We start from the raw sequence: 57671 nt of genomic DNA, 5'->3' as shown, positions 1-57671 counted from the left end.
GCAGCATACGCCTAAATCTGTCATCAACGTCGCGGTTTTAGGGGCAGAAAGTACGGGTAAGACGACCTTATGTCGTGATTTGGCCGAGCATTTTGATACTCCTTGGGTGTCAGAATACATGCGCACCTACTTACAGGCAAAGTGGGACGACGAGCAGCTGACTTGTACGTGGGAAGATCTGATCCCTATCGCACAGGGACAGGTTACACTAGAGAATACCTTGGCCAAACAAGTCGCTCAGTCGTCTAATGCCAGTCATTATTTGTTTTGCGATACCAGTTTGTTTGAGCTGATGGTTTATTCTTATTGGTATTATGGCGACTGCCCAACGGATCTTGAGCAAGCAGCGTTGGCGCATCACTATGATTTGATATTATTGACTGAGGTTGATACGCCATGGGTGGCTGATGACCTGCGAGACAGTCCACACCAACGCGATGAGATAAGCGACTATTTCGCCAGTCAATTAAGCAAGCATCAAAAACCATTTCAACGCATTAGTGGCGATAGAAAAGCGCGCGTTCAGCAAGTAGTAGCGCAGCTCGCTAATATAGATAATATATCGCCTGACTAAAGCTAAATAGCTATACCCAAAAAATTATTCATATTTGTGTCTTTAAGACTTTCTTGTCTTTAAAACTTAAGAGATACCCATGCTAAAGAAGTTTGAGCTTTATTTAGAAAAAACCATATTTAATAGCCGCTGGATACTGGCACCTTTTTATCTAGGGTTGGTGTTAGGCATTATTTTATTATTTATTAAGTTTGTCCAAAAGCTATGGCACATGTTCGCTGACATTCTGACGGCCTCTGAAGCCAGTGTGATTGTAGATATATTGGTATTGGTTGATATCTCTCTAGTTGCCAGTTTATTGCTTATCATTATATTCAGTGGCTATGAAATTTTTGTCTCAAAAATCGATACTGGCACTCATGATGATCGTCCTAGCTGGATGGGCAAAGTAGACTTTTCTGGTCTAAAGCTAAAGGTTATCGGAGCAATCGTCGCTATCTCTGCGATTGATCTGCTAAAGTCCTTTATGGATATATCTAGCGGAATGAGTGAACTTGATGCTGACAAACTCATGTGGAAGGTTATTATTCATATGACCTTTGTATTGTCTGGCTTGTTATTCGCTATCATGGATAAAGTGGTTGGCGATACGAAAAAGCATTAAAAACATTAATAATCGAAAAATAATTATCCGAAAATATCAACTTTTACCCTTTCACAGTTATTCCATATTTCCTGCACATCTTCTCTTCATGCCCTCTCTATGATGTCTTTTAAAGCCACAGTCTGCTATCTCGGCAACTGTGGATTAAAGACACTTAGGAGGCGACAACATGCAAAAAACATTATTGACTAAGTTATCCATCATTGTAGGACTTTGTATCGTTTTTTCGATTGGTCTCACTATGATTGGCGATATCATATACGAGAGGCAGTACTACGCAGAGTCAGTGATAAAAGAAATCACCCAGCAGCATGTCAATCCACAAGAAGTCATTAATCCATTTATAGCTATTCCCACGACAGTCACACCGGCATGTCAGTCAAATGCATCTGATACACCAAATATAAAGGGCAAATGCGAACCGTCATACTCGAAGATTGAGACGATTTTTGCCTCTCAGACGCAGGCAGCACAGAACCTAAAAGTAAGTACTGATACTTATAAACGCGGTATCTATAGTGCTACTAGCTATGATGGTCAGCTGACATTCTATCAGAGTTATACGCTTGATGAGACTTTAGCAAATTTAGATCAGATTGGCACTACAATTGACGATGATGCAGATAAGACACAACTAGCCAAAACCATTACCCACTGGAATAAAGCAAAACTTATCATTCCCGTGTCTGACTTACGCGGTGTCGCTACCCTGCCTACTGTCACAATTAATCAAAAAACAATTGCAGCAAACTATCCGCAGATACCAATGATAGAGAACTTAAGCTATGTCGAAGCAGATATTCCTAAAGACGTATTGGAGCAATTAAAAAATCCTACTAGCCAGCAGAATAAAGATAGCTTGGCTACCACAGGCTCAATAAATAAAAATCTAGATAAATCAGAGGTGAGTAGCAAGTTATCTAATCCTAAAGACAATCAAGCGCTCAATATTGTGATCAACTTACCATTAGCTGGCATTAGTAATTTAACGACTGTCCCAACTGGGCAGAACTTTACTTTGTCTATGCACAGTGACTGGCAGACACCAAACTTCATCGGTAAAGCATTACCAAATACTAAGAGCATCACCGCTAAAGGATTTGATGCCAGTTGGCAAAATCAGTATCTAACCGTCGCCAACAATCAATACCTCTCTCAATGTCTCAGCGCACCTAACCAGCAATGTACAATCATAAGTGAATCAACGCTCAATACCGATAGCCAGTCTTACAACCCTGATTCGTTTGAGGCCTCAAGAGGTCTGACGACAGACAGTGCAGTAGTAGCTAGTAGTAATCAAAGTGTTCTGCTAAACAGCTTTGGCGTTAGTTTTGCGAGCCCTAATGATGTCTATCTACAAACTGAAAGAGCCATGAAGTACGCCTTGCTATTAATTTTGGTATCTTTTGGCACTTTCTTTTTATTTGAAGTGCTCAAATCAAGTCGTATCCACCCTATTCAGTATCTGCTCGTCGGCTGCGCACTATTTGTCTTTTATGTCTTATTACTACCACTTGCAGAACAAATCGCATTTTGGCAAGCCTATATGGTAGCGGCCAGTGCTTGTGTTGGGCTTATTGGCTGGTATAGCTATTATGTATTTGGCGGTTTAAAACGGGCAGTAATCTTTACCGCGACACTTGCTGGGCTATATGCTGCGTTTTTCGGTATTTTAAGTACAGAAGATCTCAATCTATTACTGGGTGCGATATTCTGCTTTGTGATACTTGCCTGCGTGATGGTGATGACTCGCAAACTTGACTGGTATAAAGTGACATAAATGATGAGAGCCATGCGCTGTATAAAGCAAGTCAGACAAACTGTCAGTAAATGAGAGGTTTTTATCTGATAATTTGAAAAAAATTGGCTGCCTTAGCTTATTAACTGAGCTAAGGCAGCCAAGTGCTTATATTATTTGACTATATGATTGTTTAAAGCTTTGGCCCAGTTATTACAATTATCCGCGCAGCGTGGGCAACACTGATTGGGGTCAGAGATTTCGTCAACATAACCGCAATACATACAAGCATAATAGATACCTGGCTCTACTTGCTCGACAGGTCGATATTGCTTAGGGAAAAGCGGCATACCGTAGTCTGTCTTTTCAGACGTATGTAATAGGATACTAAAGTTACCATCTGTCTCGAGCAAACCAACACGAACTTGCCCTAAATGCTCAACGCCCTGCTGACGCATTTCAGCAAAAAACTCATCATGTGACATCTCCCCTTTTTTGATTTTATCAAGTACTAGCATGCCATCCTCTACAATATAAAGTGACTTGCCTTCTAACAGGTCTTCAAAAGGCTGAAATTTCATCATTGCCCAAGTACAGAGCCTATAGAGCAAAATGACGGTACCCATGATTAATACTGCTTGAATGATGGGCAGGTCTTCGGTGAACATGGGATCACCTGCAATAGAGCCTAACGATAAAATGATGGTTAACTCAAAAATAGAGAGCTGACGGACACCGCGCTTACCAGTGAATCGCAAAAATGTGATAATCAATACAAACATGACAGTGACACGTATTAAGATTTCAACGGCAAACAACCAAGTTGTGTCATGAATAAAAATACTTGCCCAATCCATACTATCGTTTCCTATTTATTTATCTGATTTATTGTGTTTAATGAATGTTGTTCTAAAGATTCATTTGATGCAAAGCACATCATCCCTATTTTTAGACCTTATCGTCAATACAACTATCGTTATTCTGATTTAAAAGAGACTTTTTGCCATAAGTACGACAAAATATCCTGTCTTGTGAAACGGCTATCGAATAGATTAATCAGTTATAAATCTATTATCTTTGCTAAGAATAAACGTTCGTTATAACAGCGTATCTTAAGACCTAAAACTAAAATCCTATGTTTGCCTGTTTTGTGCCATTTATTCATTGTAGGAATTACTTTTGAAAGCCACGATTTATACTATTATTGCGTTAATCGCCTTTGCTGCAAATTCTCTGTTTTGCCGAATGGCATTGGCGGAAGGCTACATCGATGCTTGGAGCTTTACCATCATCAGGCTAGTTAGTGCGACGGCCTGTCTAGGCATTATCATGGCTATACATGCTCACAGACTGCGACGCCAAACGTCTAATCATGACGAATCTACTGTCCACGCTATATTAAATGACAAAGGCAGTTGGTTAAGTAGTCTCAGCTTGGTGATTTATGCGCTGTGCTTTTCAATTGCGTATGTAGAGCTGGATACTGGCACTGGGGCATTGATTTTGTTTTCAGCGGTTCAGCTGACGATGATTGGCTGGGGTATCTATAAAAAAGAACAGCTCAGCGCGCTACAATGGTTAGCGTTTGTCGTTGCAGTGGCGGGGTTTGTATATCTGATGTTGCCATCCGCTGCCATACCGTCACCATTGGCTGCAGCGTTAATGGCTATGAGCGGCATAGCTTGGGGAGTATATAGTATACGCGGCAAATCATGTGTCTCACCGCTGCGAGCGACAGGGTTTAATTTTGTGCGTAGTTTAGTCGCTGTGCCTATACTACTACTGGTAGGTATGACGTATCTAGATGACTTAGTTTTGAAAAATATCAATTTGGATGGTATTACCATTGAAGGTGTACTACTCGCCTGTGCATCCGGAGCGATCGCCTCAGGGTTGGGCTATAGTATCTGGTATACAGCGATGCCACTATTGAAAAACACACAAGCCGCTATCGTTCAGCTATGTGTACCTGTGATTGCTGCGTTGCTAGGTGTGATATTTTTATCTGAGCAGTTAACTATGCCCTTTATTATCGCAAGTACGGTCATTTTGGGCGCGGTCTTGGTGTTTACCTTAAATAAAAAAGTACCGGTATAAAATAATGCTATTAACAACCTATCATTAGCTAAACTGCTCAGAAAAAGTTCCAGCTTATGATTCTACCAGACAACATAAAACGCCCCGACTCTTATAAATCGGGGCGTTTTATATTCGAGTTATTATTTTAATATTGCTAGTCTACGGTCAACAGTCGTTGAACAATAGCATTTAAGCAACAGTAACTTCTAGACGAGTATCGACATTGCCACGAGTAGCATTAGAATACGGGCACACCTGATGCGTGGCTTCTATCAGCTGCTGCGCCTGCGCTTCATCAATACCTGATACTTCTACAGACAACTCTATCTCTAGGTTGTAGCTACCGTCAGCTTTCATACCGATACCCACTTGCGCAGAAGTTTTTGAAGCGGTAACAGGCAATTTCATGTGCTGTGCTGTCATGCTCAAAGCGCTATCAAAACAAGCCGCGTAACCCATGGCAAAAAGCTGTTCTGGATTCACGCCTTCTTTGTCTTGCTCTTGAAAAGATACCAAGTCAAATCCTAAAGAACCATCGTCTAATCCAGTATGGCCAGAACGTCCACCAGTAGCGGTTGCACGCGTTTTATAAAATATTTTCATGAGTAATTATTCCTTGTTTCATATTATTAGAGGTCGTACTTACGCTGTTGCGATGAGATTATTATAGAATCCTCTGCATTTATACGTTAGAACAAACCTCTATAACTCTTGCCTAATCCTACAAATATTTATACTATCAGGCAACTCTATAAAATAAGCACTCGTGATGAATCAAACGACTATTGACCAACTTTTAGCAGTACTACCTAGAAATAAAACCATCGAGTCCGCTGTTTCAGGCTTGTTCTTTTACTGCGCGGACAAACCAAGCAAAGCCGTAAGCTATATTCAAGAGCCAAGTATTTGTATTGTATTGCAGGGAGAACGCGAGATTTATTTGGGTGCTGACTGTCAAAGGTTTGACAATAGTAACTTGATGTTCTGTCCAGTTAATATACCGCTAAGTATGCATATCAAGCACGCTTCGATAAAGAACCCTGTCATTGTTTTATCAATGAAATTAGATTTAGCCATGATTAGAGATGTGTTAGCGCAGATACCGACCACACAACCAGTAGCAGGCAATCATTTAGGGATAAAGTGGCACCTAGATGACACCATAATGGACGCGTTTGAGCGATTGATACGCTTGCTTGATTATCCAAACGATATTGATTTTCTGTCTTCTCTAATTCAACAAGAAATATACTATCGCCTACTCTTGGCTGAGCAAGGCAACAAACTTAAACAATTGGTCGTTAGCGGTAGCCATACACGCCGCATTGCCCAAGCGACTGACTGGATAAAGGCACATCTAGATGAACCTATCATGGTTGAGAGCTTGGCTAGTAGATGCGGCATGAGTGTCTCTGGGTTTCATCAGCACTTTAAAGAAATAACCCAGCTGAGTCCACTACAGTATCAGAAAAACTTACGTTTAATGGAAGCTAGGCGCTTAATTAAGATGCATGGAGCGCAAATATCACAAATAGCGATGCAAGTAGGCTACGAAAGCCCTAGCCAGTTTAGCCGAGAATATAAGCGGTTTTTTGGTCTGAGCCCGAGTAACGAGTTGTAGTTATAATCTTATTTTTTAATAAAAAAATTTTTTTGCTTAGGCTATTTACTATTATATTTACGAAAGCATTCCTTAAAAAATATCATTTTTAAGTTGAATGATTTATGGAGTATTTTAAATAAATAGAAAAATTGGTTGACGTGACTATATATTCGTATTATAACATATTGTGTATATTTAAAATAATGAATGTATAGGAGCAGCTTTACTCTGCGTACGATCGATGTAAAGCGATCAATAGAAAGCTTAGGGAGGAGATAACATGATTCGTTTAAGCTACACTCTAAAATGCTGGGCACTTGGCATCACGTTTTTTACAGTGTTCTACTTTATGGTAGTCATGAGTGACCCTGGCTTTAGCAAGTACATTTACATGTTGGCTTTTAGCACTTTGCTATTCCCTATTGCTAAGCGTGCCGTCGATGTTATGACCGATTTTTTCGCACCAGATATTGAGCTGTTCAATGGATTGTTACCATCACTTTTAATCAATATTGTGATTTGGATGTTTACTCCATTTATCGTCGCATTAACTGTGATTGCTTATGTACTTTATAGCATGGGTGTACTGACAGAAAAGATTAGCCATTAAGTACCAATCATTAAGTATCAGTTATCAAGTACCATTCATTAGATACCAGTCACTAATTATCAGACATTAAGCCCCAATAGCTCATAGAGAAGGTAGTTTGCAAACTATCTTCTCTAACTATGTATATAGCTACTAAAACGACTAATACATTTAACTTACAACGGCTAGTTGCTGGCTTTTTTGCCAACAAACTGTACTACAGCGCTAAGCCCTTGATGCCGTTTTCCTTCTGATACCATACGCAACTTTTCTACACCAATCACTTCGTTCAGCCCTACAAGCTCATTTTGAAAGTTCTCTAAATCGCCAAAACGTTCCCTTTGACTGGCTGGTGGTCCACCGACTGCCTCTGTTTCAAGCTGTCGTTCTGTATAAGCTTCGACGATAAATACTCCCTCTGGCTTGAGAGCGGTGCCAACTTGTGCATGTACACATTGACGTACCGTTTTAGGAACGTGTGCCCAGATAGAAACTATGGCGTCCCATTTATCCTGACCAAATTTGTAATCTGCTAAATCAGCTACTTGGGTGGTAATAGCTACGCCTCTATCTTTGGCCAACTTGTTCGCTTTGTTTAACCCTACTTCGGACATATCCATCGCAGTCACCTTGAAGCCTTGCTCAGCTAAAAATACTGCATTCCTACCCTCGCCCTCTGCTAGACAAAGTACGTGTCCACCTACAGGTATCTGCTCAAATGTCTCTCTCAAAAAATCATTAGGTTCAGTGCCAAATGCGAACTCTGTACCGCTATAGCGTTCATCCCACATTTTAATTGTCCTTTTATTTGAGATTGATATCTAATTTAGTAGGTAACATATGGCATTTAGAACGCTTAGTTATAGAGCCCGTATCTTAAGATCAATGTGTGCTCTATAACATGACGTACCATACAAAACTAAAATTTAGCCTAACTCACCTTGTCCCACATTTTGCTTAGACGCTTGGGCGATACTGCCATACGAGTTTTCATAGGCTGGGCAAACAGTTGAATACGGTATTCCTCCACCATCCAGCGATACTCACTGATGGCTTCTTTGTCCGCACGTCCTGCTAGCCGTTCCATATGCAAGTCAAGAGCATAAACACCATCGAGGTCGGCGTCGAGATTGTGCTCCAGACGCTCTAGCCGAATCTGTAACGCTTCAAGATAGCGTGGGTACTGTTGCCAATGGCTGTAATCCATCCGATAAACAAAATCAGCCAAATGTAAATCTTCTAACTGATCTTCGATATCATCGATAGACTCACCAAATATTTCACGATCTAGCATCAGCAACCCTTGGCGAATACGTTGCCAACGAGTGTAGACATTCTTAAGCGTTTTGATAACGCTTTGACCAGTTAATAAAAAGTTATTCACTACCACTTCGAGAGTCTGGGCATACTCTTCAGAGGTAAACGGTAGCTCTTCGCTCAATCCGACTGCAATATCATCGGCGCTTTCTGGTAAATTTTCAGCATGATCAAATAAGACGTAGTGCTCTTCGAGAGCCGCGTCTAACGCAGCATCTATAACGATCGTTTTGAGTTTATCCATGTCGCCAAGTGGCGCAAATGCCATTTTAAATATACTGTCGATTTGGCTCGTTAACTGCTTTTTCTTTGCACCAAGTTTTCCTTTGATTAAAGTCAGCACCCCGATGCGATGTGCTTGAAGTGCTGCATTGACATCAGTGTATTGATGAATCGATACAGCTTCTCCCGCTTCATCAGCGACAAGCGCTGCAAACTGTTTCATCACCACACCTGCGCTATGATGATTTTTGCTAAAAGCAAAATGCTCAGGGAACTCAGTATGCACGCCTTGCTGCTCATTTACCGCTTGACTGGTTTCAGATGCATGACGAATCTGTAGAGTTTGCAGGTCACGGCCTTTTTCGATGATACGGTTTTTCTCATCGACCACGCAGATTTGTGGCTGCAAATAGCGATCAATCGTAGATGGATTGAAGTTCTCTGGCGTCACCGACATAATGCCGCGACGATGCAATGCCTGACACAGCTGCTTCAGCAATCCTTGTCCACCCTTTGGCTGCAACTCATCAAACAAACTGTCTGCGGTATTGGGTATCGGTACAATTTGACGACGTATCTCTTTTGGTAGCGACTTGAGCAGCTGCAATACCAATTCATAGCGCCAACCGGGTACGCCCCACAGTAGCTCAATCGCATCGAGCTGCGGTAGTGCGGCAAGTGGCACACGTATGGTCACGCCATCATCATCGCTGGCTGGATCAAAGATATAACGGAGCGGCAGTTTTAAATCACCCAGCTTCCACACTTCTGGGAAATCCCCTGTGGTCGGCGCTTGGCTATTAAGTACATCTTCATCAGTAAAGAATAGATGCTTGGCATCATGTTTCTCCACTTCTGCACGCCAATCCTCAAACGCTTTACGACTGGCAACGTGCTCAGGGATTTTCTTATCATAGAACTGATAGAGCGTCTCTTCATCCACCAACAAATCACGGCGACGCAGCTTGTCTTCGATCCGCTCAACATGAGCAATCTTATCCATGTTATGTTGCAAAAATGGTGCATTGCGACCAAAGTTACCAGTTACCAAGCCATCACGGATAAATATCTCTCGTGATTCAACCAGATTGACTTGCTCATAGTTGGTCAGCTGTTTACTAATAATAATCAGTCCAAACAGACTAATCTGTGCGTAAGCTTTGACGCGTCCTGTTTTCTTGGACCAATGTGGTTCGAAGTAATGATATTTGAGCAAATCACCTGCCGCTGAGATAATCCATTCTGGTTCGATTTTGGCAACAGTACGCATAAAGACTTGTGAAGTCTCCACCATTTCAAACGCCATCACCCAAGGGGGTATCTGTTTAAACACCGTACTGGCTGGGAATATCTTGGCCTTTTGCTGACGCGCAGCCAAATACTCACCGCGGCTTTCAGTCTTATGCGCGATGATAGACAACAATCCTGTTAACAATGCTCTATGCAGATTGGCATATTTAACTGCTTTTAACTCTTCGTCTTCGATCGCAGTCGGATCATTGACAGCCACATTTTTATCAGCAGCTTTTGATTCATTGACATCCGTTAATTTCAGCTCAGTGACCATTTGTACCAATTGACGATGTGTCTGATGCCATTCACGTACACGCGGGAAGCTTAAATAGTTTTTCTTAGCAAACTGCTTACGCTGATTGCCAGACAATTTATTGCCGTCTTCATCTTTTTCAAACAGTGCCTTCCATAGACTCAGATAAAACAGAAAGTCAGAGTCGTCTTGACGGAAAACCGCATGCTTTTGATCCGCTTGCGTGCGTTTATTGGCAGGCCGCTCGCGTGGATCCTGTACAGCGAGCGCGGCCACAACGATCAGCATTTCACGAATACAATCAAAATCAGAACCAGCCACCAGCATACGTGCCAGCCTTGGGTCAATTGGCATACGTGCCATTTTCTGACCAGTTGCTGTCAAACGTAGATGGTCAAGCCCTTTTCTCGCTTTTGGCTTGTTGGCTTTGTCCTGAGCAGCGGTATCTTTCTTGGAAGTAATAGCGCCCAACTCATCTAGCAATTTATGACCATCAGTGACCAATCGGCTATCAGGCGGCTCAATGAACTCAAAGTCATCCACACTACCCAGACGTAGGTTGGCCATTTGCAAGATTACTGACGCTAGATTGGTGCGTAAAATCTCAGGCTCAGTAAATTCAGGGCGACCACTAAAATCTTCTTCACTATAAAGACGAATACAAACACCTGGAGCGACACGGCCACAGCGACCTTTACGCTGATTAGCCGCTGCTTGGGAAATTGCTTCAATCGGTAAACGCTGTACGCGCGAGCGATACGAGTAACGCGAAATCCGCGCGAAACCCAAGTCGATCACATAGCGAATACCCGGCACAGTCAATGCAGTCTCAGCAACGTTGGTCGCGATAACAATACGGCGACCTCGACCCGATGGCTGAAAGATACGCTGCTGCTCTTCGTAAGTCTGCCGTGCAAATAGTGGCAGCACTTCGGTATGGCGCGGGCCATGACGCTCAAGCACCTCTTGCGTTTCACGAATCTCTGCTTCAGTCGCAGCAAATATCAAAATATCAGCTTGATCGGCGTGACCTTTACTCTGCGCATCGCTAAAGCACTCTTCAACAGCAGCAACCACAGCACGCGGTAGGTTCTCCTCAAAATCATCGTAGCTGTCATCTTCTGAGCTGTTTACTGGCTCATCTGTCAAAGGACGATAACGGACTTCTACTGGAAAACTACGCCCTTCTACATTAAAAATAGGTGCAGGAACTTGCCGTTTTAGCTTGCTATCATAACGGCTAAAGTACTCACTAAAGCGCTTGGTATCAAGGGTCGCCGAAGTAATAATAACTTTTAAATCTGGGCGCTTGGGCAGCATCTTTTTGAGATAACCCATAATAAAATCAATGTTTAAACTACGCTCATGCGCCTCATCAATAATAATCGTATCGTACTTACTCAAAAACCGATCATGACCCAACTCAGCGAGCAGAATACCATCCGTCATGAGCTTTACAATAGATTGCGCTGTCCCTTGCTCATTAAAGCGAATCTTAAAACTGACCGTATTACCTAATGGCTCACCCAGCTCTTCTGCGATACGGTTTGCCACACTACGAGCGGCCAATCGTCTTGGCTGTGTATGCCCTATCTGCCCTGTAATACCGCGCCCTGCTAGCATTGCAAGCTTAGGCAACTGCGTCGTTTTACCAGAACCCGTCTCACCAGCAACGATAATAACTTGATTATCGATAATCGCTTGTACTAAGTCTTCTGCGCGTTGGCTAACAGGCAAATCCAGATTTAGTTTGGCAGGTAAATCACTTGGAATACTATCGATACGTGCCTGCACAGCTTCTTGAGAACGCGTTTTTATTTTCTCGTACTGAGCACGTTTCTTGGCGAGTACATCATCTAGATTGTTCTTTTGTTCAGAACCCTGATTAGATTTTTTATTCTTAGACACGGCAGCACGTGCCAGCTCTCGCTCAAGACGGCTTAAGTAATAGCTGTCTTTAGCAAGAACTGATAAATCCGCCAGTGGTACTGCTGGCTTCTTAGTATCTTGAGTTTCATTTACAGTAGATGTATCTGAATTGCTGTTTTTAGGAATATTGGGCTTAGAAGTATTGGGCATATTTGCTTAGGCTATTTATTATGTAGAAGTGGTTAGATTATGGGGCTAATTGGGGTATGATTCAAGTTAGTCGAGTCCTGATTGCTCTTGTATCAATAATGCTGAAACTATCACACATTACAGAACGTATCCGAACTTAAGCTATCCATTAAGTTCATTTAATCAGGCGTGTATTGGGTTACTTTTATAAAATTTAGATAAACCTATTATAGCGCTAATTTCTCTAAATTCTTGATGCTTAGATAGCCGACGTACTCTTTGTCTTCTTTAGCATTCAGCTCATCTGTATCACTAATAGGCTCAATCGAAAGCTGAACATTGGAGATAAGATCGTTTACGTTATATATATCATCTATATCTACTGCAAACTTATCATCAATATGAGAAGCTGCATTAAAAGGTGACGTTTCATCTTTAAAAGTAAACTGCTTATAAAAATCACTTTTTTTTGCTTGTTTGATGGCGTCAGCTTGGTTAGGTGCAACGATGAGTAGCTTATAATGGAATTCTTCAAAACTGTCCTGCTGATAGCCACCTAGATTGATAAAGAATAACCTTAAGTCAGCAGCAGCCTTTACTTGCTCACTTGGTTCAATTAACTTGATGGCATAACTACCCACTTTGGCAATCGCTCGATACGAATCAATATGCCATTTATTTTTTACCTCAGGCCAATGTTCATTGATATCTCCTATCAAGTCACTCACTTGATAGGCTGCGCCAAAAAAAATATCGTGTTGCTCAATCAGACGGCCTTTAGGACGGCCGCCCAATTGAACCATATATAGTGTTAGCATTTTACGTAATCTCTATTAAATAAAAACCCATAGTTAATCTAAAGGTAATGCTGTCATTGCTAGGATAGAACGTTTTTAAGTACTGTCATACTGGAATCACTCTACCCGTCTTCAATGCAAATGCCCAGTCTTCACGTCCGTTTCTTAGAGCCCTATTTGCTGCTGCTTCATGGTCATAAGCAACCTTGACATGTTCAGTTTGCCAATGTTTACCTTGTTGAGTCTCTATACACTTAATAAGAGCATAATTAGCATGAGGCGAATACGTTTGCATCTTATGAGTAATAGGTAAATCATCTTCGTAAGCTGGATAGCCAACGCTACCACTATTCACAATAGTTTGTCCTGACGACAGTACTACTGTTCGCGGGATGTGTGTATGACCACATAAGATAACATCATTATCAATACCATCAAGTAACGCCAATATAGTCGCATCATTACGCACTATTGGTTGACCCGTTTCGATATCCTCTAGTAAATATATCATGTCATCGGTCGGCGAACCGTGGCAGAGGTATACATCCTCACTTACATGAAAATCAAATGGTAAAGACCGCATCCATTCAATCGCTTTTTTAGAGAGATCTTTGATAATAAAACCCATGGTTGGATTATTAGCAATTTCTGCCGTAGTGGCTTCATAAATCTGCCTATCCTGATTGCCTCTAATGGTAATAATATCATCTCGATTTGCCATTAATAGCTCATAGGTAGCATGAGGTGCTATTGGCCCGTATAAAATATCACCAAGATTGACAATCTGATCAACATCTCGATATCTTATATCGGCAAGCACAGCTTCAAGGGCGTAGACATTACTATGAATATCTGAAATCGCAGCGATGGTTGTTATCTGTTTCTTTTCTAAGTTATCCATTTCCTGACTCACTAATTAAAAACTGCTTTACAACGTCAACGGTTGCTAACGGATCTTCTTCATGTGGTACATGACCCAAGTTATCAAATATCTTAAGCTGACTATTACGTATGTCTCTATGAAATAACGCGGCGTTTTCTACAGGAATGAGGTCATCTTTTGCACCCCATAAGATTAAGGTCGGTATATCCAACTGCTTTATTTGCGCTTGATCGTTTTCATCGTCAGTCTCATTTAAGCGACGACTTAATGCTTGCCGGTTGCCTTGGCGCAAGGTCAATTCATAGTATCTGTTAATCAGCTCCTCATCGACTTTGCTGTCATCGGCATACACGCTTAAAACGCTTTTCTCAACAACACTTCTGGGTAGGATGCGATTTAAAATTGGTGACATCGCTGGATATTTAGCAAGTTTAAAACCAATAGGAATATGTTTGGGGGTTGCTGGATAACCAACTGAGTCTACCAATATCAATCGATTGACACGCTCAGGATACAAAGCTGCAGTACGCCACGCTACCTTGCCTCCCAATGAATTACCAGCTAGCGTGACACGGTCCAGCTTCAAATGATTAAGTACTTCAATGACAAACGCCGCATAATTTTCGCTGCTATATTGTGTGCTCTCGTCCACATAAGGACCTGTCAAACCGAACCCTGGTAAATCCATGCTCACGACACAGTATTGATCAGACAGCGCCTTGGTCCAGCCCTCCCATGTATGCAAACTTGCCGATGTACCATGCAATAAAACGATTGTTTCGGGTCGGTTTTTTTCGGCTGCATCGCCACGGTGTGTATGACAATTAGCTGACTGCACTACATGCGCCTGCATACCTTGTATGTCTATAAATTCGCTGTTGGGTAGTTGCCATTGTTTTAACTCAGCGATGGTACGATCAGGTGCCCAATATTTTGCTATAAATGCCATTAACACGGCAATTGCGCCTAGTAATATCAGAACAGTTGCTTTTAATAAGTACTGTGTCATGTGATCAAATCCATTTAATAAGATGACGTTAATAATAAACATTCTATACCGTTATCTCATACGATAAGCCATAAAAAACCCCAACGTTCAATTTGTCTTGAACATTGGGGTTCTTAGCATTTGTACATATGACTGTGTCTACATGAGTTATTTAACTACAGTAAGAAAAAGTATGCCCAACACCCAACGATGATAGTAGAGATAATATTAAGGATGACACCTGTACGTATCATCTCTGTTTGCTTGATCAAACCTGTACCAAACACAATAGCATTCGGCGGCGTAGCAACTGGTAGCATAAAGGCACAAGACGCACCGATACCAATAATAAGTACTAAGACCTCACTCGGTATACCCATATGCTCGGCAATTGCCACAAACACAGGTACTAAGAGCGCTGCTGAAGCCGTATTTGATGCAAACTCTGTCAAGAAAATAATAAAGGCTGAGATTGCAAGCATCACCACCAATAGTGGCGCTGTTTGTAAGCCATTAGCAACCGTCTCGCCTAACACTAATGACGCACCTGATACTTTTAGGATATTTGATAGCGCAATACCGCCACCAAATAACATGAGCACGCCCCAATCCGTGTTGTCTGATACCTGTTTCCAAGAAACTAGACCCAAGCTCACGACCGCCACTGCTGCAAGCAACGCGACAACGGCATCTGTATCTTCGATACCAACTGCAGCCCCAATTTGTTTAGACAACATCCAGCTAGCTGCCGTGACAATGAAAACAGTAATTGTTAATAGGCGGGTTTTGGTCCAAGGAATGATTTCATCTTGCTCTAGCTGCATAGTACGGTTTAGGTTCGGCTTTAGATACAAATACATCGCACCCAACAGTACTGGTAATAGTATCAGCATCATTGGGATACCAAACTTCATCCAATCAACAAATGCGATATCCAATGCTTTTGCAGCAATGGCATTTGGTGGCGAGCCGACAATCGTGCCCAAACCACCCAAACTTGCTGAATAAGCAATACCAAGCAGTACAAACACAAAAGTACCGCGATCTTCTTTACTATCAACTTGCGTTAAAATACCGAGTGCCAATGGGAGCATCATTGCCGTTGTCGCTGTATTCGATATCCACATGGACAAGAATGCCGTCACACCAAATATCAAAAATACTGCTGTACTGAGCTTGCCGCCCGACAACGATAGAATTTTTAGCGCAATCTTTCTATCAAGCTTTTGTACATGTAACGCGGCCGCCAAGGCAAAACCACCAAAGAAGAGATAAATAATGGGACTAGCAAAGCTTTGCAGACCGACTTCAGCATTAAAATCAGGAATGCCAATTAATGTCCCAACCACAACCACCAAGATCGCAGTGATAGTGACGTGTATCGCCTCAGTGAGCCATAGCACGCCGATAAAAAACAGCATTGCTAGCCCTTTGTTAGCACTGACCTCAAATGGCAATACACTATAAATAATAAAACTAATGATTGCCGCAATGGCGACCACGATCAATCCTTTTCCCGTTCCCTTTGGGAATGTATCCGTAAATAAATACTCGTTACCATCATCAGGAATATGGCTATCCAGCTTTTTCTCTGACATAAATTATCCTTATCGCATCCAAAGTGAGTATGAAGTCAAAATTATTGCAACACACACTTATTATAAGACATCATGATATTCATATAGCGAACATTACGCGCGAAAATATCATATCAGAATAACTTATATATGAATACATTTTGATTAATTTTGTTTTTTTAGGATATCTGTTTGATTCGTTAATGATAATCACCTCTCGACTTTGTGAGATTTTTCAATAGTAGCTCTCTCACTACTTTGTTCTCACTGCTTTGAATGGACGCCTTGGTTGATAAAAATTACATAAAGCATTCAAACATTCATCATTTGGGGCTATACAAGTAAAAACCGATACCACATAATTTTAGGGTTAGATAGATAATCATCAATAAAAACAAGAGGAATGACACTATGACAGATGCAAATAAAACCGATGCAACCACAAAAATGGCGCCAAAAGACATCAATCAAGATAGTCTGGCCAAAGAAGATCAACAGCGTACTGACGACTCAGCGCTAGATATGATGCAAGGTATGCATGAGCATGAAGATCATCAAGAAGAAGGCGCAAAATAAAAGATGGCAGAACGGCAGATAAAGCCAGTTATCTAGTATTAACAGCAAAAATAAGAAGCGCTTGTCATGATGATGAGCGCTTTTTTAGTTTTGTTTCTCTCACCTCTGGCAGATGATCTGAGACATAGTTATATATAAATGCTGCTGTTAGAACGATTGCGATGGGTACAAGCAGCGCATCATAGCTAACTTTGGCAAACAAAAAAGCCCCCACTGTACTGCCACCGCAGAAGCAATACCAAATAATGGCTTGAAAGCCCAATGTCGGCTTACTAATGGAGCGACCCGCAAGCCAGTTACCGATTGCTGCACCCATATCGGATGTCAGTCCTGTCAAATGAGTTGTGCGAATAACTGCTCCACTATAAGTGGCTACCATCGCGTTTTGTAATCCGCAGGCCATCGCTGCTGCCAATTGTCCGAGATAGTCATGCTGCTGATATAACCAGTAGGCAGCTATTAGTAATGCTGCTTCAAAATATAGCGCACGCCCGTAACGACGGCCTAGTGTTAAGGATGTCTGCCCAATGACAAAACCACTCAATATCGCTCCTGCCAAAAAAGACAGCAAAAGCGCTCCGATATACAAAATACTGTGGGCGTCTGAATAAGCGATAGCTGCTGCAAACAAGCTGACATTACCGGTGACATGCGAGACTGATAAATTGGCAAATCCCATCAATGCGGTTGTATTCACGCAGCCGGCGCTAAATGCCAATACTGCCCCACCCCACAATATCCACTTTGGTAACTTGGTTATCATATTTGTCACCTAAAGGTCTACTGCCAAAAAGACTCATAGTATAACGAGAAAAGGCAGCCAATTGGCTGCCTTTTCAATTTCAATAGCTGAGTGAATCATTGGTAATGACCATCAACGCAAAAAATACTTAAATGATTATTGCGCTGGCTCATCCAGCATCATCAACTGCTCACTAATAGCGACGGTATTAAAACCTGCATCAACAAACATGATCTCACCCGTGATACCAGATGCCCACGGAGATAATAGGAATAGTGCTGCGTTACCTACTTCCATCTGATTGACATTACGTTGTAGTGGTGCGATTTTTTCGCTGATATCGAGCATTTTGCGGAATGATTTGATGCCACTAGCAGCTAGCGTGCGAATTGGACCTGCTGAGATCGCATTGACACGGATACCTTCGCCGCCCATAGAAGTCGCTAAGTAGCGCACGCTGGCTTCAAGACTGGCTTTTGCCATACCCATGACATTGTAGTTTGGCAATACTGAGATACTGCCTTCATAAGTTAATGTCAGCATAGAACCATGACGCATTGCAAGCAACTCACGAGCTGCTTTTGCCAATGCCACAAAGCTGTAGCTAGAAATATCATGTGCTATGTGGCTGCCTTCACGCGTGGTAGCATTGACAAAGTCACCATCGAGCTGATCCATTGGGGCAAAACCAATGGCGTGTACCACACCATCAATACCATCACCCCAATGCGCGGTTACTTGCTCAAAACAAGCAGCAATCGACTCATCAGAGGCGACATCACACTCTAGCACCAAATCCGCTTCGAACTGTTCGGCAGCCATGTCCACACGCTTTTTGATTTTATCATTCGGATAAGTCAGTATCAGTGAGGCGCCTTCGCGGTGTAGCGCTTCTGCAATAGCCCAAGCGATAGAGAGTTTACTTGCGATGCCAGTTACGACAAATCGTTGTCCTTGCAGTAGCATAAGATTTCCTTTTGAATCAATCGAGATGATTTAGAATAAGAATTTATTTAGAGTAATTAGAAGATTGAGACTACTAAATAGTACAAATGAAAAGATGAGTTATTATACACGAATTAATTTAAGTAAACAGTCGTAAACTGTATTTGGTTCTTGTTATTGGACTGACTAATACAAACAGCTAATAGAATAGAAATACCTAACAACGACTTATTGCTTGAAGTAGTATCGACAATGAGAGTTTTTCGCTAGTTACTAGAATACATTTTAGCATCAACACTTCAAGATAAAATACTCAGACTATAGTAGTTTGCTTATTTCATGAAAAAATCGCACTTCGAATATTAACACTATAATCGTTCAGACTGAGTACCAAGCACCCCTTTATTGATTAAAGACTCAACTGCTAGCTACAGCAGTATGAAGTTCAGCAGATTTCGAGTATAATCACAGCCCTTCCCAGCTTGCACAATTTTTATAAGAGTCCTCACATGATAGGATTCAACGTTAAGCTACACCCACATTTTGGATGGCTGCCAAACTTATGAGTAACACCCCCATCATAACCCCAGATTATAAAGAAAGTACCGAATCTTATCGCCAACTGATTGCTTCAACTGGCGAAGACTTAGATCGTCCGGGTTTGCTAGATACGCCTGTACGTGCTGCAAAGGCCTTTGCCCATCTGACCCAAGGCTATCATCAAAGTATAGATGAAGTGGTCAATGATGCTGTGTTTCCATCAGCCAATCGCGAGCTAGTACTGGTACAGAACATTGAGTTTTATTCATTGTGTGAGCATCATATGCTACCGTTCCATGGTGTCGCTCATATCGGCTACTTACCTGACGGCCAAGTACTGGGACTGTCAAAATTTGCCCGTATCGTTGATATGTTTGCTCGTCGCTTGCAAATACAAGAAAACCTAAGTGAGCAGATTGCGCAGACCATTATGGATGTTACTGGCTGCCGCGGCGTCGCAGTCGTCATGGATGCATCGCATATGTGTATGATGATGCGCGGTGTTAGCAAACAACATTCAACCACGCGTAGTACCGCGATGCTTGGTGAATATCAACACAACAATCAAGCCCGTAATGAATTTTTGGGTGCGGTACCTAAACGTCAGCCAGCGTTTTAATTGGCTATTAATTGATTAGGCTGTTGTGAATAACAACCAAATAAAAAGGACGCATCATATGCGTCCTTTTTATTTGGCCCAGCGATAAAAAAATAGTACTAACCAACTGGTTTTACATCATCTATCCAATCACCATAACCAGCAGCTTCCATCTGCGCCAGTGGAATAAAGCGGAGCGCTGCTGAATTCATGCAATAGCGCTTACCTGTCGGTGCTGGACCGTCATCAAATACATGGCCCACGTGTGAGTCCGCGTAACGGCTACGAATTTCAGTACGGGTTCCAAATATTCCTCGATCTGGCTTTTCAACCACTAAGCTCGTATCCAATGGGCGAGTAAAGCTCGGCCAGCCCGTACTAGATTTATATTTATCACGCGAAGAATATAGTGGCTCACCAGATACGACGTCTACATATAATCCAGGCTCTTTGTTATCCCAGTACTCATTATCGAAAGCGCGCTCAGTACCTTCTTTTTGTGTGACTTTGTACTGAATATCATTAAGGGATTTCTTTAGCGCATCTTGTGAAGGCTTCACGAATGTTTCTGGGTTAAAACCTTTGCTTACTTTGCTATCTGATGTGTTATTTGACGTCACTTGCTGTGTGCTATCTGCTTCGGGCGTAAACTTACTAAAATCAAGCTCATAGTTTTTACCATAGACACTCTCGATAAATTGATAGCGACCAGAATTGAAGGTATAAGCTTTATAGCGTATCGGGTTCTTTTTGTAGTAATCTTGATGATACTCTTCAGCAGGATAAAAAGTGCTAGCAGGAACAATCTCAATCACTACTGGCTTGTCATATACACCAGAGGCTTGCAGTGATTGCTTGGCCGCTTCTGCAATTTGCTTTTCTTGCGCATTATTATAAAAAATTGCTGGACGATACTGTGTACCGCGATCAACATACTGTCCTTGATCGTCAGTGGGGTCAGCGATTCTCCATAACGCCTGTACTATGCCATTGTAAGTAATCTTCTTAGGGTCATAATACACCTGCGCTGCCTCGGTATGCCCAGTACCACCTGCTGACACCTGCTTGTAGGTTGGGTTTTCAGCGGTGCCACCCGTATAGCCAGACACTACTTCTACCACGCCCGGGATTTTTTCATAACCTGCTTCAACACACCAAAAACACCCACCCGCTACCGTGGCTACTGCCAATCCTGGTGTAGTCGGTGCATATGGGTTAGCGGCAGTTGTGTTCTTTACAGTAGAGCTGTTTTCAGTTGATGCGCAGCCTGCGTAAATCGCACTACTCGCTATGATAACTAGCCCTATAATTCTAGATGGTAATATGCGGTTCATGAAAATCTCCTAAGCGTAATGTCCTTTAAATATCCTAACGCTTTTGTATCACTGAAACATTCCTATACTGTTATATATTTACAGTTTATTAAGATATTTTTTATCAACTGAGTTTAGAGCGTGTCCTCAATTCAATCGATAGTCATCTAAATGGGTTAAAAATGGCTAAATCTTGCCAAACGGTGTCAAATAGCTGACTAATATCTCGATATTAGTCAGCTATTTTCCTTGTTTGACTGCAATTTATCTCATTTTTATCACCATTTTTAAAATGAAGACACGCCCTAATCACAAGATAAATTAAACGGTTGTTTGATAACGATTATATATTTTAGTATGAGTTAACTATAGAAATAAGACGAAAGCTTTGTTATCTCAATGCATTAAAAAAGCCCATTCTTAAAAAAGTAATGGGCTTTTATTTATCGTAAGGTTATCAATGTAAGCATAGGATTATGAAGATTTTTAGCTATCTTTGTCAGCACGTTCGTCACTTGCCTGCTTAATCTTCGTTAGAATTTCTTTGATTTCAGCTGCTGATAGATAGGTTGGCACAGCATAGGTGTCACTGACTTCTTTTGCAGCTGCCTTTGCAATATCATTAAAGTCGCTGGTTTGCATACCATTGACAGTCGGATCAATATTTAGATCTGCAATCAAGTCTCTAACTTGCGTGATAAGGTGATCTGCTATCTCACTATCGCCATTGGCTGCTTGACCATCCTGTACCATACCGGTTCTTTTCGCCAATGCAGCCAGTCTTTTTTTGCTCGCTTTGCGATTGACGTCGAGCACATAAGGCAACACGATGGCATTAGCACGGCCATGCGGAATACTATAGTAAGCGCCTAACTGATGCGCAATAGCATGCACATAACCTAGACCTGCTTTGTTAAAGGCGATCCCGCCGTAATGAGCGGCGATACCCATCTCTTCTCTTGCTTTTAGATTGCCACCGTCTTTATAAGCTAGTGGTAGGTAATGCATAACAGATTTTACGGCAGAGGCTGCATAGTAATCTGTCTCTACGCTGGCATTGGCACTCATCCATGCTTCTAGTGCATGGGTCAATACATCAATACCAGTATCTGCTGTAATATGGGCTGGCATGCCTTTCATGATAACTGGATCAATCGCTGCGGCTAGCGGTACCATTCTTGGATCGATAGACAGTGCTTTCTGATGCGTTTTATCATCCGATACTACTGCGCCAAGTGTCGCTTCTGAACCCGTGCCAGCCGTCGTTGGTACGCAGTATAGCGGAGTCGCAGGCTTTCTTGCTTTAAGAATACCGATCAGCTGTTTGGGCTTGCATTTGTTTCCTTGAGACATGGCTATCATTTTGGCCGCATCGATCACTGAGCCGCCACCAATAGCTACGATAGAGTCACAATTGGCTTCTATAGACTGACGTAGCCCTTCTTCAACTACCTTAAAAGTAGGATCTGGCGTAATGCCGTCATAGATGTGATAACTGATATTTTTCGCATCTAGATAATCGGTAACTTTTGCTGGTATGCCCAGTTTGTTGAGCACTGCATCCGTGACAATAAACACATTGGTATTGCCTTCATTGATAAGCATATCGCACAGCTCATCACATGCAGTCTCACCGACAAAGAGCATCGGTCTTCTGATAGGTATCACATAAGATACCGCTTTTAATACCTTTGCCCGAGTCTTAGCGACAGCCAAATAACCAGCATGCTGCAAGCTGTTGTTCTTTACCAATTTAGTAATACTGTTTTGTGTTTTCATGAGCACAAAAATCCTTTTTAATGATGGTTTTAACTGCAATAAAGACCGTTAAAGACCGTTTTTGCCAGCCAGTTAAATATTACTAATCTACGAGCGCCAGAATGTATAAAGATACGCATCACAGCATTATAAAATGGGCAGCTCTCTAAAATTATTGTACCACTGCTTTTTTCAATATGTCGCTATTATTATGAACTGTGATGTGTCAATTTTATACTAGGTCGCTTAATTTAGTCGCTTAGTTTGATTGATCAGTCTCAGTGACTACAGTAAGTCGTTCAAACTAGTCAGTACTTGCCTTTAACAGTTGCTGAGTGTAAGTATGTTGTGGGTGATTAAAGAGATCTTCGGTACGTCCAGATTCCACACACCCCCCTTGTTTTAACACCATGATATGCTGGCACAGTGCACGTACTACCTTGAGATCATGACTGATAAAGACATAGCTGACTTGTAGTCTTTCTTGAATTTCACGTAATAAACTAACTACTGTTACCTGTGTGGTACTATCTAGCGCAGAGGTCGGCTCATCCAATATAAGTAAGCTTGGTTTCATAATGAGGGCACGCGCCAGTGCCACGCGTTGACGCTGACCACCTGACAGCTCATGCGGATAACGCTGCGCAAATGCTAAAGGCAAATGTACTGTAGCAAGACTATCTAACACCGCTTGCTGACGGGCGACTTTATCCACGCCTTGTACCAGCAGCCCCTCTTCCACGATTTGCATGACCGTCATACGCGGATTAATACTGGCAAATGGATCTTGAAATACCATCTGTATCTGCGAGCGGAAGTTACGTAGCGCTTTTTTGGACAATGCTGAGATATCTTGATCATTGACCACTATCTGCCCATTCACACGTGCTTGATTGCTCAGTAGTTGGCTAAGCGCCAGTGCAATGGTGGTTTTGCCAGAGCCAGACTCACCGACGATACCCAATGCCTGACCTTTTTGCAGTGTCATATCGACATCTTTGACCGCATCGAACCAGCGCTTGGTACCACCAAACAGACCTTTTTCAATTGGGAACTGTACATTAAGGCGCTTCACTTCTAATACGCTTGATTGTTTATCTGCGTTATCATCTTCTATGACTAATGCCTGCCCAAAGTCTTGCTTGATAAGTGTGCAAGTATAATCAGCTTTAGGCTGATCAAATACCACAGACGTTTTACCCTGCTCAATCGTTTGACCTTGGCGCATAACGATGACCTCATCACTATAGCGCCTGACCAGATTGAGATCATGACTGATTAATATCATCGCCATATTGTGCTTGCTTTTGAGATCATCTAGTAGCGCTAAAATCTCATGTTGCAAGGTAACATCGAGCGCAGTCGTTGGCTCATCAGCAATTAAAATATCAGGCTGCTGAGCCAATGCCATCGCAATCATTACTCGCTGACGCTGACCGCCTGATAACTCATGTGGGTAACGGTTCAACTTGTCAGCAGGATCTGTAATATTGACATCATTTAGCAAAGCAATGCTGGTTTCTTGCCATTGCTTCTTAGGCACGCCAACTAGACGCAACGATTCAGCAATTTGTTTAGCGACTGTATGCAACGGATTTAGTGCGGTCATTGGTTCTTGAAATACCATACCGATACGCTGTCCACGAATAGCACGTAATGCGGCATTACGCGCCTTATCATTCGCTATGGACAAGGTCGACATGCCTGTTGTACTTGCAAGCCGCACCTCACCAGTAACGGTGAGGCTATCTGGTAACAGCCCTAGTAGCGCAAGACTGGCGATCGATTTGCCAGAGCCTGACTCACCAACGATGGCCAAGGTTTGCCCTTGTCTTAACTCATAAGACAGCGCACCGACCAACTGGATGCCTGTAGTCGTCGTGATAGTTAATCTATCTACAGTTAGCATAAGTTTATCTTGTGCACTATTAGGGCTTTGACTTGGTGCGCTGTTTTGCTTAGTGGCGACAATATTTTTAGTCATATTAAGAACGCCTCGGATCAAATGCATCACGCAGCGCTTCGCCGACGAAGATGAGCAATGACAAAATAAAGGTCAAACTAAAGAATCCTGACAAGGCAAGCCAAGGTGCATCAAGGTTGTTCTTCCCTTGTACCATTAGCTCACCAAGAGACGGCGAGCCAGGTGGCAATCCATATCCCAAGAAATCCAGCGCAGTCAAAGCGATAATATTGGCCGTTAGAATAAATGGCAACTGCGACAAACTAGAAGCTAATGCATTGGGTAAGATATGTCTAAGCATGATTTGGCTGTCCGAAACACCTAAATTGCGTGCAGCTCGCACATAGTCAAAGTTGCGGGCTCGTAAGAACTCTGCCCGTACCAAACCGACCAAACCCATCCAACCGAACAGTAGCATCATGGCGAACAGCATAATAATGCTGGGACTAAACAGACTGACCAAAATAATAATCATAAACAGCTGAGGCATACCGCCCCATACTTCCATAAATCGCTGCCCTGCCAGATCTACCCAGCCGCCATAATAACCTTGTACCGCACCGACGATAATCCCAATCAGTGCACCCGCAAGCGTCAAGGCCAGACCAAACAGTAACGACACTCGCATACCATAAAGTATCCGTGCCAGCACATCACGTCCCATATCATCAGTACCAAGCCAGTTCTGAGCATTGGGTGCTGCTGGATAAGGCAGACCAAGCTCGACGTTGGGCGTCTGGTCGGCAAACGGAATAGGCGGCATTATATAAAACCCTTGCTCATCAATCAGCGACTGCACTGCAGGGTCTTTATAATTGGTTTCGGTCTCAAATACACCGCCAAACGTTGTTTCAGGATAGGCCTTTAATACCGGAAAGTAATAATCGCCTTGATATTGAACCAGTAAAGGTTTGTCATTGGCAATGACGTTAGCTGCCATACAAATAACAAATATCACTGCGAAAACAAACAGCGATATCACCCCAAGTCTATTTTGACGAAAGCGATTGAGTCGTGCTTGCCAGATAGGGTTCAAGCGTTGCTTTTTTGTGGTAGATAGCTGCTCAGGCATTGGCGCTTTATCTGGTTCGCTATTAATAGTACTGCGATTTGGTGAAGGTTGATTATTTGACATTAGCGCCCCTCAAAGTCAATACGAGGATCGATTAAGTGATAGCTCAAATCACTGATTAACTGCAGTAGCAGCCCCACTAAGGTAAAGATAAATAGTGTGCCAAATGTCACTGGATAATCGCGTTGTTGAATGGCTTCAAAACCTAGTAAACCGAGGCCATCAAGTTTAAAGATAATTTCAATCAAAAAGTTACCGGCAAAGAAGATACCAACGATAGCGGCCGGAATACCTGCGATAATAATCAACATCGCATTGCGAAAAACATGTCCGTATAGTACTTGACGCTCACCTAAGCCTTTAGCACGAGCAGTGAGTACATACTGTTTGCCCAGCTCCTCTAAAAAGCTGAATTTGGTCAGATAGGTCAAACCTGCAAAACCGCCTACAGTACTTGCCAGCAGCGGTAACGCCAAATGCCAAAAATAATCTTTTACTTTACCAAGCGCGCTTAGCTGATCAAAATTTTCGGACGTCAGTCCCTGTAATGGAAAAATATTCCAATAGCTGCCACCTGCAAAGAAAACCAGTAAAATCACTGCGAAGACAAACACAGGTATTGCATGTCCGATCGCTAGCAGCATAGCAGTGGCTTTATCAATGCCTGAGCCATGATGCATCGCTTTATAGACGCCTAGCGGAATAGCGATCATATAGATGAGCAACGTACTCCACAGCCCAAGCGATATCGAGACTGGCAGCTTCTCTATGATAAGATCGGTCACCGACTGCCCTTTAAAAAACGACTCACCAAAATCTAGCTGAGCGTAGTTCTTTAGCATGAGCCAAAATCGCTCTGGAGCGGATTTATCAAAGCCATATTGAGCATTGATCGCAGCGACCATCTCCTCAGAGAGACCACGCGTGCCTTGATAAGTACTGTCGTTGCCACCTGCACTGCCCGCACCAATATTACCGCCAAGCGCATTATCTTTTGCGCCCTGCTCAATAAGTGCCAGCTGCTGCTCAACAGGCCCACCCGGTGCCGCCTGTACGATCACAAAATTGGCAAGCAATATCAAAAATAGTGTCGGCAATATCAGTAGTAGTCTTTTTAAGATATAACGACCCATAATGGCGACTTCCTAAATAAAGAGAGATAGCAATGACGTTCAGCAGCGAATTGTGGTGTATTAAATAGGTGCTTAAAAGCAAACTATTTGTTAAAAACTTACTTTAAAAGTTATTTTTTAGCTCACGTAACGCTGCAAATACCGTTAACGACTTCTCATCATCGATAGGCATTTTGGATTTAACTCCTGCGATTACACTCGGCTCTTGTGTACGTAAAAACACATTTACCGTGCGCTCATGCTCTAGTGTCACTGGTAGCGTTGCCATGCCTTGTTCAGTTTGAGCCTCTGCTCGTGCTAATGCTTGTTGCATTGCTTCGTTGTCAGGTTCAATAGACAGACCAAAACGTAGGTTACTGGCCGTATATTCATGTGCAGGATACAGTAGTGCCTCATGAGGCAAGCCGTTCAAACGCTTAAAGCTCTCATGTAGTTGCTCAATCGTACCCGTAAAAACACGCCCGCAACCTGCACTAAACAACGTATCACCGCAGAAGCAGTGCTTTTGCCCATCGATATCTAAGATATAGGCCATATGGCTAGCAGTATGTCCTGACACATCCCAGACTTGCGCAGAGCAGCCCCATGCGCTCACCGTGCTACCGTCTTTGATAGTTTGATCTTCATCAACTCCATGCTCACTATGCGCAACCAGATGAGTCATCGGATACGACTCCTGCAACTCTGCAACGCCGCCGATATGATCATGATGATGGTGAGTCGTCCAAATCGATGTTAGCTCAAGCTCATGCGTCTCTAGATAATCAATGACCGGCTGGGCTTGACCCGGATCAATGACAATCGCCTGCTTATTATTTTCATTGATCAATGTCCAGACATAGTTATCGCTAAATGCCTTGATTGGGTGAATACGGATACTCATGTTAAATCCTTACCGGTAGTTATTTTTGTTACGTGTTATTTTGAATTATCTAGGGCGTGTCCTCAATTCAAACGAGTGTCCTCTAAATGGGCTAAAAACAGCTAAATTTTGCCAAACATCGTCAAATAGTTGGTCAATATCTCGATATTATCTGCACTATTTTCCTTGTTTGACGGCAATTTATCTCATTTTTATCACCATTTCTAAAATGAGGACACGCCCTAATCTAACTGTTATTTGATAGCAATATCATATAGGCTTAGCTGTCCGTTGTTATCGGGTCAAACTTTATAATAAAAACTGTCTATTGCTTTAAATACTTATTGATACGCCCTTCTGCCTCTTTATCCACCCACCAGTAATCGATACCAACAGCATTAGTGGGTAGTTTTTCGGTATGGCGATACTGATCCCAATAGGCGACATTGGTGCCAGACTTGCCGTATAGCGGTACGACATAATGACCTGCGCGCAACAACCGATCTAGCACCTGCGTATACAGTACAATCTCGTCACGATTTTTGGCATTACCAAGGGCAGCAACGACCTTATCGACAGCAGCATTTTTGATACCAGCACTATTATGATTGCCAGGCTCGTCAGCAGCAGCGCTACCCCAAAATGCCGCTTGCTCAGCACCAGGAGATAGGCTTTGAGCAAATACGTCCACGACCATGTCATAATCAAAACGGCGCATACGCTCATAATATTGCGGCCCATCGACTTGACGCAAAGTAGCATCAAATCCCAAGCGTTTTAGATTGCGAATATAAGGTAACAATACACGGCCCATGGTCTCGCCTGTCATCAAAATCTCAATCTGAGCAAGCGATCCATCAGGTTGATATAGTTTCATATCCTCATAATAAAACCCAGCCTCTAATAACAGCTTACGCGCCTCTAATAACCCTTGACGATTAAAACCATTACCATCGCTGGTGGGTAGCTGCCATTCTGCTAATGTTGCTTTGCGTTGAATCGGTTCGAGCTCAGACAATAACGGCGTCAATACCTGCATTTCTACATCAGATGGCGTACCCGTTGCAGCGAGCTCTGAGCCATGAAAAAAGCTTTGCAAACGCTCATATTGCCCGTGAAATAGGGTTTTATTCATCCATTCAAAATCATAAGCAGCTGTCAGTGCTTGGCGAACTTTGATATCTTGAAAGATTGGGCGACGCAAATTCATCACCAACGCTTGCATCGGTACTGGATTTTGACTGGTTATCGTCTCTTTTTGGATAAGCCCTGCTTTTACGGCAGGGAAATTATACCCAGTTACCCAGTTCGATGCTTTATTTTCGGGGCGAAAGCGGTATTGACCAGATTTAAAACCCTCAAAGGCAATCTCATCACTTTGATAATAAACAAACTTGATCATATCAAAGTTGTAGCGGCCACGATTGACCATCAAATCACGACCCCAATAATTGGGATCACGTATATAACTTACCGAACGCCCAGCATCGACGCGTCCCAACTTATAAGGACCACTACCCATCAATGGTGACAGACTGATTTTCTCAAAATCGGCATCAATGGAAGACTTGGCAAATATAGGGAACTGGCCAACAGTCAGTAAAATCTCTTTGTTTTCAGCAGAGGCAAAGACAAACTTTACTTGTTGATCATTAATGATTTGAATGTCTTTGATATCACTTAGGTAACTGCGAATATACATGGGGCCTTTGTTCAATATCGCCTCAAAAGTCGCTTTTACATCGCGACTGGTCACACCCGACCCATCCCAAAAACGAGCATTAGGATTGAGATGATAGATAATCCAGCTGGTATCATCTGGATCATATGTCACTTTACTTGCCAGCTGTGGATACATGGTAAATGCTTCATTTAATGAGCCAGTCATCAAAGTATCATACAGATAGTCTGTGCCAATCATCGCGACGCCTGTGGTCATCCATTTATTGGCGCTATTAAACGTACCGCGAGCATCTAGAGACAGCGTACCTCCTGATGGCGCTTTTGGATTGGCATAAGGTAAGTAAGGTGCATCGATGTACTTAGTAGGACTATTGTGACCAAGCGCGGTCGTCGTGATAGGTGCAGCGATACTGCTCGGTATCAAACTGACGGTGATGGTTAGCAATACAGCTTTTAACAGGGCGTTTTTTATTATCATGACGTTATAACAAACCTCTATGCTAACCAATATAAATATCAAAACGTAAAGCCTGACAGCAAAACAGCGTTATAGCAAAATTTTATCATAACAAACTTAGGTTTTTTAACCTAATGGTTTGCCGTGGATATCGCTTAATGCTATCACCATGAAGCGATATCCACGGCAAACCATTATTACTACGCGCTAGCATGACCAAACTGTCTGTTTATAAATATAAAAAAGGCGCAACCATGACTAGTTACGCCCTTCTTGATGTGCAGTTTATATATAAAAACTTTATACGTTAGCGGTTACTCTTTTGCTTATGCATGCTTTTTTTCGAACGCAATCATAAAGTCAACCAGCTGCTGTACCCACTCAATTGGTACGGCATTGTAGATGCTGGCTCGCATACCGCCTACGTCACGATGACCTTTTAGATTTAACAAGCCAGCTTTTTCTGACTCTTCTAAGAATACTTTATCAAGGCTGCTGTCTGCTAAAGTAAATGGCACGTTCATGATAGAACGATACTTAGAATCTACTGGATTATTATAAAAACTGCTGTCATCGATTGTCTTATAAAGTAAGTCAGCTTTTTGCTGATTGATTTTACCGATAGCAGCTACACCTCCCTGCTCTTCCAACCAATCAAACACCAGCCCTGCTAAGTACCAAGAATACGTCGCTGGCGTGTTAGACATAGACTCTTTGTCAGCTTGATGCTCATAGTTCAACAGCATAGGACACCATTCACTTGCTTGCCCCATCAAATCGTCACGGATAATGACAATGACTAGACCTGCAGGACCGATGTTTTTCTGGGCGCCCGCGTAGATCATGCCAAATTTAGACACATCTATCGGCTGCGACAAGATACAAGATGACATATCAGCAATGATTGGCGCATCTACTTGTGGCGGCTCAAATATCTGTAGGCCATGAATTGTTTCATTGGCACAGTAATGAAAATAAACGGCGTCTTTACTGATATTCCAATCGCTTTGCGCTGGTACGTCAGTAAAGTTATTCTCTTTGCCAGTCGCAACTAAATTAATCTCGCCCAAACCCAATGCTTCATAGCGCTTAGCTTCTTTGATTGCTTTACCTGACCACGCTCCTGTCGTCAAATAGTCACCGCGTCCGCCATTTAACAGATTCAATGGAATCGCAGAAAACTGCAAACTTGCGCCACCTTGCAAAAACAGCACTTTATAGTTATCTGGTATTTCCATAAGCGTGCGTAGCTTAGCTTCCGCCTTGTCAGTAATGGCCATATACTCTTTACTACGATGGCTGACTTCCATGACCGACAGGCCGCGACCTTGCCAATCAAGCAGTTCGCTCTGCGCGCGCTCTAATACGGCTGTTGGCATGGTAGCAGGGCCAGCACAAAAATTTGGCAGGCGATGCGGTGTGGCAGTTGCTGTAGACGTTGGGGTTGTAGGCATAATCACAGTCCTAGGTATGATGAAATAAAAGGATGTTTTTTATTTCAGTTTGTTGATAAAGGCATTGGTATTGATGTTAATTTTCATACAACTCAATGAGATATCTGCTCCCACAGCTGACGTTTAGCATCACTGTCTGCGAGCATTTCTTCTAATGTCGGCACAGTGGTCAGATTGGGATGTTGTAGGCCATCAGGTATCGCTGTTAGTGCAGCAACTTGTATTTCTTCGCTTCTGCCAATTCGAAAAATATATCCTGCAAGACTGGCATTGGCAAGCTCAGCAGTATCCATACCGTCGCAAATCGGGAATGATGTTGTCTCGCAAGTGATTGATAGCGCTTGAGTGATGTTTTGCCATAGTTTTTGACTATCACTATTCAGAGCTTTGATATCAACCAATATCACCCAGTCACCATAGCGGCCACCTTGCAGGTCAAATGGTGCTACTTTTTTTAAGCTATCATCATTTATGCTGTCATCACTAGTACTCTGTGGAAAACTACTTTGCGGAAAATTACTCTGCACAGATTGAGGTTGCTCAATAGGTGCATTCGTAGAGGTTACAGCAGTTTGGTTCGATGCAGTACTTGGGATGTCATGATAGTTAGACCCAGCACTTGAACTAACAGTACCTGAACTGACCGTAGTTGAATCAACGGAATCAAAACTATAAGTAACAGGGCTTTGCTCGCTAGCCGTCCGTTCATTGGTAGCTTGCAAATCAGGATCATACTCATCGGTAACATAGCCGTTAGCATTGTAATTATTGATATCATAACCATCAGTCGGTTGATCAACTGTGTCTACAATTCTAGCGCTCACTACTTCGTTGTTGTTAGACTCAATATCAGTGGAAACAATATTTGACTGCTCAACCGAAGCTGTCGCAATGTCAGCCATATTGATGGTTTCTGATTCAGGCTGCACCCACTGATTGATACCCATCATCGCTAGAATTTGGCGTTGCTGCACACGGCGCTGTAATAAAGTTAGCGGGTCTTGGGTATCACTCATTCGACTCTACTATCCTACTCATTTTGTTTATATCATTTATAGATGTTTTTATGGTTTTGGCAGATCTCACTGAGCATGCATCACACTATTAATCAAATACTAGATACATACCCATCAAAACAGCTGTCGAATACCGAGCCAACGCTCTGATATTGCCAACAAACAATCGTATTCATCTTGGCTGATTATCGTATCGTGTAACATCACCGTATGAAACGTACTTAGCCATTGGCGATACTCATTATGAGTAGGCTGGCTCATTTCACTTTCATTATAATCTATTTGACTACCATCCTGTTGCTTCTCTCGATAATTATCAGCATTCGGATCACCTACCAAGCGCTTGATAAAGTGATTGGCAGAGACAGGAACCGCAGAAATAATCGCCAATAACTGAATGCTATTCAAGTGCTGTGCGGTCAATAATAGCCACTGTAAATTAACATCGCTCACTGTCATAAGATCAATATCAATCAAGCGCGCATGCCGTCTCAAATCTACAATATAATGTGCCACACTGTCGTTACCCTCGCTCAATAACGATCGGTCATGCATTGAGATCATCTGGCCTTTGGCATCTTTTGATAGTCGATAAGCCAATAAGACAACAACTGGTACTTCTGATTTATTAAGACCTGTAAACACCTGACCTGAAGGATCTAGTTGCGCCCTTACGTCTTCCATACCAGTCTTTAGTATTTGCGGCCATAGAGACTGCGCGTCTGTATCTTGTAAAACTTTAGACAATATCGGTAGCAACTGCTGCAAATGTAACGCTTGCCATAATGATAATATTGGCGATTTTTGATGTGCTAAAGCTAACGAATTATTCAGAGTAATCGCAACCGCATGAGCGTTATCACTAGATATATTTTGATCTGACGAATCATAAGCTAAGCTTTTGGTTAAGTCAGCTGTCAGCTGTTGGTTAAATAACTTAAATATGCCCTGCTGATAACGCAACAACATCGTACGGCATTTTTCTTGTTTTTTATAGTACTGATGACTGTCGTGACTATGATCGTCTTTACTTTTGAGCTTTAGATTTTCGATACATAGTTCAGATAAATTGTTTTGATGCAATTGGTTTAAGGCGAGCTCAATCAAAGCGCTGTCTAAACGTCTGTCCAAACTGGCTACTACTGTCATCAGCTTAGTATCTATCCTATGCGGTAATATTTGCTCATGGGAAGTCGAGTCAGTCGCAACAGAGAAGCCATCATTCCAAATATCATTCAAACTATAAGTGGCAATCGTTGATAATGATTGATGCTGATGACAAAGCAAGACAGCTTCGACTAATGCTAGCGCACCTAAAGGATGATGACTATGGTTGAGTATGTACTGAGGTAGTGATACCTTTTTAATATCATTAAACCCAATTAATGTGTTTTCTGGTAGGTCAGCGTCAGGTTTGGACTGCCACGGTTTTAATAGCTGATGAACGCCAACGTCTTCGGCCTGTACTTGAAGCCGCCCATCGACCACCACATCAGCTTCTACGGCAAACTCTAAACCGTCATCAATCTCTAATTCGCCATTATCTTTATTACGATTTTCGCTTATAGATTCAGCAAGAACTTTTGCGTCACTTATCTGTTTATTGTCTCTTATATTAATCGTTGCAGCTGTTTGAGTCTCAAATACTGACGAATGCTGCACGTTTCTTTCTGGTAAATATTCACTTAGGCTATTTTCTTTTGTTGCCCCCCAATCACCTAAGCGTCGTTGCCTATATATTTCTTTGACCTTTTGCTGATTTATTCGCTTTTCTTTGGCAACTTGTACCGCAAACTCATGATAAGCATCCGCATTAATAGCGCTCATACGCTCAGTCAAGCTTGGATGTGTGGCAAACCATGACACATCACCCAAGTCTGCCCCACTACTAGCAAAGAAAAAATGACTGAGTCCATTGATATCGGCGATGCCAGACAAACGCGAGCCGAGCGAGTCTTGATGAATAGCTTTTAAGGTTTCGATAATCGCAGGCATACGTGTTAACTGAACGCTGGTGGCATCAGCAAGTAGCTCGCGCTCACGATTAAAACTGTGCTTAATCAACTGCGCGCTTGCCATACTAGAGAAGCTCAAACCATGCAGTAGCAATGTCCAGACACTACGCGGGGCTTGACGATCTATTATAGGTGGCGTTTGCACCCATTTAGACTGACGCTTGGCTGAGGACTGCTGTTGTTGTGATTGCTGCTGCCAATAAGCGACCCATTCACTATGCGTGGTGAAATTAGCGGTTTGCGCTTCTGTATTGCGTGCAAGCGTATCAACCTGTCTCTGTGATAGAAACTTTTGGGAAATACTATCGCTATCAAAATAACGGTAATTAGATATTGGGTCACTCCAGTCGTATAGTATCTGCAAGCCTGCCAATACCACCATCAGCTGTAAATTGAACGTAGCATCACCGTGCAATATATGACCATATTCATGACCAATGAGTCCGTATAGCGCCTCATCAGACAGTTTATCTAACGCACCTTGAGTAACGACGAGTACCATATCTGAGCTATGGCGACCAGCGACGAAACCGTTGATACCCTGCTCGTCAGGTAGCACGTACAAAATAGGGGTTTGCAAACCTGCCGCAATGGCCAGTTGTTGAGCGATTTCATAGTAGCGACGATAAACGGGCGGAAAATCGCGCTCGTCACGTACTGCTATATGACGTGAACTATAGCGAACCTTTTCTTCAGCTTCGTGTTGATGAGCGACTCCTTGACTGTGCTCCCATGCTTCTTGGCTGTTATCAATGAATAGCCTAACCGCCCCTACTCGCTGAGCAATAGCGCGGCCACCTGCTCGCAGGCGTCGATACTCTAAAAAACTACCACCAACGAAACTGCCTAACGTCAAGACAATGACCAGAACCAATACCCAGTAGTATATACCGCCTGTAAATACTGTCAGCAGTATAGACATGACAGCCAGTCCCACTGCCATATGAGCAAGTACAATCAGGAAAAACATTCCATAAAGTAATAGACTGCGCCGCTTACGTATCCGCTGTTCACCGAAAAAATCCATCAGATTAGGCTGCCTAGAGTTCGCCAAAATTGTCTAAACCTTAGCCCATATTGACAATCGGTGCCTGAGCAATCGCTTCTCTGTCTTCGAATACCAACTGACTGAGTGGACGAAAGCCAAACGTCGTACTAACGAGGTTATTAGGAAAGACTTCGCGATCATTATTATAAAACATTACGCTGTCATTATAATGCTGACGGGCAAATCCAATGCGATTTTCCGTATTGGTTAGTTCGTCCATGAGCTCTTTGATCATACTATCGGCTTTGAGCTCTGGGTAGGCTTCGACGACAGCGGAAAATTGACTCAACGCCTTAGACAACATACCTTCTGCTTTTGCAAACAGTGCCATATGCTCTAGCGAGTCTGGCTGATGCTTATTAGAGTCTTGTAGGTCTTGGGCATGATTACGTGCGCTAATGACGCGAGTGAGTGTTTCTTCTTCATGACTCAAATAACGCTTGGCAGTTTCGACCAAGTTTGGAATCAGATCATGACGACGCTTCAGTTGCACATCTATTTGAGCAAAGCCGTTCTTTGCTTGGTTACGTGCGCGTACCAATTTATTAAAAATGGATACTCCAAACACAACTACTAACACCACAAATGCAATGAATAACCAAACAAACATCTTCATAATCGAACCCCAAGGTGTCTAGAATGTTAATAAAAAGTTAATACATTGTATTTTAACTCATATTAATCAATAAAACCTTAGAACTAGATAAGAACTACAAAGGAAATCGAACAGGAAATTAAATTGAAAACTACATAAGCAATTAGCTAACCATCAGACAAAAATTTGACCCAAAAAAAGCCCTTTACAATGAAGGGCTTAATACATTACAAATATGTCTTTGATACTTTATAAATATAATTATCAAATTTTAGGCAAAAAAAAGCGACTCCATCAGCACATCCTCGGCACACACTATAACTATTACCGTTGCTACCTTCCGGTCCTGGCGGGATTCATAGAACAATGTTGCGAGGCTACCAATGGAGCCACCAGTCGCAAATTATACAAGAAATTTTTAATTTTACAACCCCTATCTTAAAACTGTTTGCTTTAGGCGCTAAATAGCACTGTCATTTAGTTCATTAGCTCAGGTCCGCAATGTATGAGCACAAATTATATCAGTAACTTAGGTCACAAAATTCTCACAGCAACTTATATGAATTTTGCTATTTTAGTGAATGAAGTTGCACCCATGTCGATTTCTAGAGAACAATAGGGACAACTTTTCATGTATGAATGAGCGTTGATAATTGTCATTTATATATTATTAGAATCAACTTAGGAGATAATAATGAAAAATACTTTATTGAATAAAGCAGCACTAGCTTCTGGTACGGTTTGTCTCATGACAGCGATGATGGGTAGCGCCCATGCAGAGCCAACAGGCTATGATCAACTGACATTTCAGACAGAAATAAAAGAAGAGATTCAGAACGATGAAGTACGAGCCAGCTTGTACAAGAAAGCACAAGCAACTGACTCTAAGACTTTAGCCACAATGCTTAACACCTCAATCAACAATGCCATGAAAATTGCCAAGCGCTACCCTAGCGTGACCGTGAGCACAGGGCAACAGCGCACCTATCCACGCTATGACAAAAACGATAAAATCATCGGCTGGACAGGTCAAGCAAACATAGATTTAAAAAGTACAGACTTTTCAGCGACTAGCCAACTAATTGCTGACTTACAAGAAACCTTAGTGATGGACAATCTTAATTTTGGCGTATCAGATACCAAAAAAGATGCGCTAGAACAAAAATTAATGACCGAAGCCTCTCGCGCTTTTCAGCAGCAAGCTAAGAGCCTTACCCGCGCTTGGGATGCTCGTGGCTACCGCGTCGTCAATGTTAACCTAAACACAGGTAGCAACTATCCACGTCCAATGTATAGCGCTATGAGCATGAAATCAGGAATGGCAGACGAGTCAGTACCAAGCCAAAGCTTTGAGTCTGGTAATAGCACTATTTCTGTGACTGCTAACGGTACCATCGAGTTAACTAAATAAGACAGCTTATAGTTAAAATAAAATAAGTGATTTACATTAAAAAAGGCAAGCATCGTTAACGGTGCTTGCCTTTTTATTTTGCTGATGTCTATTCATTATATTCAATCATTATTGGGACCATCATTGTGACTGAGCAACTTCCTGTTGACGCAGCTTTAGCATCAATTTTTGATACCAAGCTAGCTTTTGATAAGCCAACAGCTGCGCTGCCTTTCTTTTGTTGTCTTGCAATGTGGTCGTGTTTTGAATCACGTATACAGTACGTGTGATTTGCTTAAGTGTTTGGCTAGTTTCGCTTTGTATAACAGCCTTGATTGTATGAGCACCTGGCAAAACATCAACAGTAGCAATAGACGCGCTCAAACCTTGTGCAACCTCTTTGTCATCAAAATAAATACGGGCACTATCCCCTACCTGTAACGCAGGCCGAATCTGTACATTAACATCGATACTCTGTACCGGACGACGATAAGCTCTTTCTTCGCTAGGTTCAGTAATGGCTAACTGATAGTTTACTGGCGTGGTCACCTTAGTATTTATCGCAGTCGACTTAGTAGCAGTCACTGTCTGCGACGCATTTAATGATTGGCGACTTGTATTAGAATTGGTTGTCGTATTCAGACTAGTTGACCTGCTCGTATCATTACCTGTCGTAATAGCCATTTGACTGACTTGTTTGCCAACTTGCTGCTCATAATCCTGTGGACGGTCAGTAAAGGTGACTTGGCCGGTTTGCTCATCGACCACTTTATAAATAGGTGCAGCATTGATAAGAGGTGCACAAAGACTAGCGAGAGCAACCGTAGTCCATAGCGCAACTCTAATCTTACCCTTCAAGAAACTCGGTTTTGCTAATAAAGTCATAATCCATCAACCTAGATAGTGTCTACTATTAATATAATTTTATAAAACTATTATGCGTGAGTTTTGACATGAAATCAGTAGCGATTTCAAAGAAAATTCAGCAATTGGACTGATACACTTTATTAATACCCATAAAAAAAACCAGCCAAGTTAACCTTAGCTGGTTTTGTGACTCAAAATAAATGAGTGTTTTAGCGACTAATTAGCAGCTGTAGTACATGTCAAATTCGACAGGGTGTACAGTTACGTTCAAACGTTGTACTTCTTCTTCTTTCAAAGCAATAAACGCTTCTAGCATGTCTTCAGTGAAGACATCACCTTTTAATAAGAAGTCATGATCGTCACGCAATGCTTGTAGTGCAACGTCTAAGCTCTCTGCAACCGTTGGGATTTGTGCTTCTTCTTCTGGTGGCAAGTCATACAAGTTTTTGTCCGCAGCTTCGCCTGGATGCATTTTGTTTTGGATACCGTCAAGGCCGGCCATCAACAATGCAGCAAACGCTAGGTATGGGTTAGCCGTTGGATCAGGGAAACGTGCTTCTACACGTACCGCTTTCGGACTGCTTACGTGTGGAATACGGATAGATGCTGAACGGTTAGATGCTGAATAAGCAAGTTTGATAGGCGCTTCATAATGTGGTACTAGGCGCTTATAGCTGTTCGTTGATGGGTTAGTAATCGCGTTCAACGCACGAGCATGCTTGATAATACCGCCAATGAAGTACAATGCTGTTTCAGACAGACCAGCATACTCATCACCAGAGAATGTGTTTACACCGTCTTTTGAGATTGACATATGTACGTGCATACCTGAACCGTTATCACCAACGATTGGCTTAGGCATAAAGGTCGCTGTTTTGCCAAACTGATGCGCAACGTTATGAACAACATATTTCAATTGCTGAACTTCATCCGCTTTACGTACCATCGTGTTGAATGCAACACCGATTTCAGACTGGCAAGAAGCCACTTCATGGTGATGAACTTCAACCGAACCTTCACCAACGATTTCTTCTATGCGTTCACACATAACAGCACGCATGTCATGTGAGCTATCGATCGGTGGTACTGGGAAATAGCCGCCTTTCACACGTGGGCGATGCGCCATGTTGCCCCACTCGTAAGTCTCGTTAGTCGACCATGCTGCTTCTTCAGCCGTGATCTTATGACTAACGCCAGACATATCGACTGACCATTTAACATCGTCAAATACAAAGAATTCAGGCTCTGGACCGAAATAAGCAGTATCACCGATACCAGTAGACTTTAAATACTCTTCAGCGCGACGTGCGATAGAACGTGGGTCACGGTCATAACCTTGTAGCGTTGATGGCTCGATGATATCGCAAGTCACTACCACAGTCACCGCGTCAAAGAACGGGTCAACAAAAGCAGTTTCTGGATCAGGACGCAAGATCATATCTGACGCTTCGATACCTTTCCAACCAGCGATTGATGAGCCATCAAACATTTTGCCGTCTTCCATGACATCTTCATCAACGGTATGCGCTGGGAAGCTGATGTGCTGCTCTTTGCCGCGTGTATCAGTAAAGCGAAAATCAACCCATTTAGCATTAGAGGATTGGATAAGATCTAATAGTTTATTCGACATGAATAGTCTCCGTTGTGTTGATCACGTAATTGCGATTTAAAATTATTAATATGATGTTCTTGTCCAAGAATGTCAGATGTGCTCTCAATACTAAAACAGCGCATTCGATATTATGCTTATTATCAGCACTATTTTGCGTATTAGTCAAGATGCTCATCTAAAGCGTTTACTTAATCAGACCAATATTTGTGCACATGGTCTAACATACGCCAATTCAATCCTAACGACATTCTAGCAATATACAACTCATAATGCTGAACTCTTCGGGCTCTTGTTAATAATTATTTTTAGACCAGTTTTTTGGCTTTAAAAATAATCATAACAGCAATAATGCAAAGGCTATGCCAATGTATTGCCACTCTGATAACAGATATAGTTATAGATAGATTTAATTATCAATATTTACAGTGATTTATACGATGAATATCGTTATATATTCATTAATTCCCATCAAATTAATTTTTAGAATAGCACTTAATTAGAGCACCAGTTGAGAACCAAAGGCACTTAATTGGTGCAAATACAAATATATTTATTATTGAAATGCTATTTTATAGTGCAATGTTAATAGCTGAATTTATAACATTGTCTCTGACTACATTATTTTATGCGTCAAAAAAATAATAAAAAATATGTTTTTACTTGGTGCTTACTTAGATAGCCCGTACCCTACATTTGATAGAAAACAAAATAGTGGTAAGATAACCGCGCGCAATAACCTCCTCTGTTATAGTCAGAGCTGCTTGTGTTCGGCAATCAAGTGACTCGATAACAGTGAGAACAAATTTCATGTTAAAAATATAATAAAACTGATAAGTTGAAGCCTTAATGATTTTGATGATCGATAATTACGATAGCTTTACGTACAATATCGTACAGTACTTCGGTGAGCTAAAGCAGGACATCACTGTCTGGCGTAATGATCAGGTCAGCATTGAGCAGATTAAAACCCTCGCACCTAATGTTATTGTGATTGGCCCAGGTCCATGCGATCCTGACCGTGCGGGTATTTCGCTGCAAGCCATTGAGACATTTAAAGGAATTATTCCTATACTGGGTATTTGCTTGGGTCATCAAGCTATCGGTCAAGCCTTTGGCGGTCAAGTGGTCAAAGCTGGCGAAGTCATGCATGGCCGCTTATCAGCTATCTATCACAACGAGCAAGGTGTGTTTGCCAGATTACCTAACCCGTCACAGGTTACGCGCTATCATTCACTCGTCATTGACAAGACAAGCCTACCAGACTGCTTTGAACTTACCGCATGGACACAGAATGCTGATGGTAGTATTGAGGAAATCATGGGTATTCGCCATAAGGAGCTGGCTGTAGAAGGTGTCCAGTTCCATCCTGAGTCGATATTGAGCGAAGCAGGTTATCAATTGCTCAATAACTTTTTACAGACTCATGGCTTGTCTACTCTAACATCCGATGAGCTACCACAAGTTGGCTAGATTTGACTAAAAGCACCTTGGCAAAAATACTGCTTTCATAAGCCTATGCCACATTTCACACAGATTCATATAAAAAATAATAGTAAGCGAGACCATAATGAGTACGAAAAAAATAGAAGAAACGCACACGCCAGAGAGTATTGCAAAATTGTCTGATGAACAAACACATCAATTGCTAACCACAGCTTTGGGTAGAATATTTCAACACATCGATTTAACCTTTGACGAGATGTATCAAGTGATGCTGATTATCATGCAAGGTAGATGTAGCGACGCTATGATGGGCGCTATCTTGACAGGCCTACGCATGAAAGGCGAATCCATTGACGAGATTACTGCATCAGCCAGCGCCATGCGTGCACTAGCCGCCAACATTGAACCAAAGAACTGCGATTACTTGGTAGATATCGTTGGTACTGGCGGCGATGGTGCTAACTTGTTCAATGTCTCAACTGCATCGGCATTGGTTGTTGCGGCAGCTGGTGCACAAGTTGCTAAGCACGGCAATCGCGGCGTCTCGACCAAATCGGGTAGCTCAGACTTACTTGAGCAAGCAGGTATCAGTCTTGCATTAACTCCAGATCAGGCAAAAGACTGTATCGAAAACCAAGGTATCGGGTTTTTATTCGCACCCAATCATCACAGCGCCATGCGTTACGCCAACCCTGTACGCCGTGAGTTAAAAGCGCGTACCATCTTTAATATTTTGGGCCCATTGACCAACCCTGCTGGCACACCAAACTTAGTCATCGGTGTATTTACCGCACAGTTATGTGAGCCAATTGCCAAAGTGATGAAAAACTTAGGCGCACGTCATGTCATGGTAGTAGGCGCAAAAGATGGTCTTGATGAAATCAGTCTTGCGACTTCGACCACAGTCGCTGAGCTAAAAGATGGTGAGATATCTGTTTATGACATGATGCCAGAAGATGCGGGTATCGAGTCCCAAACTCTTATTGGCCTCGATGTCGACTCTCCAGCACAAAGCCTTGAGTTGATTCGTACTGCGCTATCTGGAGCCGACACCCATGACCGTGCTGTACTTAAAGCACGTGACATGATTGCGCTAAATGCAGGTGCCGCGATATACACCGCAGGGCTTGCCAGCAACTACCCTAACGGTGTTAGCCGAGCACAAAAAATAATTCAAAATGGCGATGCTTTACTAAAACTTGAGTCTTTAGCCAACTATACCCAACAGCTAGTCGCTCAAGGTTAACTTATAAGCACTCATCTACTGTCTATAGTCAAAGAAATCTAAAACGGATACAAGGCAGCCAACCATAGATTGTACAAATCGTACATCTAAGGAGGATAACGCCGTAGCCATTTAGTAGTTACTAATAGTTCTCTGACTATATTTACATTTAACGATATTCGGATACCAGTATGACCACAACCCATTCAGACATACCGTCAGTGCTACAGCGCATTGTCGCCACCAAAGTAGAAGAAGTAAAAGCCGCTCGCGAAGCATTGTCTCTAGAGGACTTGAAAGCACAGGTCGCAGCTGATGATAAACCGCGTCGAGGTTTTGCCGCGGCATTACGTGCTGCTGGCACTAAAGAAAATGGTATCGGTATTATTGCTGAGATTAAAAAAGCCTCACCGTCTAAAGGCATTATCAATCATAACTTTACCCCTGCTCTATTTGCGCAGCAGTATGAGCAAGCGGGCGCTAGTTGTCTGTCTGTATTGACCGATCGTGATTACTTTCAGGGCGATGACATCTATCTTATTCAAGCAGCTAATACCTCAAGCTTACCGATATTACGTAAAGACTTTATGATTGATGTCTATCAAATCTATCAATCTTACCTAATGGGCGCTGACTGCATCCTACTCATTATGGCTTGCCTAGATGATGCCCAAGTACGAGAGCTACATGCGCTCAGTATTGAGCTTGGTATGGACGTATTGATAGAAGTGCATACCAAATCTGAGCTTGAGCGTGCGCTACAGTTGCCACGTTCAGTACACAATATCTACGGTATCAATAACCGTGATTTAAATACCTTCGATGTTGACCTGCAAACCACGCTTGATCTTAAGAATATTTTAAACGACGCACTCGCTGCTGATGCTAATAGCGCTGAACAAACACCACTTATCGTAACCGAGAGTGGTATTCATAGCAGTGATGATATTCGCCTTATGCTAAGCAATGATATTCAGCACTTTTTAATCGGTGAGCAATTTATGAAAACTGATCATCCTGGACAAGCGTTACAATCCTTGCTTGCGGGCGTCGCAGCAGACGGGTAAAGTAACTCAATAATTTATGCTTAAATATATACTAATAGCTTGAACAATGTCTGCGCTATATACATAGTTCAATCAACCATTCATCAATCAACGATACGTTAACTTTTATGTCAAACTCTCTGTTTTCAAAAGAAATGCAAGACCAGCTCAAAGAACTTAAAGGCCAGCTGAGCAAGGGCCGTGATACCAATTCACCTGAAGGTGAGAATCAAAAGCCAACTGAGCCGGTATCGCTACCGACTCAAAAGCAAGTAAAAAAGACAGTCAAGCAGCTAGATAGTGAACATATCGATGACGATAAAGTTCTATTTATGCAAGCCATGCATGGTGTCAATCAGCTAGAAGACAAAAATGTTCGCTCACCTGCCAGCGCAACTAGAGCAGGCAAACCTGATGCAGCGACACTATCAAAACGTGCTGCGGCTCAAGGTAGTGAGGCCAGTGATTTAGGCGCAGGCTTGTCAGATATGCAAGCACTACTGAACCCTGTTGCTGCTGAAGCTTATTTGTCTTATAAGCAACCAACACTGCAAAATAAAATCTTTGATCAGCTCAAAAAAGGCAAGCTGCGTTGGTATGATGCGGTAGATATCCATGGCTGTACAATAGAAGAAGCTCGCGAAGCGATGACTCAACTATTGAGCCAAGCCAAGCAGAAAAACGAAACTATGGTAAAAATCGTCCATGGTAAAGGTAGCGAAGCGATTCTAAAAACTTGTATCAATGGCTGGTTACGTCAATTGCCAGAAGTATTAGCTTTTTGCTCTGCGCCACCAAAAGATGGTGGTAACGGTGCGGTACTAGTACTACTTAAAAAACCTAAAGCAGATGGCGAATAGGTCTATTGTTAGTGATACGGTACTATATAAAAAGGACTGCTTATTTGCAGTCCTTTTTTATCAATCATCCATGGTTTAGACGTAGACTATAACGATGTTTCCTTTAATGAATACTCTCTTTCATGTACATTCCATTTAATGTGAGCTTCTCACCTTTTATTAATATATTGACTTGAGCACCTTCTAATTAGCAAAGCGAAATCACTATGAATATACAGACTATTGAAAACATTAACGAACTAGAACAGCAGATTGCTGCGCTGATTGCCATTGAACCAAGGTTTGCTCCTGTCCATAAGCAGGTTGGTACCCCTAACCTTAGGCATAGCGCAGGTGGGTTTGAGCAATTGATGAGAGCGATGGTCGGTCAGCAGTTATCAGTTGCCGCCGCTGCCAGCATTTGGAAACGGTTGGTTGATGCAGAATTGATTACCCCGCAAGCGATACGTGAAGCGACAGACGATAGTTTGAAGACGCAAGGATTGTCTAAGCAAAAAACTCGTTATGTACGCTCCTTAGTGGATCATGATATAGACTTTGCAGCATTAGAAACTTTGCCAAATGAAGAAGTCATAACAACCTTGACAGCCGTGACAGGGATTGGACGTTGGACAGCTGAGATGTATTTATTATTTTCGCTAAAACGTGCAGACATACTTGCAGTCGATGATTTGGCCATTAAAGTTGCAGCCATGGAGTTGTTAGGCTTAGCAGAGCGCCCAACACCCAAGCAGCTAAAAGACTTAACTCAGCATTGGTCACCTTATCGTAGTGCTGCCAGTCTACTGCTTTGGTCGTACTACGGTTTATTACGTGATAAAACCGCAGTACCTTTATAACTAATTGAGCAAAAAACATAGCCAGTGTTATTCACTACCATTCGTGAGCAAAAAGTCTCCTTTAAGGCTGATTCCATATAGAAAAGCCAGATTTGTTTTTAGTGTGCTTAAACTTACTTTTTCTTAGCATATGACTTTTATGCTTTAGTGCCTTAAGCGCACCACTTCTGCTGACGGTCGCCATAGAGAATTTGTGGTGACTTGCAACATCATTTTTAGCCTTGTCACTATCTTTACGAATATCAACGCCATCGTCGTTGTAATCTTTCCTGTATACGCTTGTGTTTACTTCCTTGTTATCAGACACTTCATTATTAGCAGAGTTACTACTGTTATCTGATTCATTTCCTTCTGCTGATTCATCAGTGCTACTTCTCACATGATGTTCAAGCTCCGTTTGATTAACAATCAACTGCTGAGTCGGCAATGCATGTTCTACTTTATATTTCGCGACTTTCTTTAATATATCGACAAACAAAGCGTTTTGTTTGTCATAGAACTCAATGATACCAATAGCATTCACATAAGCTTGCAACTGAATAACATAGCAATCTTGGCGCAGCTCCAAAATATTGACCTGATTCCATTCTTGATTGGTCAAATCATGCTCTTTTATAAATTCATCTAAGTCATTGACCATTTTAAAGATTACATCAAGATCAGCGGTACGCTTAATATATAAGTAATGGAAAAAACGAAACATATCGCGAGAGGTAAAGTTTTCGATCTGCATCGATGAAAAATCACCGTTTGGTACCGTAACAATCGTCCGCGACAAGGTCCGTACGCGCGATGAGCGAATACCAATATCAATAACTGTGCCTTCATAAGTACCGAATTTACAGTAGTCACCGATACGCACAGGTGAATCTGCCACCACTACAACACTACCAACTAGGTTTTCGATCGTCTTTTGCGCACCAAGAGCTAACGCCAAACCACCCACACCCAGTGCCGCAATACCAGTGGTCAAATCAAAACCCAAATTGCCAAAAATAACAATCACTGCAAATATCAGTAATAGCGCTTTGACAACCTTGCGCAGCAGTCCCAAAATTGAGACACGCTCAGTATAGTTTTTCTTGTAGCTTAGATTTACCGCTCGAGTAAATATCGCATCGATCACTCGCAATAGTAGCCAAGTCAGCGCCAACCAAGAGGCTATATCCGTAAAGCGATTGACTGGCTCACGTAGTGTCACCGATACGCCTGCATAAACCATAACTTCGGATAGTATCAATGCCATAATGACCACAGAGAGTGGCAATATTACTTTGTTAGGTAACGGCAATGGCGTACCACGCAAATACGGATAAACAATCCTTAATAAGTGGTATAGCAACCATACCGCGACATAAGTAAGTACAAAGCTAGTCACAATCATGGTGAGCGCGGCGACCAAATCAGCTAGTTGATAGCCGAAAAGCTTTTTACCATCTAAAGAATCAACCGTATAGCGCGAGACCAAGGTCGGCTCAGTATTTTCTATCACTTCTGGTACTGAGGTCAGCGTATCGCTAGAGAACTGCCAATATTGCTCATTCTGTTTTGAGACCACCCTTTCGAGTAGTAACGGAACACTTCGCTCTCCGATATTAATCACACCGACATTTTCTTGGCTAGGTGGCAGCTGGTCAGTTAGATTACCCTCAGGTGAGTTACTAATCTGTAGATCCGGCTGAAAACGCCCACCTGCATCCAGTGCCTGTTTAAACTGTCGCACAACGGTCGTTGGGTTATCGGACTTTGATAAGTTGAGATAATTACTTGCCAGCAAATAATCATTTTCACCCAGCGCACTGATAAACCCTTGTACCGTATGACGCGGCGTATCTCGGCCAAACGAATCAGGCAATGGCGTACTTACTGTCTCTCCACTACTGTCATTACCCACTCCAAGCGCACCAGCCTCGACAGCATAAGCATTATTTGGCAAGGCAATGCTCAACAGCATAGTCAATAATAACATTGCGACTATAATTGGCATTTTAGTAATAGCAGAGAATAAATTAGGCAAAGGACTGGGAGTCAGATTATGCTTGATAGACAAAACAAACCTCTTAGTTTAAAAATGGCATGATAAATGACAGGTGATGTCCATACTATAGTAACAATTATTTATAACAGCAGTACTTTTGATTACGCAATTTTGTAGCTAACTGTATTGGTATTTGATTTTTTACTCTATGTGCATTTCTAATAATAAGTATTTATTAAGACAGCTTTCTCTTATAAAACTAAGAAGATGCTCATAAAATATTTAGGTAAATTAATTTTTAATAGACTATTTAGCAAGCTAACCTGAATAACATTCAGCTTACCATGAGGAAACATTAGGTTAAAACGGTTTATAAAGTAACCGTTTTTATAGATAATAAGTGCTGTATAAGCTGTCCACTACTTTTTGTAACACTTCTTTCTCAATCTTTGCTTTCGTAACTCTGGAAATCATTATGTTATTATCACGCTCTTCTTCATCTACTTATCTACGTTGTAGTATTTTAAGCGTACTGGGCTTACTTTCTATAAATACAGCAATGGCTGTCACACCTGTCAGCTCTGACCTAGATACTGTCACTGATAATAATAAGCTGCCACAGGTCGAGCTTGATAAAATTGTGGTAACCGCGACACGTACACCGACTAAGACCAGCAATGTGATTGCTCAAACTCGCGTTGTTGATAGCGAGGAGCTACGACGCTATCAAGGTCAAACCGTACTTGATGTCTTAAAAAGTCAAACGGGTATTAATGTTACTCAAAGCGGTGGCCTAGGCACGACCAGTAATTTTTACATGCGCGGTTATGATAGTAAGCAAGTCTTGGTACTTATCGATGGTGTTCGTTATGGCTCAATCTCTTTAGGTACGCCTGCATTAAACTTATTGTCTGCTGATCAGATTGATCGTATAGAAATATTATATGGTGCCTCAGGCGCAAGTCTTTATGGCGCAGATGCGATGGGTGGCGTTATTCAAGTCTTTACCAAAGGCACAAACGTACAGAAAAGCAATTTATCAGTCACTGCTGGTGTCGGCTCTAACAACCTCTATACTGTGGGTACTAACGGTCAATATGCTTATCAAGACACTACGCTAAGCTTAGGTGTTAGTCATACTGATACTGATGGTTTCAATGCTGTAAATGCAGGTAAGAATTTTAATGCTGACGATGACGGCTTTAAAATAACATCCGTAAGCGCTGCTATGACACAGAAAATTGCACCCAATGTAAAAGCAGGTCTAAATGCATTTTACAACGAATCTACCTCTGAATTTGACGCCTTTCCTGACTTTACTGGTGCTGTAAATTCTGATTCTTATAGCGATCAAAAAAACGGATCAGCAACCGCTTTTATTGAACACGTAAACGATCTTGCTACTACAAAATTAAGCTATGGTCATAGCATTGATGAACTCAGAACTTATGACAACGTTCAAGACTTGAAAAAAAGCACTGTTTTTGACACTACTCAAAACCATACTCGTTTAGAAAGTCAAATTAAAGCAGGTGGTGGTCAAGCTATCTTAGGACTTGAACATTTAGACCAAAAAATAGATTCAACCACTAAATATGAGGTGGATAGTCGCACTATAAAAAGTGCATTTGTCGGCTATCAGCTGGCTGATACCTATTATGATGTGCAAACTAACTATCGTGTAGACGATAACTCACAATACGGTAAAGAAAGTACTTATAACGTAGGCGCAGCATTTCGACCATTAGCGGGTATGCGCATCGGTGCCAACTATGCAACTGGCTTTCGAGTACCTACTTTCAACGACTTGTATTATCCTGGATATGCAAACCTAAGTTTGAAGCCTGAATCCACTAAAAACACTGAAGTATTCATTGAATATGCCAATAATAATCAGCTTTCACGTCTTACTGGCTATCATACTGATGCGGAGAATTTAATTGCAGGTGGTACAAATATTGGCGAGGCAAAAATTAAAGGTCTAAGCTTAACTTCAGACTGGAAATTCAATTCATTTTTATTCGGTCTGGGTTATGACTACTTAGATGCAAAAGACAAAACACCTAACGGTTCTAACTATAATAATGAGCTTACCTATCGTCCTAAAAATACTGGTTTAGTTTACGTAGGATACCAACAGCCTACTTTTGATATACGCCTTGAAACCAAGCATACTAGCGACAGATTCTCTGATGGTGCCAATAGCATTAAACTAGATGACTATACATTAGTCAACTTAAGTACAAATATATACATTACTCCTAATCTTCGTGCTAACCTACGTGTAGACAATATCACTGATGAAGATTATATACTTGCAGATAACTACACGCTCACAAATAACTTTAGTTCAAGATATGCAACTAACGGCACTAGTTATTTCACCTCACTAACCTACAACTGGTACTAAAATTATTTAGCGCCAATTGAAAATTAAGTTATAAATAATTAAGGTTATCATTCGATGGCCTTTTTTTATGCTAGTTAATGCCACAAGCGCGTACTATTTATATCAGCCAACAGGTGACAATCTTCGTCGCATATATTACAATAACGACCTCCGAGAGGTGTTGCACCATAAAAACCATCGCTGTTTTTAACTTTTAAAACTAGGCTGATGGCTCTTTATGTTAGGCTCGGTACTTTCAATTTTTCTACAGTTGATAGCGCAAATAACGGCACCTGCGTTTTATTTTTATCATAAATCTATTACTAATAGGAGCATATGATGGACGCAGTGTCTAATATCCCATCTGTCCACACAATCGATCCCACTTTTACTGACTATAAAGTCGCTGACATTAGCCTTGCTGATTACGGCCGCCGTGAAATCACCCTTGCCGAAGCTGAAATGCCTGCCCTTATGGGTCTGCGTCGTCGCTACGAAGCCGATCAGCCGCTTAAAGGCGCTAAAATCGCTGGCTGTATCCACATGACCATCCAAACTGCAGTACTGATCGAGACATTAGTCGCGCTAGGTGCTGAAGTACGCTGGACCTCATGTAACATCTTCTCAACTCAAGACCATGCTGCTGCTGCAATTGCTGCTGCTGGTATCTCTGTTTATGCTTGGAAAGGCGAAACAGAAGAAGAGTATGAATGGTGCTTACGTCAGCAAGTACATGTTGGCGGCGAAGCATCAGGCCAACTTTGGGATGCTAACTTAATCTTGGATGATGGCGGTGATTTGACTGCTTTAATTCACAGCGATTATGCAGAGCTGCTTGATAACATCCATGGTATCTCAGAAGAAACCACTACTGGCGTTCATCGCTTGGTTGAGATGTTGAATAAAGGCACGCTAAAAGTACCTGCCATTAACGTCAACGACGCGGTTACCAAATCGAAAAACGACAACAAATACGGCTGCCGTCATAGCTTAAATGATGCTATTAAACGCGCTACCGATATGTTCCTTGCTGGTCGCCGCGCTTTGGTTATCGGTTATGGCGATGTGGGCAAAGGCTCTACGCAAAGCTTACGCCAAGAAGGCATGATCGTACGTGTTTCAGAAGTTGACCCTATCTGTGCGATGCAGGCATGTATGGACGGCTTTGAAGTATTGTCACCTTACATCAATGGCGATAACACTGGCGGCGCAGAGAATATCAATAAGCGCTTGCTTGAAGACACTGACATGATCGTCACGACTACTGGTAATTACCATGTTTGTGATAGACATATGCTAGCCGCTCTTAAGCCTGGTGCTGTGGTATGTAACATCGGTCACTTTGACACCGAAATCGATACCCAATTTATGCGTGATAACTGGCGCTGGGTTGAGATCAAGCCACAAGTGCATCAAATCTTCCGCTCAGACGATGAAAACGATTATCTAATCTTGCTTGCTGAAGGTCGCCTAGTAAACCTAGGTAACGCAACTGGTCATCCATCACGCGTGATGGACGGCTCATTTGCCAACCAAGTATTGGCTCAAATGTATCTGTTCGAAGAAAAATTCGCTGACTTGCCAGCTGACCAACGTACTGACAACCTATACGTAAAAGTATTGCCTAAGAAGTTAGACGAAGAAGTGGCCGCTGCGATGGTTGCAGGCTTTAACGGTACGCTAACCAAGCTGACCCAAAAGCAAGCTGAGTATTTGGGTGTGCCAGTTGAAGGTCCATTCAAGCCTGACGCTTATAAATACTAAAAGGAGCCTGACTGTGAGTAAGCCTGCTTTCTCCTTTGAGTTCTTTCCTGCAAAGACCGAGCAAGGTCACGAAAAGCTTCTCAGCACTTATGATGAGCTTAATAAGTTGTCACCAGCTTATTTTTCGGTAACTTACGGTGCGGGCGGTTCAACCCGTAGCCGCACCTTAGATATCGTACAGGCACTCAGTGCGCGTGGTACCACTGAAATCGCACCGCACATGTCCTGTATTGGTGATGACAAAAGTGAAATCGCTGAATTGCTTGAGTATTATAAGACTTTAGGTATTAGACGCTTAGTAGCGCTACGCGGCGACTTGCCATCAGGTCAGGTGGGCATGGGTGAACTACCATTTGCGGTAGATTTGGTAAAGTACATTCGTGAGCATTCAGGTGACCACTTCCATATTGAAGTGGCCTCCTACCCTGAAATGCACCCACAAGCGCGTAGCTTTGAGTTTGATATCGATAATCTGGTAAATAAATACCAAGCTGGTGCCAATGCGTCGATTACCCAGTTTTTCTACAACGCTGACAGCTATCTGTACTTGCGTGATAAGTTAGAGAAACGCGGTATTGATACAGTAGCTCAGCCTTTGGTCGCTGGTATCATGCCAATTACCAATTCGAGCAATCTCTTGCGTTTTGCTGATAGCTGTGGCGCTGATATTCCGCGCTATGTACGTAAGCAGTTGACAGATTTTGGTGATGACCGTAAGGCTATTCGTGAGTTTGGCTTTGATGTGGTTTATCGCTTGTGTGAACGCTTGATTGCCGAGGGCGTACCTGCCATGCATTTTTATAGCATGAACAAAGTTGAGCCAAACAAACGCTTGGTAGAAGCATTGGGATTGACTGCTTAAACTTGTAAGCATTCTAGAATATCCTTTAATCATTCCTGAAGACATTATTAATGACTGGCGCTTTTAGGAGCGCCAGTTTTTTATTGTCAAAATTTTGACCAATAGCCCTTTACCGTTTTATTCATACACTTTATCTTATTTGATTTTTAAAAATTTCTTCACTGTGTAATAATGCTGCTTTAAAAATAATTATCTTTATTAAGAAAAATTCTCATAAAACAAATGTCATTAATTGTCTCAAGTGATATTCTATAGATCTAATAATAACTATACTCAATCAAATAATAGGAATAAGACCACGTGCGACGTTTTTTTTATGCCGTTAGCAACGACAACGCTGATGCCTCAGCACTACCTAAATTGGGTGAGTTACCGATAGGTAGCAATGTCGAATTACCCGATAGTATTGTTCATCACTGGTGCCGTGTACTACGAGCCAATATTGGTGATCAAGGGATTTTGTTCGATGGATTTGGCGGCGAATATACAGTACAACTACAGGCTATTAGTAAAAAAAACGCCACTGCTACTTTACTTGCTCATATAGACGATGATCGTACGGCACCTACTATCACTCAAATCGGCTTAGTAATGAGCCGAGGCGAACGTATGGACTATGCGATACAAAAGGCGACCGAACTTGGCGTGACTGCTATTCAGTTACTCAGTAGCCACCACGGAGAAGTTACATTAAAACCTGCACAAATTGAGAAGAAACTGTTGCATTGGCAACAAGTGGCGATCGCAGCTTGCGAACAGTGCGGACTTAATCGTCCGCCTCTCATTTTTGCACCACAATCCATTACCCAATGGCTAAGCAATACCAACACTGACTCTACTCATAATGAGATGACTGTCAGCCCTGTCGTTTCTGTGCTTAGTCAAGATCCTTATTACCAGATATTAGACGGTCTTGCAGATTTATGTATGCAAATGAGCGTACCAGCAGCAGGACAACCTGCCATGCCTAGTGCTCTACCTGATGTGCTTAAAAAACAAACTCCTTATATTAAACTACTGATTGGACCTGAAGGAGGTTTAAGTAGTGATGAGTGTAAACAAGCAAATAATGTTGGCTTTATACCGTGGCAAATTGGTACAAGAGTGTTACGCACTGAGACCGCACCAGTGGTTGCTTTGTCTACTATATCCGCCTTGTATAGCTGGAAACGATAACCAATAATAATAGTCATTATCATTAATAAATTTAAAAGTAGAACTTTTGTTTTATATTTTGTAGACTTAAAAGTGATCTTAGCTCAATGTTGAGAAGTTGAATCACCATATTTATTTTTATAAGCCATTATTTTGTGAGCCATTATTATGAGCGATTTTGACACTATCCCAGCATCGATTAAGCAACGGTTAATGACCGAACTGTGTGAGAGAATTGAAGATGCCATATTTATACTAGACGAAAATCTACGTTATTTATCTGTCAATCCTAGCTATGAGCTTTTGATTGGCTACAAAGAAGAGTTTTTAATCGGTCGTCCACTTGGTATATATGCTGCTGAATTTTTATCAGAAGCAGAGCAAGTAATTCTAAAAGATATCAAGAAAAACTTAAACGAACATGGTTTTTATGAACTTGATTTTTCGATGGCCAACCGTTATGGACAGAATATTGACTGTCATATTACTTATCGCAGAATTTATATAGATCAAATGGCTTATCATATTGGTATGCTGCGTGATATGTCTTCAGTTATTAAAGATCAAAAACAGGTCGCCCATTTACTCAACTATGATCAGCTCACAGGTCTCCCTAACCGCAAGGTATTTTTAAGTCAGACAAGTGACATGCTATTGGATAGTTACCAAGAGGTTGTCCTTGTACGCTTAAACATTGACCGTTATCGCAATCTTGCCAGCCTACTAGGGCCTGATGGTGCCAATGACTTAATAAAAAACTTTGTAAAAGGAGTCGAAAAGCTCAAACTGCATAATTTACGCTCTTTTTCTCACTTTGGGGGTGATGATTTTGCGCTATTGTTTGAAGTTAAAGATGCCAATATGGTACGTCATCAGCTAGACACACTCATGCAAATGTGTGAGCGTCCCTTCTCTACTGACAAGAGCCATGCGACAGATGCAAATATCTATTACCATATTTCTGTGGGTGTGAGCTGTTTTCCAAAAGACGATAACGAAGTAACGGGTTTATTGACCAAAGCAGAAAAAGCATTGGACTATGTCAAGCAGCATGGAGGCGATGATATACGTTGGTACGATGAGGCCATTGAAAGCGCCACCGCTGGTAGCTTAGAGTTAGAGTCTGAGCTTAGGACTGCTACCATTGAAGGTCAATTCGTTCCTTATTATCAGCCAAAGTTCTCATTAGAGACTGGTGCTATCACAGGTTTTGAAGCATTGGTACGTTGGCAACACCCTACTCGCGGATTGCTCAAGCCCGTTCATTTTATCAATGCCATTATCGCGCACAAGCTCTCCTTTGATTTGTTTTCGCAACTGGCCATTAAAATTGTCAAACAACTAGCCATTTGGCAACAGCAAGGGTTTCATCAACACGTCTGTATCAACGCTGATGCTGCTGAGTTCAGCCACCCTGACTTCTTTGATATGGTAAGCACACTACTGACCGAGAATGACGTTGCTGCCCATCAATTGCACATTGAAGTGACCGAGTCGTCTTTGATTCAGCGCCATGATAATGTAAAAAAACAGCTTAACTCGCTTAGAGAGCTTGGCGTACGTCTAGCGCTCGATGATTTCGGTACTGGTTATGCATCATTGAGCTACTTGCAAGAGTACCCATTTGATTTTATCAAAATCGATAAGAGCTTTATCTCTAATATTGAAACCGATCGTACCCAGCACGCGATTGTAAAAGCCATTTTGGACTTAGCAGTCGCTTTAGACATGCAGGTCGTTGCTGAAGGTATCGAAACTGAGCAGCAGCGCGATGTGTTGTTAGATATGGGGTGCAAAATTGGTCAGGGCTATTGGTTTAGCAAACCCGTGGCTGCTGATGTCGCCACGGCGATGCTGATTCAACAAAATGCTTCTGAGTAAACGCTAAGCTATTCGCTATAACTTATTAATCATAAACTACTATGTTCAGACTCCTAGCATACGAGCATGTTTAATGTTTATCACGTTTATATCTGTGAAATAACTTACATGCTCGGTTCTACCAAATAGTGTTGTCATTTATACCGATGCGTTTGTCTTTATGGCGAACGCTATTTTTTTGGCTGTCGTTTTTTCATGTTAATACTAATCATATAAAGGACTATCTGTCTTAGTAACGTTAGAGTTTTCATATGCTTAATGCTACTGCTTCCTAGCGCCTAACGTCGATTGCATAACCGATGCAAGATAGGTTCATGACTTATCAGTCCTGTCACCAAACTTGTATAATCACCTATGAAAGCCTATCTTTTATAGTGAATTTGTTAGAGTACATTTAATCTATCATTGACTCTGATAATCACCACTCTTTTCAACACTATTTTATGTAATCGATAGCATGGTTGACCTGCTTTACTGTTTATCATTTATTTAGATTTTCAGATTGGCTAGGTAAGAATAACGCACTAGAGGATAGTGCGACCATATGCTCATTATTGGCTATGATCGGTTACATTCCAAAAAGGACAGGAAGTTATGCAATACAAAGCGCCCTTACGTGATATCCAATTCGTTATGCATGAACTACTCGATAGTGAAAGCCACTACAAAACTCTGCCTGCGTTCCAAGAAGCTGACCGCGAGCTAATGGACAGCCTATTTGAAATGGCTGCAAGCTTTGCTGAAAACGAACTGTCACCATTGAACCAAAGCGGTGATGCTGAAGGCTGTAAGTTTGATAATGGTAAGGTCACCACGCCAAAAGGCTTTAAAGAAGCTTATGACGCGTATTGTGAGCTTGGCTTCCCTGCTTTATCTGCTGAAGAAGATTTTGGCGGTCAAAACATGCCGTTCTCATTGTCTACTGTCATCAATGAAATGGTTGGTACGGCTAACTGGTCATTCTCTATGTACCCTGGCCTATCACATGGTGCTATTCAAACCATCGAGCATCATGGTACTGACGAGCAAAAACAAACCTATTTAGAAAAAATGGTCACTGGCGAATGGTCAGGCACCATGTGTCTTACTGAAGCGCATGCGGGTTCTGACTTGGGTATTATCCGTACCAAAGCTGAGCCTAAAGAAGATGGTAGCTATAGCATCACGGGTCAAAAGATTTTCATCTCTGCTGGTGAGCATGACCTAACTGATAACATTATCCACATTGTTTTGGCTCGTCTACCAGGCGCACCTGCTGGCACCAAAGGTATCTCATTGTTTATTGTCCCAAAAATGACGGTCAACGCAGATGGTAGCGTTGGCGAAAGCAACAATGTCGTTTGTGGCTCTATCGAACACAAAATGGGTATCAAAGCTTCTGCAACTTGTGTCATGAACTTCGATGGCGCAACGGGTTACTTGATTGGACCTGAAAACCGTGGCCTACAGTGTATGTTCACCTTTATGAACGTGGCACGTATCGGTACTGCTGTGCAAGGTTTGACTGCAGCAGAGTATGCGTTCCAAGGTTCATTGACTTATGCAAAAGACCGCTTAGCGATGCGTTCACTATCAGGTACGAAAGCACCAGAGAAAGCGGCTGACCCTATCATCGTACATCCAGCGGTTCGTAACATGCTATTGACTGAAAAAGCCTTTGCTGAAGGTGGTCGTGCGCTAGTGTATTATCTCTCACACTTTGCAGATACCGTCGCAAAAGGCGAAGGCAAAGAGTTGAAGTTTGCTGACCAAATGTTGTCACTACTGACACCAATTGCTAAAGCGTTCTTGACTGAAACAGGTCTAGAAGCTGCCAACCATGGTATTCAGGTTTATGGTGGTCATGGTTTCGTTAGCGAATGGGGTATGGAGCAGAACGTACGTGATACGCGCATTTCTTGCTTATACGAAGGTACCACAGAGATTCAAGCGCTTGATTTATTAGGCCGTAAAGTTCTAGGTTCACAAGGTAAACTACTTGCTAACTTTGTAAACGTTATCCAAGAATTCTGTGA

Annotated in this window: 45 protein-coding genes and 1 other RNA gene (3 of these 46 running past the window's edge); 21 read left to right on the top strand and 25 right to left on the bottom strand. The window is 42.1% G+C overall.

Features of this window, described 5'->3' with window-relative positions:
• Nucleotides 1-15, top strand: partial view of a nicotinamide riboside transporter PnuC gene (pnuC, locus tag JMY00_RS06075; RefSeq protein WP_102093029.1) — the 3' portion only. Its footprint begins 696 nt before the window's first position; the window shows 15 of its 711 coding nt (coding positions 697-711); its start codon lies beyond the left edge, outside the window; the stop codon is at nucleotides 13-15.
• Nucleotides 1-574, top strand: the 3' portion of a protein-coding gene (locus JMY00_RS06070) for an ATP-binding protein (protein WP_238070168.1). Its footprint begins 14 nt before the window's first position; only the last 574 of its 588 coding nucleotides appear in the window; its start codon lies beyond the left edge, outside the window; its stop codon occupies nucleotides 572-574. Before pnuC ends, JMY00_RS06070 begins: the two co-directional genes overlap by 29 nt.
• Nucleotides 575-653: 79 nt before the next feature.
• Entirely contained in the window at nucleotides 654-1178 is a 525-nt protein-coding gene (locus JMY00_RS06065) for a TIGR00645 family protein (protein WP_102093027.1), read from the top strand.
• Between the two features lie 169 nt (nucleotides 1179-1347).
• Nucleotides 1348-2958 carry a cell envelope integrity protein CreD gene (gene creD, locus JMY00_RS06060; protein WP_201579483.1) on the top strand — a complete coding sequence of 537 codons (1611 nt, stop codon included), beginning with the start codon at nucleotides 1348-1350 and terminating at the stop codon, nucleotides 2956-2958.
• 131 nt (nucleotides 2959-3089) lie between these two features.
• Here the strand turns inward: creD and JMY00_RS06055 are convergent, their stop codons facing one another.
• Nucleotides 3090-3773, bottom strand: a complete 684-nt coding sequence (locus JMY00_RS06055; protein WP_201579482.1) for a YetF domain-containing protein — start codon at nucleotides 3771-3773, stop codon at nucleotides 3090-3092.
• Between the two features lie 322 nt (nucleotides 3774-4095).
• Here JMY00_RS06055 and JMY00_RS06050 point away from each other — a divergent pair, with 322 nt between their 5' ends.
• A complete protein-coding gene (locus JMY00_RS06050; RefSeq protein ID WP_201579481.1) occupies nucleotides 4096-5013 on the top strand; it encodes an EamA family transporter in 918 nt (305 codons plus the stop codon).
• 171 nt (nucleotides 5014-5184) lie between these two features.
• Here JMY00_RS06050 and JMY00_RS06045 read toward each other — a convergent pair whose 3' ends face one another.
• Nucleotides 5185-5598 carry an organic hydroperoxide resistance protein gene (locus JMY00_RS06045; protein WP_101204365.1) on the bottom strand — a complete coding sequence of 138 codons (414 nt, stop codon included), beginning with the start codon at nucleotides 5596-5598 and terminating at the stop codon, nucleotides 5185-5187.
• A 166-nt stretch (nucleotides 5599-5764) separates the two neighbouring features.
• On the opposite strand from JMY00_RS06045, the gene JMY00_RS06040 reads away from it, so the two are divergent.
• Both JMY00_RS06040 and JMY00_RS06035 read left to right on the top strand, forming a co-directional pair.
• Complete coding sequence (locus tag JMY00_RS06040; RefSeq protein ID WP_201579480.1) at nucleotides 5765-6616, top strand: AraC family transcriptional regulator; 852 nt, start codon at nucleotides 5765-5767, stop codon at nucleotides 6614-6616.
• Between the two features lie 262 nt (nucleotides 6617-6878).
• Nucleotides 6879-7208, top strand: coding sequence for a hypothetical protein (locus JMY00_RS06035; RefSeq protein ID WP_201579479.1), 330 nt, complete (start codon nucleotides 6879-6881; stop codon nucleotides 7206-7208).
• A gap of 164 nt (nucleotides 7209-7372) precedes the next feature.
• On the opposite strand, the gene JMY00_RS06030 is transcribed toward JMY00_RS06035, so the two are convergent.
• The 6 genes from JMY00_RS06030 to JMY00_RS06005 form a co-directional block, all read right to left on the bottom strand.
• A complete protein-coding gene (locus JMY00_RS06030; RefSeq protein WP_201579478.1) occupies nucleotides 7373-7978 on the bottom strand; it encodes a class I SAM-dependent methyltransferase in 606 nt (201 codons plus the stop codon).
• Nucleotides 7979-8118: 140 nt separating this feature from the next.
• A complete protein-coding gene (gene hrpA, locus JMY00_RS06025) occupies nucleotides 8119-12351 on the bottom strand; it encodes an ATP-dependent RNA helicase HrpA (RefSeq protein ID WP_240990669.1) in 4233 nt (1410 codons plus the stop codon).
• 206 nt (nucleotides 12352-12557) lie between these two features.
• Entirely contained in the window at nucleotides 12558-13148 is a 591-nt protein-coding gene (locus JMY00_RS06020) for a DUF1543 domain-containing protein (protein ID WP_201579477.1), read from the bottom strand.
• A gap of 85 nt (nucleotides 13149-13233) precedes the next feature.
• On the bottom strand, nucleotides 13234-14028 hold the full coding sequence (locus JMY00_RS06015) for a metallophosphoesterase family protein (protein WP_201579476.1): 795 nt from the start codon (nucleotides 14026-14028) through the stop codon (nucleotides 13234-13236).
• Entirely contained in the window at nucleotides 14021-15019 is a 999-nt protein-coding gene (locus tag JMY00_RS06010) for an alpha/beta hydrolase (protein WP_201579475.1), read from the bottom strand. The genes JMY00_RS06015 and JMY00_RS06010 overlap by 8 nt, the downstream gene beginning before the upstream one ends.
• 155 nt (nucleotides 15020-15174) lie before the next feature.
• Nucleotides 15175-16596 carry a DASS family sodium-coupled anion symporter gene (locus tag JMY00_RS06005; RefSeq protein ID WP_165596973.1) on the bottom strand — a complete coding sequence of 474 codons (1422 nt, stop codon included), beginning with the start codon at nucleotides 16594-16596 and terminating at the stop codon, nucleotides 15175-15177.
• Between the two features lie 390 nt (nucleotides 16597-16986).
• Here JMY00_RS06005 and JMY00_RS06000 point away from each other — a divergent pair, with 390 nt between their 5' ends.
• Nucleotides 16987-17151, top strand: a complete 165-nt coding sequence (locus tag JMY00_RS06000) for a hypothetical protein (RefSeq protein WP_167669405.1) — start codon at nucleotides 16987-16989, stop codon at nucleotides 17149-17151.
• 64 nt (nucleotides 17152-17215) lie between these two features.
• Here the strand turns inward: JMY00_RS06000 and JMY00_RS05995 are convergent, their stop codons facing one another.
• Together JMY00_RS05995 and JMY00_RS05990 are read right to left on the bottom strand one after the other, a co-directional pair.
• On the bottom strand, nucleotides 17216-17914 hold the full coding sequence (locus JMY00_RS05995) for a YoaK family protein (protein ID WP_165596972.1): 699 nt from the start codon (nucleotides 17912-17914) through the stop codon (nucleotides 17216-17218).
• A gap of 135 nt (nucleotides 17915-18049) precedes the next feature.
• Nucleotides 18050-18859 (bottom strand): enoyl-ACP reductase, encoded by an 810-nt coding sequence (locus JMY00_RS05990; protein ID WP_165596971.1) that lies wholly within the window; start codon nucleotides 18857-18859, stop codon nucleotides 18050-18052.
• Nucleotides 18860-19400: 541 nt separating this feature from the next.
• Here JMY00_RS05990 and folE point away from each other — a divergent pair.
• Entirely contained in the window at nucleotides 19401-19997 is a 597-nt protein-coding gene (gene folE, locus JMY00_RS05985; RefSeq protein ID WP_185156591.1) for a GTP cyclohydrolase I FolE, read from the top strand.
• Between the two features lie 98 nt (nucleotides 19998-20095).
• On the opposite strand, the gene msrB is transcribed toward folE, so the two are convergent.
• From msrB to ffs, 12 genes are all read right to left on the bottom strand, one after another.
• A complete protein-coding gene (msrB, locus tag JMY00_RS05980; protein WP_201579474.1) occupies nucleotides 20096-21310 on the bottom strand; it encodes a peptide-methionine (R)-S-oxide reductase MsrB in 1215 nt (404 codons plus the stop codon).
• 465 nt (nucleotides 21311-21775) lie between these two features.
• Complete coding sequence (locus JMY00_RS05975) at nucleotides 21776-23068, bottom strand: iron-containing alcohol dehydrogenase (RefSeq protein WP_201579473.1); 1293 nt, start codon at nucleotides 23066-23068, stop codon at nucleotides 21776-21778.
• A 283-nt stretch (nucleotides 23069-23351) separates the two neighbouring features.
• Nucleotides 23352-25031, bottom strand: a complete 1680-nt coding sequence (locus tag JMY00_RS05970) for a dipeptide ABC transporter ATP-binding protein (RefSeq protein WP_201579472.1) — start codon at nucleotides 25029-25031, stop codon at nucleotides 23352-23354.
• Nucleotide 25032: 1 nt separating this feature from the next.
• Nucleotides 25033-26046, bottom strand: coding sequence for an ABC transporter permease (locus JMY00_RS05965; RefSeq protein ID WP_197707688.1), 1014 nt, complete (start codon nucleotides 26044-26046; stop codon nucleotides 25033-25035).
• A gap of 98 nt (nucleotides 26047-26144) precedes the next feature.
• Nucleotides 26145-27215, bottom strand: a complete 1071-nt coding sequence (gene yejB, locus JMY00_RS05960; RefSeq protein ID WP_201579471.1) for a microcin C ABC transporter permease YejB — start codon at nucleotides 27213-27215, stop codon at nucleotides 26145-26147.
• Nucleotides 27216-27318: 103 nt separating this feature from the next.
• Complete coding sequence (gene gloB / locus JMY00_RS05955; protein ID WP_201579470.1) at nucleotides 27319-28098, bottom strand: hydroxyacylglutathione hydrolase; 780 nt, start codon at nucleotides 28096-28098, stop codon at nucleotides 27319-27321.
• Between the two features lie 304 nt (nucleotides 28099-28402).
• Nucleotides 28403-30235, bottom strand: coding sequence for an extracellular solute-binding protein (locus JMY00_RS05950; RefSeq protein ID WP_201579491.1), 1833 nt, complete (start codon nucleotides 30233-30235; stop codon nucleotides 28403-28405).
• A 308-nt stretch (nucleotides 30236-30543) separates the two neighbouring features.
• Complete coding sequence (gene serC, locus JMY00_RS05945; protein WP_165596967.1) at nucleotides 30544-31671, bottom strand: 3-phosphoserine/phosphohydroxythreonine transaminase; 1128 nt, start codon at nucleotides 31669-31671, stop codon at nucleotides 30544-30546.
• 92 nt (nucleotides 31672-31763) lie between these two features.
• Entirely contained in the window at nucleotides 31764-32687 is a 924-nt protein-coding gene (locus tag JMY00_RS05940) for a DNA polymerase III subunit psi (protein WP_201579469.1), read from the bottom strand.
• A gap of 114 nt (nucleotides 32688-32801) precedes the next feature.
• Nucleotides 32802-35756: a M48 family metalloprotease gene (locus JMY00_RS05935; RefSeq protein ID WP_240990668.1), complete on the bottom strand. Its 2955-nt coding sequence runs from the start codon at nucleotides 35754-35756 to the stop codon at nucleotides 32802-32804.
• Between the two features lie 13 nt (nucleotides 35757-35769).
• Nucleotides 35770-36366 carry a LemA family protein gene (locus JMY00_RS05930; RefSeq protein WP_201579468.1) on the bottom strand — a complete coding sequence of 199 codons (597 nt, stop codon included), beginning with the start codon at nucleotides 36364-36366 and terminating at the stop codon, nucleotides 35770-35772.
• Nucleotides 36367-36634: 268 nt separating this feature from the next.
• An RNA gene (gene ffs, locus JMY00_RS05925) (signal recognition particle sRNA small type) lies at nucleotides 36635-36731 on the bottom strand.
• Nucleotides 36732-37039: 308 nt separating this feature from the next.
• Between ffs and JMY00_RS05920 the strand changes: the two genes are divergently transcribed.
• Nucleotides 37040-37756: an SIMPL domain-containing protein gene (locus JMY00_RS05920; protein ID WP_102091728.1), complete on the top strand. Its 717-nt coding sequence runs from the start codon at nucleotides 37040-37042 to the stop codon at nucleotides 37754-37756.
• Nucleotides 37757-37876: 120 nt separating this feature from the next.
• On the opposite strand, the gene JMY00_RS05915 is transcribed toward JMY00_RS05920, so the two are convergent.
• A complete protein-coding gene (locus tag JMY00_RS05915; protein WP_201579467.1) occupies nucleotides 37877-38620 on the bottom strand; it encodes a DUF4124 domain-containing protein in 744 nt (247 codons plus the stop codon).
• A gap of 202 nt (nucleotides 38621-38822) precedes the next feature.
• On the bottom strand, nucleotides 38823-40232 hold the full coding sequence (gene glnA, locus JMY00_RS05910; protein ID WP_057760355.1) for a type I glutamate--ammonia ligase: 1410 nt from the start codon (nucleotides 40230-40232) through the stop codon (nucleotides 38823-38825).
• A gap of 828 nt (nucleotides 40233-41060) precedes the next feature.
• Here glnA and JMY00_RS05905 point away from each other — a divergent pair.
• The 5 genes from JMY00_RS05905 to JMY00_RS05885 all read left to right on the top strand — a co-directional run bounded on the left by JMY00_RS05905 (nucleotide 41061) and on the right by JMY00_RS05885 (nucleotide 45627).
• Nucleotides 41061-41684, top strand: a complete 624-nt coding sequence (locus tag JMY00_RS05905) for an aminodeoxychorismate/anthranilate synthase component II (protein WP_201579466.1) — start codon at nucleotides 41061-41063, stop codon at nucleotides 41682-41684.
• A 97-nt stretch (nucleotides 41685-41781) separates the two neighbouring features.
• Nucleotides 41782-42903 carry an anthranilate phosphoribosyltransferase gene (gene trpD / locus JMY00_RS05900; protein ID WP_201579465.1) on the top strand — a complete coding sequence of 374 codons (1122 nt, stop codon included), beginning with the start codon at nucleotides 41782-41784 and terminating at the stop codon, nucleotides 42901-42903.
• Nucleotides 42904-43073: 170 nt separating this feature from the next.
• Nucleotides 43074-43949 (top strand): indole-3-glycerol phosphate synthase TrpC, encoded by an 876-nt coding sequence (gene trpC, locus JMY00_RS05895; RefSeq protein WP_201579464.1) that lies wholly within the window; start codon nucleotides 43074-43076, stop codon nucleotides 43947-43949.
• Nucleotides 43950-44056: 107 nt separating this feature from the next.
• Complete coding sequence (locus tag JMY00_RS05890) at nucleotides 44057-44788, top strand: Smr/MutS family protein (RefSeq protein WP_102093003.1); 732 nt, start codon at nucleotides 44057-44059, stop codon at nucleotides 44786-44788.
• A 206-nt stretch (nucleotides 44789-44994) separates the two neighbouring features.
• Complete coding sequence (locus tag JMY00_RS05885; protein ID WP_201579463.1) at nucleotides 44995-45627, top strand: DNA-3-methyladenine glycosylase 2 family protein; 633 nt, start codon at nucleotides 44995-44997, stop codon at nucleotides 45625-45627.
• Between the two features lie 61 nt (nucleotides 45628-45688).
• On the opposite strand, the gene JMY00_RS05880 is transcribed toward JMY00_RS05885, so the two are convergent.
• Nucleotides 45689-47677, bottom strand: coding sequence for a mechanosensitive ion channel family protein (locus JMY00_RS05880; protein ID WP_201579462.1), 1989 nt, complete (start codon nucleotides 47675-47677; stop codon nucleotides 45689-45691).
• A gap of 403 nt (nucleotides 47678-48080) precedes the next feature.
• On the opposite strand from JMY00_RS05880, the gene JMY00_RS05875 reads away from it, so the two are divergent.
• The 6 genes from JMY00_RS05875 to JMY00_RS05850 form a co-directional block, all read left to right on the top strand.
• A complete protein-coding gene (locus JMY00_RS05875; protein ID WP_201579461.1) occupies nucleotides 48081-50015 on the top strand; it encodes a TonB-dependent receptor in 1935 nt (644 codons plus the stop codon).
• 318 nt (nucleotides 50016-50333) lie between these two features.
• Complete coding sequence (gene ahcY, locus JMY00_RS05870) at nucleotides 50334-51758, top strand: adenosylhomocysteinase (RefSeq protein WP_201579489.1); 1425 nt, start codon at nucleotides 50334-50336, stop codon at nucleotides 51756-51758.
• A gap of 13 nt (nucleotides 51759-51771) precedes the next feature.
• Nucleotides 51772-52620, top strand: a complete 849-nt coding sequence (gene metF, locus JMY00_RS05865; protein ID WP_101204983.1) for a methylenetetrahydrofolate reductase [NAD(P)H] — start codon at nucleotides 51772-51774, stop codon at nucleotides 52618-52620.
• 300 nt (nucleotides 52621-52920) lie between these two features.
• Nucleotides 52921-53796: a 16S rRNA (uracil(1498)-N(3))-methyltransferase gene (locus JMY00_RS05860; protein WP_201579460.1), complete on the top strand. Its 876-nt coding sequence runs from the start codon at nucleotides 52921-52923 to the stop codon at nucleotides 53794-53796.
• Between the two features lie 147 nt (nucleotides 53797-53943).
• Entirely contained in the window at nucleotides 53944-55656 is a 1713-nt protein-coding gene (locus JMY00_RS05855; RefSeq protein WP_201579459.1) for a GGDEF domain-containing phosphodiesterase, read from the top strand.
• A gap of 594 nt (nucleotides 55657-56250) precedes the next feature.
• Nucleotides 56251-57671: the 5' portion of an acyl-CoA dehydrogenase C-terminal domain-containing protein gene (locus tag JMY00_RS05850; RefSeq protein ID WP_201579458.1), read on the top strand. The gene runs 373 nt beyond the window's last position; 1421 of the gene's 1794 nt are visible here — the first part of the coding sequence; it begins with the start codon at nucleotides 56251-56253; the stop codon falls past the right edge of the window.

Source organism: Psychrobacter sp. Pi2-52 (assembly GCF_904846705.1).
Lineage (GTDB): Bacteria > Pseudomonadota > Gammaproteobacteria > Pseudomonadales > Moraxellaceae > Psychrobacter.
Note: the sequence above shows the minus strand (reverse complement) of the source record. Positions and strands in the feature narration are given on the sequence as shown.

Coding starts and splice junctions, on each gene's coding strand:
- JMY00_RS06065 (WP_102093027.1), top strand. CDS start 654: ATGCTAAAGAAGTTTGAGCTTTATTTAGAAAAAACCATATTTAATAGC.
- creD (WP_201579483.1), top strand. CDS start 1,348: ATGCAAAAAACATTATTGACTAAGTTATCCATCATTGTAGGACTTTGT.
- JMY00_RS06055 (WP_201579482.1), bottom strand. CDS start 3,773: ATGGATTGGGCAAGTATTTTTATTCATGACACAACTTGGTTGTTTGCC.
- JMY00_RS06045 (WP_101204365.1), bottom strand. CDS start 5,598: ATGAAAATATTTTATAAAACGCGTGCAACCGCTACTGGTGGACGTTCT.
- JMY00_RS06040 (WP_201579480.1), top strand. CDS start 5,765: ATGAATCAAACGACTATTGACCAACTTTTAGCAGTACTACCTAGAAAT.
- JMY00_RS06035 (WP_201579479.1), top strand. CDS start 6,879: ATGATTCGTTTAAGCTACACTCTAAAATGCTGGGCACTTGGCATCACG.
- JMY00_RS06030 (WP_201579478.1), bottom strand. CDS start 7,978: ATGTGGGATGAACGCTATAGCGGTACAGAGTTCGCATTTGGCACTGAA.
- hrpA (WP_240990669.1), bottom strand. CDS start 12,351: ATGCCCAATACTTCTAAGCCCAATATTCCTAAAAACAGCAATTCAGAT.
- JMY00_RS06020 (WP_201579477.1), bottom strand. CDS start 13,148: ATGCTAACACTATATATGGTTCAATTGGGCGGCCGTCCTAAAGGCCGT.
- JMY00_RS06015 (WP_201579476.1), bottom strand. CDS start 14,028: ATGGATAACTTAGAAAAGAAACAGATAACAACCATCGCTGCGATTTCA.
- JMY00_RS06010 (WP_201579475.1), bottom strand. CDS start 15,019: ATGACACAGTACTTATTAAAAGCAACTGTTCTGATATTACTAGGCGCA.
- JMY00_RS06005 (WP_165596973.1), bottom strand. CDS start 16,596: ATGTCAGAGAAAAAGCTGGATAGCCATATTCCTGATGATGGTAACGAG.
- JMY00_RS06000 (WP_167669405.1), top strand. CDS start 16,987: ATGACAGATGCAAATAAAACCGATGCAACCACAAAAATGGCGCCAAAA.
- JMY00_RS05995 (WP_165596972.1), bottom strand. CDS start 17,914: ATGATAACCAAGTTACCAAAGTGGATATTGTGGGGTGGGGCAGTATTG.
- JMY00_RS05990 (WP_165596971.1), bottom strand. CDS start 18,859: ATGCTACTGCAAGGACAACGATTTGTCGTAACTGGCATCGCAAGTAAA.
- folE (WP_185156591.1), top strand. CDS start 19,401: ATGAGTAACACCCCCATCATAACCCCAGATTATAAAGAAAGTACCGAA.
- msrB (WP_201579474.1), bottom strand. CDS start 21,310: ATGAACCGCATATTACCATCTAGAATTATAGGGCTAGTTATCATAGCG.
- JMY00_RS05975 (WP_201579473.1), bottom strand. CDS start 23,068: ATGAAAACACAAAACAGTATTACTAAATTGGTAAAGAACAACAGCTTG.
- JMY00_RS05970 (WP_201579472.1), bottom strand. CDS start 25,031: ATGACTAAAAATATTGTCGCCACTAAGCAAAACAGCGCACCAAGTCAA.
- yejB (WP_201579471.1), bottom strand. CDS start 27,215: ATGGGTCGTTATATCTTAAAAAGACTACTACTGATATTGCCGACACTA.
- gloB (WP_201579470.1), bottom strand. CDS start 28,098: ATGAGTATCCGTATTCACCCAATCAAGGCATTTAGCGATAACTATGTC.
- serC (WP_165596967.1), bottom strand. CDS start 31,671: ATGCCTACAACCCCAACGTCTACAGCAACTGCCACACCGCATCGCCTG.
- JMY00_RS05940 (WP_201579469.1), bottom strand. CDS start 32,687: ATGAGTGATACCCAAGACCCGCTAACTTTATTACAGCGCCGTGTGCAG.
- JMY00_RS05930 (WP_201579468.1), bottom strand. CDS start 36,366: ATGAAGATGTTTGTTTGGTTATTCATTGCATTTGTGGTGTTAGTAGTT.
- JMY00_RS05920 (WP_102091728.1), top strand. CDS start 37,040: ATGAAAAATACTTTATTGAATAAAGCAGCACTAGCTTCTGGTACGGTT.
- JMY00_RS05915 (WP_201579467.1), bottom strand. CDS start 38,620: ATGACTTTATTAGCAAAACCGAGTTTCTTGAAGGGTAAGATTAGAGTT.
- glnA (WP_057760355.1), bottom strand. CDS start 40,232: ATGTCGAATAAACTATTAGATCTTATCCAATCCTCTAATGCTAAATGG.
- JMY00_RS05905 (WP_201579466.1), top strand. CDS start 41,061: ATGATTTTGATGATCGATAATTACGATAGCTTTACGTACAATATCGTA.
- trpD (WP_201579465.1), top strand. CDS start 41,782: ATGAGTACGAAAAAAATAGAAGAAACGCACACGCCAGAGAGTATTGCA.
- trpC (WP_201579464.1), top strand. CDS start 43,074: ATGACCACAACCCATTCAGACATACCGTCAGTGCTACAGCGCATTGTC.
- JMY00_RS05890 (WP_102093003.1), top strand. CDS start 44,057: ATGTCAAACTCTCTGTTTTCAAAAGAAATGCAAGACCAGCTCAAAGAA.
- JMY00_RS05885 (WP_201579463.1), top strand. CDS start 44,995: ATGAATATACAGACTATTGAAAACATTAACGAACTAGAACAGCAGATT.
- JMY00_RS05875 (WP_201579461.1), top strand. CDS start 48,081: ATGTTATTATCACGCTCTTCTTCATCTACTTATCTACGTTGTAGTATT.
- ahcY (WP_201579489.1), top strand. CDS start 50,334: ATGGACGCAGTGTCTAATATCCCATCTGTCCACACAATCGATCCCACT.
- JMY00_RS05855 (WP_201579459.1), top strand. CDS start 53,944: ATGAGCGATTTTGACACTATCCCAGCATCGATTAAGCAACGGTTAATG.